The organism is Lactobacillus sp. ESL0228, from assembly GCF_003692825.1.
Classification (GTDB): Bacteria; Bacillota; Bacilli; order Lactobacillales; family Lactobacillaceae; genus Lactobacillus.
In genome coordinates, this window is record NZ_REHJ01000007.1 from 57,672 (window position 1) to 113,897 (window position 56,226).

Here is a 56,226-nt window from a genome sequence, read left to right on the forward strand (position 1 = left end):
ATTCTTATGTTTTTCAGGAAGGACAATATATTAGTTCTGCAATGGTTACTGATTGGCTGGCTCGTAAATCGAAGTCTAATCCGGCTGGGTTAAATCCACCAATTGGTACGAAGAAAAATTATAAACCGTATTATTTAGAAGAAATTATTGAGCAGGATTTTTTAACTGGCTCAGGCTCCAATTATCACATTGGTGGAATTAGTATCGGATTAGCGTTAAATTCAATTGACTATTATCAAAAAACAAAAGGTGGACCAGAGTATCAGGAAACGATTGCGCGTTCTGAGCAGAAAAAATATGGTAAAATGGTAGCCGATCAACTCGTTCAGCGATTGCGCAAACATAAGGCATTGAAGAAAATTCCAATTACAATTGGTCTCTTTTCTAAGGAAAGCAAAGACTCATTAGTATCAGGAACGTATTTTTTGAGTGGGACAGCGGCTGCCAATAGTAGTAAAATAACTAAATGGAAAACTATTTCTACTCAAACTGAAGTACTGCCAACTGTTGGCAATAAAAAGGCAATCAATAGTACTGATGCATCAAGCTTTAATAGCTTTAAAGAATCAATTCAAAATTATTTTCCGAATATTAGTGGTGTAACGGCAACGTTGCGTTATGAGAATGGCAAGTTAACTCAAGAAAATATTTCGATAACGACGCAGTTCTATGGTTATGAACAAATTCAAAGTTTTACCCGGTTAGTGTTGTCAACTTCAAAAAAATACTTGGAAAATGATGTTCCAATTGAAATAAAAATCGGATCTGTGAACGATATTCAAGCATTAGTTGCTAAAGAAACGGGAGATAGTGATTATCAAGTCCATATTTATGGCGGTGAATAGGAGGTATTTGTGTGGAAATCACAGAAGATACAATTAAGCATGTTGCGGTTTTATCGCGGCTTGAAATTGATGAAAAAGATATCAGTAAAGTTACCGAACAAATGAGTTCAATTATTAATATGGCTGATCAGCTTTCAGAAGTTGAAACTAAGGGTATTGAGGAAACAGTTCAAGTAGTTGATCGTGATACCGTGTTTAGAGAAGATAAGCCGGAGCACTGGCAAGATCGGACTGAATTAATGAAGAATGTTCCTGAACAAGCTAATGGCTTCATTAAGGTACCGGTAATTATTAACAAGGATGAGGACGAGTAATGAACTACTTAAATGAAGATATTGACTCATTAAACCAAAAATTAGCTCAGGGTACTTTGTCTGCTGATCAGTTAGCGCAAGATACTGTGACAAATATAAAAAATACGGATAACAAACTTAATGCATGGATTACTGTTCAAGACAATGTTAAAGCAGAAGAAGACTTGGATTTTACTAAAAATAAATTAGCGGGGATTCCGATTGCTATTAAGGATAATATTATTACTAAAGACGTTAAGACAACCGCTGCCAGTCATATTTTAGATAATTATATTCCTGTATATGATGCGACAGTAATTGAACGTCTTAAGGGGGCACAAGCAACTTTTGTAGGTAAGACAAATATGGATGAGTTTGCCATGGGTTCATCAACTGAACATTCCTATTTTGGTGCTACTCATAATCCATGGGATTTGGATAAAGTTCCGGGTGGGTCATCCGGTGGTTCGGCAGTTGCTGTGGCGTCTGGGCAAGTGGTAGCTGCACTTGGCTCCGATACTGGCGGCTCTATTCGTCAGCCAGCTGCATTTAATGGTATCTTTGGAATTAAGCCCACTTATGGACGAGTATCGCGTTGGGGGTTAATCGCGTTTGCTTCATCACTTGATGAAATTGGAGTAATGAGTAAACGTGCTAAGACTTCAGCCGAAGTTTTAAGTGTGATCGCTGGAAGTGACGAGCATGATTCAACTTTATCAACTCGCGAAGTTCCTGATTTTGCGAGCTTCATTGGAAAAGATGTCAAAGACTTGCGTGTAGCTGTTGTTAAAGAATACATGGATGCCGTTGATGGTGACATGCGTGAAGTTATTCAAAACCAAATTGATGTATTAAAAGATGCTGGCGCAATCATTAATGAAGTATCATTACCATTGACTAAGTATGTTGTACCAGATTACTACATTATTGCATCTAGTGAGGCTTCTTCAAATTTGCAGCGTTTTGATGGTATTCGCTATGGCTATCGTGCTCAAGATACGAAAAACTTGCTAGATGTGTACGTGAAGTCACGTTCTGAAGGCTTTGGTGAAGAAGTAAAACGGCGAATTATGCTTGGATCTTTTGCTTTATCTGCTGGTTCCTATGATCGTTTCTTTAGACAAGCTTCTAAGGTTAGAACTTTAATTTGTGACGATTTTGATCGAATTTTTCTTGAAAATGATGTAATTGTTGGACCAACGACTACTACACCTGCATTTAATATCGGTAGTGAAATTTCAGATCCAATTAAAATGTATAACAATGATATTTTGACGATTTCGGCTAACTTAGCAGGAATACCTGCTGCCAGTGTACCAGCCGGATTAGTTGAAGGAATGCCAGTTGGTTTACAAATCATGGCTAAGAGATTTGATGAGGGTAGTATTTTCCAAGTAGCAGATTTTATTGAACGTAATAATAAGTTTTATGAAAAAACACCAACTGGAATGGAGGATTAATTGATGAATTTTAAATCAACAATTGGGTTCGAGGTTCACTTCGAATTAAAAACTAATAGTAAAATTTTTTCACCTTCACCAGTAAGTTATGGTGCTAAGCCAAATACTGAAACAAATGTAATTGACTGGGCGATGCCGGGTGTGTTACCTTACGTAAATAAAGATGTATATCGCTTAGGTATCATGGTGGCTTTGGCAACTCATTCACACATTTTGCCAAATACGCATTTTGATCGCAAAAATTATTACTATCCAGATAGCCCTAAGGCTTATCAAATTACCCAATTTTTCCAACCACTTGCACGTGATGGCTATGTTGAAATTGAATCACATGGTAAGAAGAAACGGATCGGTATTCATGAAATGCATATCGAGGAGGATGCAGGTAAAAACACGCATGGAACTAATGGCTTTTCTTATGTTGACTTAAATCGACAAGGTGTGCCTTTACTTGAAGTTGTTTCTGAACCAGAGATTTCTGATCCTGATGAGGGTTATGCATATTTGGAAAAATTACGAAAGATCGTTCAATTTACTGGTGCTTCAGATGTTAAGATGGAAGAGGGTTCCATGCGGGTTGATACCAATATTTCCATCCGTCCCGCTGGTCAAAAAGAACTGGGTACTAAAGTCGAAATGAAGAATTTGAACTCTTTTGAACATGTACGTAAATCTCTTGCTTATGAAGAAAAAAGGCAGGCTCAAGTACTTCTTTCAGGTGGACGTGTTCAATTATCGACTCGTCGTTTTGATGAGGCAACAGGTAAAACCGTCTTGGAACGTGTTAAGGAGGGCGATGCTGATTATCGTTACTTCCCAGAACCAGATTTAGCTCCGGATCATATTAGCCAAGAATGGATTAACGAGATTAAGTCAACTTTACCTCGTTCTGCTGAAGAACGCTACCACCAATATGTTGGTGAATTTGGCTTGAAAGACTATGATGCACAAGTTTTATTGCAGACTAAGGAAAGTTCAGACTTTTACGATGAAACAGTGGCAGCCGGTGCAGATCCGCAATTAGCTGCTAACTGGATGAATACACAAGTTAACGGTTATTTAAACGATAATCGCGTTGCACTTGCCGACATAAAATTAACACCTAAAAATTTAGCTGCAATGATTAAATTGATTAAAGACGATACTATTTCTTCTAAAATTGCTAAGAAAGTTTTTGCAGAAACAGTTGCTAATGGAACTGATCCAAAGAAGTATGTTGAGGATCAAGGAATGGTACAGTTATCAGATACTAGCGTACTTGAGCCAATGGTTAAAGAAGTCGTTGATAACAATCCACAATCAGTTGAAGACTTTAAGAATGGTAAGGATCGTGCGATTGGTTTCTTAGTTGGCCAGATCATGAAGCAGACTCGTGGCAAGGCTAATCCTAAAGTAATTAACCAACTTCTGAATCAAGAACTACAAAAGCGTTAAAGTACAGTTTTAAGTAATAAGGTAGTAATTATGACTAAAAAAGCAAGATTGATTTATAATCCTGTATCTGGTCACGAACAGATGCCTAAGAATGTTGCCGACATTTTGGACGTTTTGGAACAAGATGGTTATGAGGCTAGTGCTTTTAGAACCACACCTCAAAAACAAAGTGCACAAAAAGAAGCCACAAGGGCTGCAAATGAGGGTTTTGATTTAATTGTGGCAGCTGGCGGTGATGGTACAATTAATGAAGTGGTTAATGGAATTGCTTTTCTCGAAAAACGACCACAAATGGCAATTATTCCAGCAGGGACTACAAATGACTATGCGCGAGCTTTACATATTTCGCGTAACAATGTTGGGGATGCAATTAAAGTAATTCTTAAGCATAAAACTCGTGAAATGGATATTGGACAAGCAACATTTGCTGGTCAAACCCAGTATTTTGTGAATATTGCAGCTTGTGGATCATTAACTGAATTAACATATGGGGTACCTTCCGAAGTTAAATCGGCGTTGGGATACACGGCCTATTTAATTAAGGGTGCTGAAATGTTACCTCACTTAACTGAAAATGAATTGCGACTTACCTATGATGATGGCGTTTATGAAGGGAAGTTATCAATGCTGTTATTGGGTATGACTAATTCGATTGGTGGCTTTGAACAAATCATGCCTGATGCCAAGCTAAGTGATGGTCTCTTTCAGTTAATTATTGTTAAGCCTGCTGATCCAGTTAAATTGTTACGACTGATGGCTTTAGCAATGAACGGTAAGCATGTTGATGATCCAGATATTATTTACACTAAAACTCGCAGTTTAAAAATTGAACTAATTGGTAAGAGTGTTGGAGAAAAACTTCCTGTTAATCTTGATGGTGAAATTAGTGATTACTGTCCAGTTACTTTTAAAAATTTACAGCAGCGGATTGAATTTTTTGTAGGTGAATAAAATATAATAATCATTCTGCATTGAGCTTAAAATTCTAACATTATTTTATAAGGCCTGACCCTAACATTTTGGGGTCAAGCCTTTTAGTTATCTCTTAATTAAAACTATATACACTAATAGCATTAACTAGATATTTTTAAATTTATATTTTTAAAAAACTTACGAACTTTTTTTATTTTTGATAAGATAAACGAGTTGCTCTTTGGGGCACAAAAAGTGAGAGGAGTTTTTTATGAATAATAATCAAGCAAGGATTCAAGTTAAACGTCCGTGGTTGGCGATGATGAGTATGATGATCGGAGCTTTTGTTGGCATGCTATCAGAAACTTCATTAAATATTGCACTACCGCAATTAATGAAGGCATTTCACATAAATTCAGGTGCCATTCAATGGCTTGTCACTGGCTACATGCTGGTAATAGGGGTCATTTTACCATTTTCGAGTTTGTTGACTAAATGGTTTTCTACACGGCAACTAGTTATTATTGGACTGCTTAACTTCATCGTTGGAGCAATTGTTGCAGCGATTGCGCCTAATTTTACCATTCTTTTAATTGGTAGAATGATCCAGGGACTTGGAACAGGGCTTATCTTGCCATTAATGTTCACGGTAGCTATGCTGATTTTTCCACCATATAAAATGGGAACAGCTATGGGGATTTGTGCATTAGTTATTATGCTGGCACCAGCAATTGGACCGACTGTTACTGGTATCATTCTAGGGAAACTGACATGGAATTGGATTTTCTGGTTCTTTATCCCTTTCTTAGTAATTGCTTTAATTTGTGCAATTGTAGGGCTTCCTAATACTGGTAAAATTACTAGACCCAAAGTCGATATCCTATCACTTTTAGAGTCAGTTGTTGGTTTTGCAAGTTTGGTAATGGGAGTTAGCTTTGCTTCGGATTTGGGTTGGTCTTCACCAACTGTTTTGTTAATCTTGGCTGTTGCTATTGTGGTTTTGATTTTATATGCATATCGCCAACTACGTTTAGAGCAGCCAATTATTAATCTTCATGTTTTCAAAAAATTAGCCTTTATGCAGGGTGCAATCTGTGTCATGTTAGACTTTGCAATTATTTTATCAGCGATGTATTTGTTGCCGCAATATTTGCAAAAAGGACTATTACTTCCAGTTGCTTTAACAGGAATTATTATGTTACCAGGTGGTATTATTAACGCAGCAGTTTCTGCTTTTGCTGGCCGTTTATACGACTCTATGGGTGCGAAAAAACCTGCTATAGCAGGTTTTGCAATTGCTATTATTGGTATTTTAATGCTGATCTTTTCTAATAATACTTCATCGATTATTTATGTTGTATTTGCTCATATTATTTTGATGATTGGTTGTCCTTTAGCGATGTCACCGTCACAAACGCATGCTTTAAATGTTTTACAAGGAGCTGAATCGGCGGATGGCAGTACTATCTTAAATACTTTGCAACAAATTATTGGTGCTGTGGCTACTGCACTTACGACTAGTTTTCTAAGTCTTGGACAAAGTGCTTATCAAGGTTTTAATAAAGCAGCACAATTCACAAATGGTGTGCATTATGGATTATATTTCACTTTGGCTTTAGCAGTTATCGGTTTAATTACTGCATTTACGTTAAAAAGTGAGCAGCGTTCGACTGATATAAATTAAGTATAGAACAGTTAACTTTTTAAATAAGGATTAACCCCGACTTGATATCGTGGTTAATCCTTTTTTGCCTTGTTTAAGATCGTAATTTATTTTTAGATATTTTTTAGAACTATAAAATATCTTTAGATTCAAAGAGATATCTAAAATTGGTCTAGCTTATTTAACGTTTTATTTGACCACAGATAATTTTGCTTTCTAGCTTCAAAAAATGACCAGTACCAGATCGTGGCTTAATTACGGGACAACTGGTAAGATACATATTTTTATGGAAATTAAGTCAAACAGACACAAATCATAATTTTTAACAAATTGCTTTTAGAAATTCTAAATTTCGTATTAAAAAATGCTCTAAAAATAGCTAATACAGCTTATACCAAAGATAATTACACATCTGAATAATGCTTATTACTATATGAAAATAATAATGGTAGTGCAGTAACTATTAGCACTGGTAATAAAAACCCCGAAGTTGTCCTAACTTCGGGGTTCATATCATTGATAAGTATTTTTTTATTTAGTTCATGTATTCAATATCTTCTGTTGGGTTAACCTTAAATTCATGATATTCAGTTTCTTGTTCCAGTTCTGGCGTTAATTTCACACATCTGATCCGTTGATTACCATATGTTGAGTAATAATAACTTCTGGTTTCGGCGCACATATAAGCTGAATAGCAAGTATAGTCGAACGTGTCTTCTGGTGTTACCACGATTCCACGCGGGATGCTGACTGATTCCAAAATATGGTGTGCTAGACTAACTCCGGCAAGCTCATCTTTAGGTTGTTCAGCATTGTTTTTCATAAACGCAGTTCTAATAAAACGTGATGTTGGAGTGAAGTCACCCGGTAAGCCAAAAGTACCAGAACCTTGACTAAAAGGCTTCAGTGTTTTGCCTAAAAACTTAATATCTTTATGTTGATTGGTCGTAACGGAAAGGTAATTGCGCAAATTGGTTTCATGCCAATGATAGTCAGGACTATTTGTCATAACGCCAATAGAATCCTTTATTACATGAATACCATCGGTTTGAGTTTCAATAATTATACTAGCGCCCGTTTCGTCTGAAAAGATATAGTGTAAAGGTGGAATAACTTTTAGTGCGGGACTTGCTTCATTGACTATGACCATTTTTTTAGTAAATAGGTCTTCAATATCATTTAGTGAATCGGCTTGTGACAAGACTGCAGAAATCACTTTGTCAGGTGAGACAGCCCAAGCATTGTTTGTAGCTTTATCAGCATAACTAGCATATCCAGGAAAGTATAAAACGGCTCCCATTAAGCCAGCATCATTAATCCCATCGCAGGTAACGGGCGCATCGTCAATATCACGTTGAATACTGCCCATACCGATAAATGAGTGCTTGCTGGTGATTTCTTGTTTGGAATCATAGGAAATAGCGAACGTTTTGTTTTTTGGTACAAAAACGACTTGCTCTGCCATTTCCATCATAAAATCCATTGTCCGAGACAAAAAGTGTTTTTTGTCTTTAGTTTCCATTGTGAAACTGCTGCAACCGATCATGTCATAACCTCCATTTATTTTATTGATAAATTATATTATAAAAAGTATAGGAGCATTTAAGCAGTAATTCAAGTCTTTTAGGCTTAAATATTAAATTAAAGTGAGATTTGTTCATTAAAAACAATAGCCGTTATTTGCTATATAAGTAAACGGTAGTGATAAATAACGGAAGAACATTTATTAAAGAAGCATTATTTTTAGTCATATCATAATTATCAGTTATTTTTGATTTAGAATTACTCAAAATAAAAAAGTTTCAACATACCAGATTTTAAACCCGATTATGTTGAAACTTAGCAAAAAATTTGATTAGTTACGACTGTTGCCGCTGCCACCAAAAATTTCAAGTAAGAACATAAAGATATTAACGAAATCAAGATAGAGTTGTAAGGCACCAAGAACGGCTAAACCATTAGGAGATAATTGGTCACCGTAATTATTGTAAATAATCTTCATCTTATTGGCATCACTTGCAATCAAGCCGGTGAAGATGATAACCCCAATAAATGAAAAAATATAAGTAACGGCTGGGTTATGCAAAAACATGTTAACAATCCAAGCCACTAAAAAGCCAATTAAGGCAGCACTTAAATAGGAATCCCAATTGGCTAAATCTCTTTTCGTAAAGGTGCCAAACATCGCCATGGTAATAAAAACAGCGGCTGCTGAGATAAAGGCGGTTGTAATTTGGGTTCCGGTATAAAAACCAGCAATTAAAGCAAATTCGAAGCCATAAATGGCTGCCAGCACGATCAGCATTGCTAAGCTGGTAGATGGACGACGATTGGCGTTAAAGCTAATTCCCATGGAGAGACCAAGAGGTACTAATAAAATAAACCAGATCATAGCAGCAGGAATATTAGCTACTGCTGTTCGAAAAACGGTCATAGTCAGATAGGCAGCAAGAGCCGAGATTAATACAGCACCACCCATCAAGGCGTACATTTTGGTCAGAAAACTATTGGTTTCGGAGATAGTATGAATTTGGTGGCGATTTGAATTACTTTCAAAATTATTCATAAAAAACGACCTTTCTATTGGAATATTTAGTAATAAAAATAGCACATATGAGTAGATTAGTGAAGATAAATTGCTGAAGTTAAATCAATATTAAGAAGAGCGCTACTAATTACTTTTGACGTATTTTTTAGTAGAATAAAATAGTTAACTAATGTTTGTAAAAAAGGACAAAAAATGGAAAAAAATCAAATTATCAACTTAGAAATTACTGACTTATCTTATGAAGCAATGGGCGTAGCTCATTATGAGGGCATGACTGTCTTTGTGACTAATGCACTACCTGGTGAAGTGATTAGTGCCAAAATTTTAAAGGTTAAGAAGACCTTTGCTTTTGCTAAAATTGAAAGAATTATCAAAGAAAGTCCCGATCGGGTCAAAATTAAACTCAATGAGTGGGTGCAAACTGGGCTAGCATCTTTAGCACATATTAAATATAATAAGCAACTTGAATTTAAACGTAATCAAGTGGTTAATTTATTGAAAAAAGCTCATCTTGATGACATTGAAGTAGGAGCAACTTTGCCAAGTCCAGAAGAAACTGGTTACCGCAACAAAGCTCAAGTCCCAGTGCGTGAAATTAATGGACAGTTAGAAATTGGCTTTTTTAGAAGACATTCACACGAATTAATTCCGCTAACTAATTTCTTTACGACTGATCCCGAAATTGACCGGGTTTTAGTAGCTGTGCGTGATATTTTACGGCAATCCCGCGTTCCGGCTTATGATGAAATCCATAATCAAGGTGAAATCCGTTATTTAGATGTTCGTCGCAGTAAAGCGACAGGTGAAATAATGGTCATTTTGGTATGTTTACATAAAGATTTCCAACAATTGCCTAAAATAGCTGCAGAAATTAAACAGATTAAAGGTGTTACTAGTTTAGTTCTGAATTATAACCCGAAAAAAACTAATGTGATTTTGGGTAAAGTAGATTACCTGATTTTTGGTAAGCCGCAAATTACTGACCAGATTGGTGACGTCAAATTTAGAATTTCGCCAGAAAGTTTCTTCCAAATTAATTCACTCCAAACGCCGCGTCTTTATGATTTAGCAATTGAAAAAGCTAAGCTTCAGCCAGAAGATGCTGTTGTTGATGCCTATTCTGGGATTGGTACGATCGGATTAACTGTTGCTAAGCATGTGGAATCTGTTCGCGGTATTGAAAGTGTCAAAGATGCAGTTAAAGATGCAAATAATAACGCTGAATTGAATCATATTAGCAATGCGAAATATGTGACTGGTAAAGCTGAAGAAATAATGCCGAAATGGGCTAATAAGGGGATGAAGACTGATGTTATTTTCGTTGACCCCCCAAGAAAAGGCTTAACCCCAGAATTTATTAAAGCCGCCGTTAAGACTAATCCCAAGAAGATTGTTTATATTTCGTGCAATCCAGCAACCCTAGTGCGTGATCTGCAAGAATTTCAGAAGTTAGGCTATACTTTTGACCAGATTGATCCTGTCGATATGTTCCCGCAAACACCTCATGTTGAAGCAGTGACGGTGTTAGAACGCATAGAAAAAGCGCGCTAGTATTTATAAATGATTAAAGTGTACTAATTTTGATAATTGGAATTAGTACATTTTTTTGTTTTAGATTGACAGTGGGTTCAGCCACTGACCATTAATTATTGGATAAGATATTTTGGGACTTGGGATGAAATTTTATTAGCACAGAAAAAGCAAGGATAAGGCCAGATTGTTTTCTCTTTCTTGGTATTTAATACAAATTCTGATAAATTTTTGTAAGAAGTAAAACGTAAACCAGGAGCGATATGATGGATAATACAATTACGGGCAAAATGTCACAAAAGGGTCAAGTTGTAATCCCTGCTACAATCAGAAAAGCCTTAGGCTTAACTAAGGGCACAGAATTATCTTTCGAGGTCAAGGGTGACGAAATCACAATTAAAAAATTACCGACCGCTTTAGATTGGGCTAATTTGGTAAAACCAATTCCGGTTGAAGATGTCGAAATTGATGAGGACGGTAGCTACGATTCCAAGAAGTCCCCAGAATTTCACGATTGGATGGTTAACGGTTAATGGAACCCATGGACATTTATATTGCCAATGTTTCCTTTGATAAAGGTACGCAAAGTCCGACCAGCTCTTGTGATTGAGGTTGGTCGAGAACAGGTAATGGTTTTTAAAGTAACCAGGCAGTATCAAAATAATTCACCTCAATTGTACTATCCGATTAAAGACTGGCAACAGGCCGGCTTAAAGAAGCAATCATACGTTGACATTCACCGGTTGTAGCGCTTTTTTAAAAAGTGGGTCTTTAGTCAGCAACCACTTGGCAAATTAACAGCTGTTGATCGATTGGCTCTCTTTAATTTCATCAAAAATGCCAAATAAAAGCAATCATCGTCTGATGAATATGGGGACCATCCACTAAAACGCCGATTATCCGGATATCGAGAGTTCCATGTTCGTGATACTCCTCGCAGAAAGCAACCCAATGACATCAATGATGTACTAGTAATTTGGTATGTTGAACGTAATGAATTAATTGCCGTTGGAGTTCGAGTTGGGTCGCATGATCAATTGTTTTCTAATCAAAATAGTTTAAAGAAGTATCATAAATAATAAATCCTTTATAATGGAGGATTTTTTAATTCGTACCTTTTGGCAAACTGGTTGTTTAGCAGCACTGAGTATTTCATCTTCATTGCTTGACAGCAATTAACGAATAAATTGTCATCTAGCGGCTGATTATTTATCAGCTAAAAAATATGTGGATGCAAAATAAATATTCAAAAAGTGATATTTATTTTGGTATAATTATTATTGTTAAGTACCAATCTCTAGCTGATGAAAAGGAAAAAGTGTGGAAATTGTTAATTGATCATGGTTGGAAGAAGAAAGATCTATGTGCGAAAAGTGGTATTAGTTCTGCATCAATTGCCCAATTGGGCAAAGATGGGAATGTGACGACGGAAGTATTACTTAAGATATGTGCAGCATTAGACTGTGATATTAGTTACATTATGTAAATAGTAAAAAAATAAAGGCGGTAATAAAGTAAATGATTACATCAGAAGAAATTAAACGTCGTTTGTGGGATGGTGCCAATAACTTAAGGGGCACAATGGATGCTAGTCGCTATAAGGACTACATGCTTGGATTAATGTTTTACAAGTTTTTAAGTGATAAAACTTTGCAGGCATTTAAAGAAACAGCTGCCCTGCCAAATGAGGCAAATGTCTTAGAAGAATATCGAAAAGCACATCAAGATTACGGTAAAGACTTAGACAATACTGTTCAACAGGTACTTGGCGGATACATCATAACGCCAGAGCATTTATATCAAACGTGGGTTGAGGATATTGAAAATGGTGACTTTGAACTATCCGAGGTAATGGATAGCTTGAACGCTTTTGAACGATCAATTACGGTAACGGATGATTCAGCTGATTTTAAAGGACTATTTTCAAGCTCGGTAATTGACTTAACTAATACTGCTTTAGGTAGTGATTTAAACAAACGTAGCAAAAATATCCGAGATTTAATTGGGTTATTTGCGGATTTAAATTTAGCTGATTTGCAAAATGGAGATGTTCTTGGGGATGCATACGAATATTTAATTGCTCAGTTTGCTTCGGACTCTGGTAAAAAAGCAGGGGAATTCTATACTCCTTCACAGGTTAGCGAAGTAATTGCACAAATTATCGCTAGAACAACAAATATTAGTTCAATTTATGATCCGACTGTTGGGTCTGGTTCTTTACTATTAACAGTTGGTAAGCATTTGTCTTATGATCAGCAAAAGAATCTTCATTATTATGGGCAAGAATACATTACTGCGACCTATAATTTGACTCGTATGAATCTGTTATTGCATGGCGTCAGACCTGAAAATATGGATATTCGTAATGGAAATACAATGTCCACCGATTGGCCAGAAGATCCATCACGCCCAGGTGAAGGTGTTCAATTCGATGCTGTTGTTATGAATCCACCATATTCGGATAAAAATTGGAACAAACATGAGGAAAAGCCATTAAAGGTTAGCGATCCACGATTTTCTGAATTTGGCGTCTTACCTCCTGATTCTAAAGGGGATTTTGCATATTTAATGCACGGTCTTTATCACTTAGGGCAAAAGGGAACAATGGGAATTGTTTTACCACATGGGGTTCTCTTTCGTGGCGATACAGAAGGAGAAATTCGTAAGAAATTAATTGATAAGAACAATATTGATGCCATCATCGGATTGCCAAGCAATTTATTTACTAATACAGGGATCCCCGTTGTTGTACTGATTTTAAAGAAAGACCGTCCTTTAGATGCTCCAGTGTTAATTGTTGATGCTTCTAGTGACTTCATCAAAGTTGGTAAAAATAATGTATTGCGAGAGCGTGATATTGCCAAAATTGTGGATACCTATGTGAATAAACAAGAGATAGAAAATTATAGCCACTTAGCTAGCCTAAAAGAGATTAAAGCAAACAATTATAACCTAAATATTCCCCGATATGTAAATACAGATAAAGAAGGAATTGTACAAGACGTTGAAGGACATCTGTTAGGTGGAATACCACAAACAGATGTCAACAAATTAAAAGTACTTCAATCTACGGCACCCGATATTATGGAAGCATGCCTTGAGAAAATACGTCCGGGGTACGTTACTATTCGCGAACCACTAAATGAGCTGAAAACACAAGTTTTAAATAGTGATGCGGTTCAAACAAAGATCAGTGGAATGCTATCAGATATACATAAATATTTTGCTAAATACTTCGATCAGCTAAAATCAGTTACTAGCGCAGATGCGATTATGCAATTGAAGAAAGATATGCTGGAAGAAATTAAATCAATCTTAGCCAATTATCAAAATGTGGATCAATATGCTGGGTATCAGATTATAGCCACGCTTTGGGCAGATTTTCTTGAAAATGATTTAGAATTAATCAGCAACAAGGATTTCTACGATGCTGGTAGATCACGTAAACCAAATATGGTTACAAAAGGTCAAGGAAATAAAAAACATGAAGTACAAGAAGGCTGGGTTGGAAAAATTGTCCAAAATAGTTTAGTTAAAGACTTATTGTTTAAAAATGAAATAGCTGACATAGAAAATCAAAAGTCTCAGGTTGATGAATATCAAGTTCAACTGGACGAAATTAGAGATTCATTATCAGAAGAGAATGGAGAGTTTGACGTTTTAAATGCGGATAACACAGAATTTAACGCAAAGTTAGTCAATGATGAGTTAAATGAAACCATCAAAAACGTGGATCTTCCGGAAGTAGATGCTTTGCAAGAATATATTGATTTCTTAGAAAGTGATCCAAAACCCAAAAAAGAAGAAAAAATTGCCTTTATGCAAGAACATGCAACAATTAATTGGAATAAGATTGATAAAAATAAAGACGGTACAGTGGGTAAGGGCAAAGCAAATAGTCGGATTAAGCAACTGAAGAGTAATATTGAGTTTGAAGAGGGAAGCTATGAAAGTAAATTAGTCAAGGTTTCTGAAATTCTTGATGGTAAAAAGCAAGACGAGAATCGCATTAAAGAGGAAGAACAGAAACTCGAAGAAGCAGTGTATGCCAAAATACCAAGACTTACTGATGAAGAAATAGATCAGTTAATGTATGCAAAGTGGTTTGCCAACTTACCAGAAAAATTTGCTGAATTAGTTAGAGAACCAATCAATAAAGAACTGGCTACTTTGAATGAATTAAATAATTTATACTCGGTGACTCTTTCCGATTTGGATAATGATATAGAGAAACTTGAAGGCAAGCTAGCTGATATGTTTAACGATTTGGTGGTGAAATAATGAGCAATCTCGAAAAAAGAAAAGTACCGAAAAGGCGGTTTAAAGAGTTTGAAAATGCTCCCGCTTGGGAACAACGAAAGCTGGGGGAAGTAGCTGAAATAACTATGGGCCAGTCTCCAAGATCATCAAATTATACAGATAACCCAAGTGATTATATCCTAGTCCAAGGAAATGCTGATATGAAGGATGGAAAAGTATTTCCGAAGGTTTGGACTACTGAAATTACGAAAACTGCCAATTGTGGAGACATTATTTTATCCGTTCGAGCGCCAGTCGGTGAAGTAGGTAAAACTGAATATAACGTGGTTTTGGGCCGTGGTGTTTCTGGTGTTAAAGGTAACGAATTTATATTTCAATCACTAAAAAAGATGAATTATGTTGGATACTGGAACAGATTTAGTACGGGGTCAACTTTTGAAAGCATAAATTCGAATGATATTAAAGACGCTAAAATCACAATTCCTTCAGAACAAGAACAAAAACAAATTGGTTCATTCTTCAACCAACTCGATACCCTCATCACCCTTCAACAGCGTAAGCTCAATAAATTGAATAACTTGAAAAAATCATATTTGGCAGAAATGTTTCCCGCTGAAGGAGAGCGTAAGCCAAAACGCAGATTTGCTGGATTTACCGACGATTGGGAACAGCGTGAGCTCGGAGATAATCTAAAATCGATTCATACAGGTACTAGCTTATTAGGATCTGATTCTAATCTAGGAATGCCATTGCTTAAAATGGGAAATATAAATAGAGGTTATTTTTCACTTAACAAAATAGAATTCTTAAGAAAAGATGCTAATATTGATAACCTAGATCTTGTTAAAAAAGGTGATTTTTTATTTAACACTAGAAACACACTAGAACTTGTAGGAAAAGGTGCCACTTGGACTGGAACATCTGACAATTATGCGTTTAACAGTAATATTGCTCGTTTCACTTTTAAAGGTATAGATACAGTATTTTTTAACTACCTCTATAACACAGAGTCCATGATAAAACAGATCCATTCCAGAGCAACCGGGACAACTAGTGTAGCCGCCGTTTATCCTCGAGACATTGTTTCTATCTCATATTTGATTCCCAAGCTAACTGAACAAAAAAAGATTGGATGTTTTTTCAATCAACTAGATAACCTCATCACTCTTCATCAGCGTAAGATCGATAAGCTCAAAAAACTAAAGGATGCTTATTTAAACGAGATGTTCGTTTAGTTTCAGCGTAAGTAAATTCTGAAAATGTAAAAAATAATACAAAAGAAGGGAATGAACACCTTGAGTAATGCACCTAAGGATGCGACAGAAAGAGAGTTTCAAGAAAAATTCACTCGAGAACTTGAAAAGTATCGGTGGATTGCCCCAGATAGTCTCAACGGAACAAAACATAAGGTTACCGTTCAAAGCCTAATTAATAATTGGCGTCAGGAACTCAATCGCTTAAATGCTGAACAACTAGAGGGCCAGGAATTAACTGATAACGAATTTGACCAGGTACTTAAAAAGGTAGGTCAGATTCAAAATAGCTATGAAGCAGCTAAACTCCTTTCAATTGAAGAAGGAAAAGGTAAAATTGATGGAATTTACCGGGATGACAATCCAAGTGTTACCCGTGATCAAGTAACCTTGACCATCTTTAAAAAGGCCCAAGTTGGTGGCGGTGATTCTAGTTATCAAATTGCTCGTGAAGTTCAGACAGAGCATGGTAATCGGTTTGATATTGTATTGTTAATTAATGGATTGCCACTAATTAATATTGAACAAAAGCGGACTGATAAAAGTCTTGATGAAGCCTTTGGTCAGTTTAAACGTTACTATCATGACGGTGAATATCAAAACAATCTGATGGCATTCTCACAAATGATGGTAGTGACATCGGAAATTGAAACCCGGTACTTTGCTACACCAAAGTCAATTAATGACTTCAATCCAAGTTTTGTCTTTCACTGGGCAGATAGAAAAAATAACATTATTAATGACTGGAAAAGTGTAATTGATAACTTTCTTATGATACCAATGGCCCATCAAATGGTGGGGGATTATCTTGTAATTGATGAATCTAGCGATAAAGAAAATCGTCGACATATGCTAATGCGTCCTTATCAAGTTTATGCATTGCAGGCCATTGAAGGAGCAGCGTTAGGAAAAGATAATTTTGGTAATCCACATGGTGGCTATATTTGGCATACCACGGGTTCTGGGAAAACCATTACTAGTTTTAAAACCGCTTTAGTATTATCGACTAGGCTAAGTTTTGATAAAGTAGTTTTCATGGTTGACAGAAAAGAGCTTGATCAAAGGACCGCTGATAATTTTAAGGCATATGCTGCTTATGAGCCAGTTGAGGTTGATAGTACACCATACACATATAATCTGGCTAATACGATGAAACGAAAAAAGTCTGGTATTGTGGTAACCACAACTTATAAGATGCATTCTTTAGTTAAAAAGCTAGTGGAAAATCATGATAAATCACTGGCTGAAAAGCATATCGTATTTATCATTGATGAAGCTCAACGGACAACAATGGGAGATATGCTGGGTGCGATTAAAGAGTACTTCAAAAAGAATGGTTTATTTTATGGTTTTACTGGTACTCCTTTATTTGAAGAAAATCATGTAAAGGGAAAAATAAAAACGGTAAGAGGAAGAAGCCAGGCAATTGATACTACTGAGAAACTATTTGGCCCTGAATTACATCGATATACAATTGACGAAGCTATTCGAGATGGTAATGTTCTTGGATTTAACGTAAATTATATCAATACTGGGGAATATAATAATATTGAAGATTTACGAGATCAATTAATTGAAAAGACACTTCGTGATCATCCAGAAAAAGTAGCACGAAAAGTTGAGACCGAGGTTCGCTCATATCCTGCAGACAAAGTCGAAGAGAAAGCTATGAAAGAAGATCTTCTTAAATACCAAGATGAGACACATATCCCACGGGTAGTAACTGATGTATTAGATCACTGGGAGGAACAGTCTCAAGAACGTGAATTTAATGCTATTTTGACTACAGCTTATAAAGAGAGAGCCGTAGCGTATTTTGATGAATTTCAGAGACAGTTGGCAGATCGCCAGCAAAAGTTGAATGTTGCGGTTACTTTTAGCTTTGGTAATCAAAATGCCCCTGATAATATTGCAGATCCTGAATTAGTTGAGCGAATGTTTGAAAGCTATGCTAAGTTTACGGGCATTAAGTTTGCATTTGGTGATAAAAAGAAAGGTAGCGATGCTTATTTTGAAGATTTGGTTGATCGAGCTACGCATGGTGGAAGTGGATTAAACTCTAAAAATATTGATTTAATTATTGTTGCTGATCAACTTTTAACTGGTTATGATTCTAAACGGTTAAATACACTGTATGTTGACCGCTCATTTGAACTTCAAAATTTAATTCAGGCTTATTCAAGAACTAATCGGGTGCTTGATAAAAACAAAAAAGAGTTTGGTGTAATTATTAATTATCAATTACCAGCCATTACTAAAAAGAAAGTTAACCAGGCACTTGAGTTATATGGTAGTGGAGGAAAGTCGAGTCGAGTAATTGTACCACTATATGATGAAGCAGTAGATATTTTTGTAAAGTTTATTGAAGAAATGAAGCCAACATTGCCCAATCCAGCAAATTGGGCAAATTTAAAGGAAAATGAAAGTGATAAAGAGAGATTCAAACAAGCTTTTAAATCATGCAGCAAACAACTCTCATTGGTACAACAGTATTATGAGTATAAATGGGATAATTCCAAATTCACTATTACTGAACATGAGTGGCTTAAATACGTAGGTGCTTATCGAAATTTATTTCCACCAGAAGGTCTGGGTTCGAGTGAAGAAGAAGAAATTCGTGAAATAAAAGGACGTACTAAGTTGGCTGATAATCAACAAATTACAGCTAGTTATATTTTGAATCTAATGAGGGCTATTGGACCAAGAAAAGATGGTTCAAATATCGATCAACATGGTAATGATATTAAAAAAATTAAGAATGCTATTCAAGAGCTTAGTGAACGTGGTGAAGATCAAAAGGCACAGTTGTTGAATAATTTTTTAGATGAAAAAGTTATGACTGAATCGTTGGATTCAAGTAAGGATATTAATGATGTATACAATGATTGGAAGCATGGTAAATTACACCAAAAAGTTACTGATTTTGCACATCAGTGGGGAATTGATGTCAATGTCTTACAAAAATCTGTGGATAATTACGATCCAATAGACCCAGAAAATATTCCGTACGTTGATGATATTAATAAGAACATTTCGTTTGATGAGGCAGAAGATAAAAGTTATGGGAACTTATTGACTCATAAAATTAAGGTAATTAAAAAATTGCCAAAATGGATGCGCAGTATATCAAAAAAATATAATTAATTATGAAGCCGAGGATTGTATCAATCCCCGGCTTTTTGTCTCCGCTTGGGAACAACGAAAGCTGGGGGAAGTGTTTTCGAATATTCAAAGTGGGAATAGGCTTCCTAAATCAAAGCTGATCGATGGTGATATTCCATATGTAATTGCAAAGACAACAAATAATGGGATTTATAAAAAAATTTCAAAGAGCACACAAGACTATTCAGGAAATCCAATGAAATTATTTGATGCACCTGCAATTACTATTTCAATTGATAATCCTAGAGCTATTTATTTACAAAATTCTAAGTTCTTTACGTCTAACATTATGCGTGTGCTACAGGTAAATGACATGACAATAGAACAATATGTATTTTATTTAAATGTTGTACGTGGTTTAGCGACAGGATTTGATTGGTCGACAAAATTTAGTGGTCCCGTTTTAAAATCACAGATTGTAAATGTTCCAAATATAAAAGAACAAAAACAAATTGGTTCATTCTTCAACCAACTCGATACCCTCATCACCCTTCAACAGCGATTAACGAGCTTGACACTGTTATTAAAGGCACTAGCTGATGTTGATGAGCAAGATCGGGATGAAATTGAAGAAGAATACTTAACCAATAAGTATCTGGATGATAATAACCACTTAAAGTTAAAACCGGTTGAACACGATTATGAAGCTTTTTGTTCAGTAATGAACAATATGGTTGGCTTTGATCAGGCATCTAAGGTTATTGATAATTACAACTATTTTCGTAAATTAATCAAAGACAGCGAAATTAATAGTGCTGAATTATATGAAGCAATGAATCATTTTAATATGGTTTACATTGAATTAAGTAGTGATGCAAATGAAGAAAATCCTCAGGTTATTTTTGAAAGTCTAAATTCTACAGGTGTTTCATTATCATCTTCTGATCTTGTGCGTAACTTTCTGTTAATGAAACTTGATTCTCAAAAACAAGCTGAACTCTATAAAAAATATTTGGTAAAGATTGAGCGGATGTTTGCAACCAAAACATTTGCTGAATTTATTCGACATTATTTAATAGTTAAGACCCATGTATCAGTTAAAAGAAATGGTGTTTATAATAGTTACAAGGATTATTTCCTATCGCAGGGATTAAGTTCTGAAGATGCTTTAGCTGACCTTTTTAAATCTGCTAATTACTATGATCAAATTTTGAATCATAAAGCTAATGATAACAAATTCAATAAGATTCTAGAGCATATCAATGTTATGGATAGCAAAGTTGTATTTCCTTATCTAATGCTGTTAATGAATTTACTTGATGATGGTGAAACCGATCAAGTGGAAGTTAATAATTTGGCACACATTTTAGAAAGCTATTTATTTCGATTGAAAGTATGTCAAATGCCAACTAATGGATTAAACAAAATTGTTGTAGGACTTTGTGATCTTTCTAAAGAAAATGGCAACTTAAAATTTAGATTGCTTCGGCTACTTAAGGCGAATTTCCCAGATGATCGTAAATTATTAGATAGCTTAATGGAAGTAGATTTATACCGCCAGAGAAATGACCTAGCTAAATTATCCTTAATAGTCTTAGAAGAACATCGAACTAGAGAAACCATTAACTTTGATGATGCTCAGGTCGAACATATTATGCCACAGTGCCTTAATGCCGAATGGCGACTTCAAGTCACTAATGCTGACAAGATGAAAGAACAATACGGTGGAACACTAGGTAACTTAACACTCACCAAATATAATCAATAAATAAGTAATAAGTCTTATAATGAAAAGAAAGAGTTTTATAAGGATTCCAATGTTTCTCTCACACGAGAAGTTGCTGAAGTTTATGATAAGTGGGGCAAAGATGCCATTATTAATCGAACGGAAAAATTGACTAAAGAATTAATTGAAATTTTTCCGATGCCTGTTATTAAAAAGGTTAGCAAAGAAGAGGTTACTGGGGAATATACAATTGATCAGTCCCCTGATGTTACTGGTAAAAAGCCAGTTCAAATTACAATTAGTGAAAATGAATATCCTGTAAGGACTTGGCGTCAGATGCTCATTACTTTCCTTAATGATATTTGGAATAAAGATAGTCTTAACTTTGATCGTATCAAAGAGAATCGTCAATTGAGCCGTATGCTTTTTAGGCCAAGGAATACGCCAGAAAAATTGGAAAATGGTACGATTGTGGAAACCAATTTCTCCGCAACAGTAATATTGGCTATTATTACTAAGATTTCTGAAATCTGTGATATTGCTGATCAAGTTTCTTATGCAGTAAAGTAGTTAAAGATGATTGGGCAAGGATGCGCACAACATATTAGTTCGAGGGTATTTTGATAGTGATTAAAGTGTACTAATTCTTATTTTACTGATTAGAATTAGTACACTTTTTGTTTTAATGATAATCTAATATTTTATATGTTCTATGTTTTTATAATTAACCAGTTTGCTAGGTTGTGTAATCAAAGTAGTGCAATTGAATAATAAAGTTGATATAATAAGTGCTAAAATTGACTAATTTAGTATTAAACTGTAATCATATAAGCCAAAATTTAGCAGAATAGTTGTTTATTTGACATATTAACTAAGGAAGTGATAGTGATAAAGCGTCAAAAACTAATTAATTATATTAACGATACTTACGGAGTGGAGCCAGAAGGAATGTGGGCGAAGTTCCCCAATTATCGGGTCTTTCGTCATAGTCACGGACGCAAATGGTTTGCAATATTACTGGATGCACCCAATAAGACACTGGGTATAAGTAATGAGGGAACTACCGATGTGCTGGATGTTAAGTTAGACAAGATGCAAATTGATGAACTGCTATCGAGCAGAGCAAAGGGATTCTTGCCAGCTTATCACATGAATAAAAGCACTTGGATTTCAGCAGTAATTGCAGAATTAGCTGATGAACAACTTGAGAAATTAATTGCAACTAGTTATCAAAATACACAAAAATAAGTGTCAAGCCGAAATAGTTGAGTGCTAAAAACGACCGCACTATTTTTAAATGTAGTACTAAAAGTTGCTGTATTTGGCTACTAGTCGCTTAATTAGAAATATAGTGTATCAACTGAAGAGGAACAATTATGACGGTTACAACTATTAGATTTCCAGATGATGTATATCAAAAAGTTAAAGAAATGGCTGATTTCGAGGGCGAAAATGTTTCTGAATACATAATAAAAGCTGTTACTGAAAAAGTAGAAGATCAGCAAGATTATCAAGAAGCAATTAAAATTTTTAAAAGAACAACAGAAACAGTGTCTGCTGAGGAGGTTAGAAAAATTGTTTTCAAGACTGATAAAGGTTTTAGATGAATTAAACCAACTTTTAGATGGACATGATCCAGGCTTTGAAACCCAAGTTGAAACGATCGACCTATCTCCTAGATATGATGCTACGGCTATTAAACAGTTACGTAAGAAGCTAAATTTAACACAGGTTGAATTTGCTAGAGTAATAGCTGTTTTATCAAAAACAGTAACATCATGGGAAACAGGGAACAACATTCCGAGGATGCCGCGTCTAAGCTGATGATATATTTAACGATAATCAAAAAAGTCAAATAATCTAAATTAGTTAAAATATTTAAAAAATAAGTTAATTTAGTAATATTTCTTTATAGTTTGTACTTTTCAATGTATAACAAACTAAAGGAGTTGAGAATATGGAAGCTGTACCTCTTTCCATTTTTAGAAAGAATTTAAAACACTATATAGAGGATGTTAATGATAATGCTGCTCCTATTTTAGTTACAAATCGCAAGAAAGGGTCAGAATCAGCTGTCGTTATCTCTCAAAGAGACTATGACAATTTAATTGAAAATCTTATTATACTTGGCAATCCTGATTTGGTAAAAAAAATCAATGAGGGTAATATGCAAATTGATGAGGGTAAGACCCAGCAACATGAGTTAATCGATGATTAAAGCATGGGCAGATAAGGGGTGGGATGATTATCTTTATTGGCACAAATTAAACGATAAGGTAATGATTAGAAAAATTAATAGATTAAGTACTGATATTGACCGCCATCATTATACAGGAATAGGTAAACCTGAACGATTGAAGTATATAACTAGTAAGAATGTATGGTCACGCAGAATTACGCAAGAGTATAGATTAGTCTATCGTATAGAGGACAATACAATTTATATTCTGTCAGTAGCTAATCGTTATTCTTGATTTTTGTTTAGGACAAACAGCAATGAAAGATTCTACATTAACTAAAAGCCTTAATGAACTAAATGATTATTTAGATGGTAAAGATGTTCCAATGGAACTTCATGTTAGATCAATAGATTTAACACCTAAATATACACCTGCAGACATTAAGGTTTTGCGAAAAAAATTAAACGTAACTCAAGTAGAATTAGCTAAGATTATGGAAGTTTCGCAACGAACAGTAGAGTCATGGGAAATTGGTAAAAGTAATCCTAAGGGTGCTGTTTGTAGATTGATGGAAATTTTTACAAATATCCTAAATTAGCAAATGAATATAAGTTTTAGCGTGTTTTAATATAATAGCTATTAAAATTTGGGTTAAAGCGAGGAAATAGTAATGAAGAAGAGAGTATTAATTAGTTTAGCTTCGGCAGCATTGTTAAGTGTAGGAGCAGTTGGAATTGGTCATGTTCAAGGTGCAGATGCACCGCAGACAGTGCAGGCAGCTAAAAAAGCTAAGGCTTTTAAGGTAAAGCTTACAAAGAATGCAGTAGTTTACTCAAGCCGTGGCAAGCGTAAGACAAAGAAAACCTTGAAAAAGGGTCATGTTTATCCTGCTTATGGCAAGAAGACTATTCGTGGTAAGAAATACTATAAACTAAGTCACGGGCGCTATATTAAAGTAAATACAGCAAGTTTTATTGTAGAAGAAAGTAATCCAACGCCTATTAAACCAGATAATACAAATACTTCGGCTACTTCTTCAACAACTGATGACTTTAAAGTAACGATAATTAAACCTGCTAGAATCTATGACAGCAACGGCAAGAAAACGGTGTTTACAGCGAATAAAGGCACTTTTAGGACAGTGACTGGAAGTAAGGTAATTAACGGGGCTAAGTATTATAAAATCGGCGACAACAGCTATATTTTAGCTAGTGATACTGAAAAGGGAATTGATAATAATGTTCCTAAGGAGAATATCAATGATCCAGAGCCACCAGAAAAACCTACGCAAGCTGAAATAAAGACTATTTTGGATGGATATACTAAATATCCTGACCAAGATCATACTATTTATTTTAGTGATGAAGAATTAGCCCAGATAAAGAATTATTTGTGGCAAGATATTCAAAATTATAGAGTAGAAAAGGGCTTACCTGCATACAAAACCAATGCTGAATTAGATAATTTAATAAGTAAAATTTGTGCCTCCTCAGATAAAATGTGGGCGTACGAACAAGATTTAGCAGGGGCAACTAAGATTACTTTAGCGCCATATCTCCCAACCATGAATGCTAATGGCATGGATATGACAGATACTTGGATTGAAGATAATTATTATGGGCGTCGCATTGTAGGAGAAATTACCCCTAAGGAATTTAACTTCAAAGATCGAAACCCAGAGCATGTTGCGACTCAAATCTTTAATAGTTGTAAAAATGATAAAAGTTATTATAATAAAATGATTTTAGGACATAATGACAAAGCGGCTTTTGCTAGTTTGGGTTTGACTTATAAATGGGACGGAACATATTCCTATGTTGGAATTGCCTTTATAGAAGTTTCTGGAACTAGTGCCAAATGGCTCAATTTTTATAATGCAAATTAATAATTAATATAATTAAGTGAATAGAAAAAACGTTACTAATGTTAGTAACGTTTTTTGTTTGGAAAGGAAAAGTAAATGAATTTAAGTGATTTAACTATAGTGCGACGCAGCATAATAAATTTATTGAACTAAGAGCACCAGTTAGTGGAAAATTTAAAGATATCAGTGAAGTTGTTGATGAAGTATTTTCAAAAACAAATGATGTGTCAAGGGTTTGCAATTGAATCTGTTAATAATGATATTAATAGCCCAATAAAGGGTAAAATTATTTCGATTTTTAATACAAAGCATGCTATAGGTTTAGAAACTAAATCAGCAGAGATGGATTTAAATGAGGTCAAGCATGCTGGTAAAAGCGCCACTGTAATAACAGTAATTACTAATTCAGATGATAAAGTTGCAAATATGGAATTTAAGATTTTCTCAGGAACAACGTTAAAATCACATGAAGAAGTTGGCAAAGTATATCTTAAATAACGTTAGTTTTAATATGAAATAATTGTTCTTGACAGGATTTTTTTATAGTGATAAATTAAAAAGTAATTAAATATTATGTATCTAAAAAGTAGAGTAATTATTTTAACTTCCATTAAAGAGAACTGACATTGTGGTGAAAGTTAGTTGGTAGTGGATAATGAAGATGGACTTTTAATTGATAACTGCTGGTGACAGTTTTAGCCAGTGGCGGAACTGCATCCGTTATCCTTGCAAGCTGTTACTTGACAGCTAGTAAGACCTATTATGTGAATAATGGGTAAATTAAAGGTGGTAACGCGAAGCACTCGTCCTTGAATTAAGGATGGGTGCTTTTTTGTATTAGGAGGGTTGTAAAATGACACAAACGGTTTTTAGTAATTTAAATTTATTTAACGGTGAAGATAATAAAATATTTACTGATAGTTACATTGTGGTCGATGATCAAACTGGAAAAATTGCTGAAATTGGAACAGGCTTGACGCCGCAAGCAGATAAAACGGTTGACCTAAATGGTCAATATGTAATTCCAGGTTTGATTAACTGCCATACTCATATCATTATGGATCCCCAGACACCAGATGGTGATAGTTCAGCAAACGTTGTTGAGGCAACAGTGCGAGCAATCAAACATTTGCATGAATTGTTGCAGTCAGGGGTGACATACATTCGTGAATGTGGAAGTACATATGATATCGATATTGCCCTTAATAACTTAATAAAGAGGGGAGAATTAGCTAACGTACCAGAAATTTTACCTTCGGGTCGTCCATATTCGATGACTGGTGGTCACGGTGATATGCCTAATTTTGGTCATTTAGTAGATTCTCCTGATGAAATGCGCAAGGCTGTTCGTCAGGGAATTAAAAAAGGTGCCAGAACAATTAAAGTAATGGCAACCGGTGGTGTAATGACTGAAAATGACTTTATGGATGATCCTCAGCTTAGTGAAAGTGAAATTCATGCCGCTGTTGAAGAGGCACATCACAAAGGATTTACCGTTGCAGCCCACGCTGAGGGTAACCCCGGAATTATGAATGCCATAAAGGCTGGCGTCGACAGTATTGAGCACGGATTCTACGTTAACGATGAAGAAATAGAATTGATGCTTAAAAAAGGAACATACTTAACCCCAACAATTGTTGGAGCTTGGGCTTTTATTGAATATGCGCCTGGAAAAGTTCCAGATTGGGAAATGGCTAAAATTTCTGCAGCATGGGGTGATTTACGTCCTAATATTACACGTGCCAAAAATGCTGGCGTACCAATAACATTGGGAACGGATGCTGGAACGCCATTTAATGATTTTAAGATGACTCCAAAAGAATTGCCTTTGTTAGTTGAACAAGGCTTTACTAATTTTGAGGCACTACAGACCAGTTTAAATTCTGCTAAACTAATGAAGATCACTGATCAATATGGTACTTTGACTGCAGGTAAATATGCAGATTTTTTGGTTTTAAAAGAAAATCCGTTGGAAAAAATTACCGCGGTTGTTCAAAAAGACAAGGCAGTGTATAAGAAAGGTCAGCGAGCATACTAATTTTTACTATTAGTTCTAAGAAAATTATGTGAATTGTTGGTCCTGGTGCTTGGTTCCATATTTATGGAATAGGTCAATTTTGGGGGCAAGGTATAATTCTTGATGAAGCAAAGGCACGATTTCCTTGGATACGTAAAGTTTAAAAGTGACAATGGCTAAAAATGAACAAAATTTATTTATCTTAAAAAATTAAATGTTTATAAAATAAATATTTAATTTTTCGCCAATTTAGTTAAAATGAAGTAAAGACGTTTTTAACTAAAAGGAGTGTTTATTAATGAAAGTTTTATTATATAATATGACGCCTGAGCAACAGGTTTACGTTGACAAGTGGAACCACGATCATCCAGAAGATGAATTAACGACTACAAAAGACAAATTAGATGCTGAGACTGTTGAATTAGCAAAAGGATTTGATGGGATTAGCGTTTTGCAAGTCTTTGATATTGATGAGGAAGAAGTTTACAGTAAATTAGCTTCTTATGGTATTAAGCAAATAGCTTTACGCTCAGTTGGCTATAATATTATTAATTGGAAATACGTCCATCAATATCATTTACTAGTGACAAATACGCCTGCTTATTCACCACGAGCAGTAGCTGAAAACACGTTAACTTCAGCAATGTATTTGCTTAGAAAATGGGGACAGATTTTACAAAATGAGCAGGTGGATTTTAATTTTATTCGTTCAGAAGATTTAATGAGTGATGAAATTTACAATCAAACTGTTGGTATTATTGGTGTAGGACGCATTGGTGGCGCAGTTGGCGAAATTTTTCATGCTTTAGGTGCTAAAGTGCTTGGTTATGATATTGTCGAGAATCCAGCTAATGAGGCATTTCTTGATTACACTGATTTTGATACCGTTATCCGAGAAGCTGATATTTTAACGTTACATACGCCCTTTGAACCAGGGATGGTAGATATGATTAGTGCCAAGCAATTTAAGCAAATGAAAGATACCGCTGTTCTTATCAATGCAGCTAGGGGACCGTTAGTTAATACTCAAGATTTGATTTCTGCTTTGAAGCAAAAAGAAATTGCCGGCGCTTCTCTTGATGTGATGACTGGTGAGGAAGCAATTGTGATGAAGAAGTTTAATCAATTGGATGAACTACCTAAGGATTATCGGGAATTAGCTCAAATGCCAAATGTAGTATTTACTCCGCATTCAGCTTATTACACGAAAACGGCGGTAAAAAATATGATTGAGCAAAGCATGATTGATATGAAGCGGGTATTAAACGGACAACAGCCAGTTTACCCTGTAGAAGAATAACAGTCAGACTTATAAAAGACTAACTGATGTGAGATGTAAGTAAAAGCACGTTCATCTTAATTCACCAGTTAGTCTTTTTTGGTATTAATTAACAAAATTAGCATTTATCCAGTATAATTAGACTATTGGTATAATGAATTATAATAGTCAAGAGGCGCAAGGTTGAAAAGATTTCATCATAAATATACGCTACCTGCGATTTTAACACTGTTAGTGGTTGCGCTAGGTCTTCTCTGGCTTGGAATAAGTAATTTACGTAGTCAAACAACCCTGCCATCAGATGCTAATTCGAGTGTAATTGGCTTAGAACTCGACCAAACATTTGGTTATATTGATCTGCATGAAGTTCAAGATCATGGGGTTTCCTTTGTTTATTTGAAGAGTACGCAGGGAAGAACATACTTTGATGATGATTATTTATCCTACCGTGACCAGATTTTAGGTACAAAATTAGCTTTTGGAACAATTATTGCTTATAGCAATGAATCTACGCCGATACAACATTTGCGTTATTTTAATAAAAAGGTCGGTTCAAATACTGGTACTTTACCAATTTTAATAGTACCGGCGGTCAAGTCGCGTAATTCGCATTATTTAATGCAAATGGCCCAATTTACTCAGTTGCTAAAGCAGAGTGGCAAAAAAGTTATGGTTAAATTGAGCGTAAGATATCACAAATATTTTGCAAGTGATGTATTATTTATGGCTGATGTACCTAATGAACCTAGCAAATTGCAATATGCTTTTTGGTGTTACAACCATGATGGGCATGTGCAGTCAGTTAATGGATTGGAAGATGGCGTTACGATGTTTGCTTATAACGGTACCGTAGCGCAATATAAACAGAAATATGGACAATTAATACAATAATGAAAGCAGAAATAACAGAGTCTTTAGATAAATTAGGATTAAAAAAACCAACTTTAATTCAAAAAGAAACCCGAACGGCCATTTTAAATGGAGCGAGCTGCATTGCACTTGCTAAAACTGGTACTGGTAAAACTTTAGCGTACGCAATTCCATCATTAGAACGAGTTCAAATTGGAAAAGCAAATAGTTTAATAATTATTGCTCCTACTACCGAATTGGCGGTACAAATTCGTCATGCAATTAATCCATTTATTCATGTTCTCGGCCTTAAAGGCGTTAGTCTGGTTGGAGCAGGTAACCGTAAGCGTCAGGAAGACAATTTAAAGAAAAAGCATCCCGAAGTGGTAGTAGCAACGCCAGGTCGATTTTTTGATTTCTTTTCTAGTGGGAGGATTAAATTAGCTCAAATTCAAACTTTAGTAATTGATGAAGCAGACGATATTCTGGAATTCAGTAAAATGGAATTACTTAGTTCACTTGGACAAAATATGATGCCAGAATCGCAAATTTTACTTTTTGGAGCAACTGAGTCAGAAATTACCAAGCAAGCAGAAGAGATATTTGCTCGAAAATTTTTGGTTATTGATGTTCGATCACAACAAAAAACTACGGTAAAAAATTATTTTTTACAGGTAGATAATACTCATAAAATTGATTTTTTACAACGATTGCTGCGCTTAGATAATTTTAAAGGAATTTTGTTTTTTGATTCAAATCAAACGATGATGCGATTTGCAGGAATATTAGGACATACTAAAACTCGTTTTGGATTATTAGCAAATGAATTCAATAAGCAAAGACGTGAGGAAACCCTGCGGGATTTTAAAAGTGGAAAATTCAAATTATTACTAGCGACTGATTTGGCGGCACGTGGCCTTGACATTAGTGGTGTTAGTTATGTTATTAATTTTGAAATTTCAAGAGAAGCCAATACTTATTTACACCGAGCGGGTCGAACGGGTCGAATGGGTACATCTGGCTACGTAGTTAGTTTGGGCGATGATCATGATTTTCGTGATTTGAAAAGATTATTAAGTAATTCTGTAAACCTGGAACGTGCATATTTTGTACATAATAGCTTGTCAATAAAAAAGCCACGGCAATTGGTAAAAACGACAACTAAAATTGATAATAAGCAAACAACTAAGATAAAAAAGAAAAACAAGAAAAAACACACTAAAAACAAAGGGTATCACCCACATTACTTGAAGAAAAGAGAGCAAGAATGAGTCGTATTTTAACATGGTTAGAAGACTATCTTTTACCAATAGCAAATAAGTTGGGACAGGCTCACTGGATTGTTGCATTAAGGGATGCTTTTATTTCGGTTATGCCTATCACAATTGCCGGTTCGATTGCGGTTTTAATAAAAAGTTTGATTGCCGTTGCTAAAAACAATTTAAATTGGCCGACCTTTGTTTGGATAATGCAACCACTTTCGCTGATTTGTAATGTTGTGTGGCGAGGAACCTTTGCATTATTTGCTTTATTTTTAGCCATGTCGTTAGGATATCATTTAGCTAAAAGTTTAGAAGTAGATCCGATTGCAGGGGCGATTGTTTCTTTATCATCATTTGCAATGAGTATTGCTAATTTAACGAAACTTAGCGTAAATGGTAAAGTTATTCCAGTTCATCAAGCTTTTAATATTTCGCAATTCTCAACAACTGGTATTTTTACGGCTATCTTATTTGGAAGCCTGGGTGTTGCAATTTTTGCAGGGTGTTTTAAAGCACGTTTAACTTTACATATTTCAGCTACGTTACCGCAAGCCGAGCAGCAAGCATTTGACTCACTGATTCCAGTAATTATTGCTATTTTTTTAGTTGGTGTAATTAATTTCGTTTTTCAGACAATTACAGGAACTTATTTTGGAAATTGGCTTCTCCATTCAATTCAAACTCCATTAGTAAAATTTGGTCAAGGATTTGTAATGGTAATGCTCGTTACTTTTTTGGTGCAAGTTTTTGGCTTTTTTGGAATCAATGGGTTAAGCGTTTGGGCACCAATACTTGATTCAATTTGGCTGACCGCACAGAATATTAACGTCACAGCAGTGCGTAATGGTAAAGAAGCACCATTTTTATGGGTACGTGGGTCATTTGACGTATTTGCTTGGTTTGGAGGTACGGGTGGTACGCTAATGCTAGTTGTAGCAATTCTGCTTTTTTCTAAACGGAGTGACTATCGTACAATCGCCAAAGTTGCTTTAGCACCAGGGATTTTTAATATTAATGAACCGATTGTTTTAGGTCTACCAGTTGTACTTAATCCTGTATATTTTGTACCGTTTATAGTTGCGCCACTTGTTAATGTTGCATTTGCGTATTGGATTAGTATATTGGGACTTGTTAATCCAGTACAGGTTGCTGTTCCTGCAATTGTCCCACCAATTATTGGACCATTCTTAGCATGTAACTATGACTGGCGTGCAATTGTTTTATCGATTATTAATATGTTAATTGCTCTAGCAATCTGGACACCATTTGTTTTTGCAGCAGATAAAATTGCTGACGCTTCTAATCCTACCCCTTATTTTACACGTCAGTATTAATGAAAAAGGGTTGGCTTTTGCATAAAAATTTGGTAAAGTAGTTTTGTATGCGACCCTGTAGTTCATCTGGATAGAACAATGGTCTCCTAAACCGTAGAGGTGAGTTCGAATCTCACCGGGGTCATGAATTAAAACTTGTAAAGCTTAATATATCAGCGCTTTATATTAATAATGTTAGCTAAATGTTAGCCAAGCTATGCTAAATGCAATTTTTTGGCTTATCCATTGAATCTAATGCTTGAGCTAATATTTTTTGCTGAGTGGCTTTCATTTCATCAATCATGTAAGAGTATGTATCCATCGTAATGCCTATATTTGAGTGTCCTAGTCGTTTGCTAATTTCATACCAATCGACATGGTGTGCTACCAAATATGCCACATGGCAATGCCTGAGACTATGAAAATGGAATCCTTCTTTATTAATTCCTGCTTTTTTCATACGATTTTTGAGAGCATGATTAACTGCATTGTTACTTGGCAGTTTATTGTTACTTTCAGCAAAGATAAACTTGTGACCATTTTGTTTTAGCTCATTGAGAATTTTAATCAGTGATTCGGAAATATAGATTGTTCTTTTTGAACTTGAGTTTTTAGGAGCTTTATCTTTCTGCGAGATATAGTCATATGATTTATTGATATTAATCGTTTGTTTATTTTCGTCAATATCATCCCATTGTAAAGCCATAATTTCTCCCAAGCGCATACCAGTATAAATTGCAGTTAAAATCATGTAAGGCGTTGTGTAAATATGATATAGCGAACTTTTGGTAACTTCAATTAATTTTTGTATTTCTGCAATCGATAAGTATTCGATATGACGTGTTTTCTTATCATCCCAAACTAAGTTGATTCTATTAGTAAAATTTTGTGGCACAATACCTTCATCATATGCATCGGAAATACATGCTTTAATTACACCATGTAGCTTTTTAACTGTTATTTTGGAATGATCTTCGCCATAGCGATTAATAAATTTTTGATAATCATTGCGATTGATATTATTTATTTTAGTTGGCCCAAAGTACTTTCTTAAAATATTCGTTTGACTGGTATATCGTCTTTTAGTCGCATCTGATGCTCCTGGAAGTCGAAAGGTTGTGGCCCAATTCCAAAAGTAATCGACAAATATCGGATTATCATTAGTTGGTTTATTAGAATTTTTTGCAGTAAGTTGTTCTATTTCCCATTTTTTAGCTTCAGCTTTTGTATGAAATCCACCTTTAGTTTTATACTTTTTCTTTTTTTCATTAGGAAAATCGAGGTCAGTAACATACCAAGAAATCTGTACTGTCCAAGTTTTACCACGCTTATATATCGCCATTTTAAAAGCACCTCCATTATGCTAAAATAAAATTTGAGCGCACTAATAGCGCAGATTATGAGAATCGATTAAGAACAATGTTTGGTAGCGGAGTTCTTAATCGATTTTTTTGTTATCCTAGTCCATTTGCCCAGAAGGGTATATATTGTCTTGATTTTGGCCCAGCTTTTGGATCGTATATTCTTATAAGTTCTTCTGCAATGGCTTGGTTTATTAATTTAGAAATTTCATTGCCTTTATTTTTATTTAAGCAGAATCGCTCTCGTATTGAAGAATTGGTGATTTTTTTACCCTCAACTTCATTTAAACACGCATGCCAATATATAACATTTATTTTCTCTGTGCTAGTTAATTCATTATACGGAGTTTTAGTTTTAAGTTTAATAACTGTTGATAGTTTATCCTGCTCAGAAATATCTGGTGCAGGCAATCCAGCTTCCTCAAGTGAATCGATAACTTTATCTATTCCTGTTCCTCTAGATTCAACAATATGAAATTTACCGAGCAAGTTTGCTAGTTCTTCATTTCTCGATTGAGGCTTAAAATCTAAAAATCGCGGTATAGGAATAATTGGTATACCAGGATTTGATATTTCAATTCTTTTATTGAATATTTCAATAAGGGGTCTTGAACCATGAAGTGTGAAATCTTGATGGACTAAAGCGTTTGCAACTAATTCTCGTATAGATATTTCTGGGAATACAGGAATATCTTGCCTTATACCATCCTTATAATCCTCATTATAAGGAATAAGACGCAATATATTTTTAATAATGTTTTCAAAAGATATTGCGATACCTCTCGTACCACTTTGATCAAAGATTGCATTATCTATTGCTCTATTGCCATCATAGCGAGTTATTTGAATTGTTCTAGATAAAACAGTAGGGAACTTATTTAAATCAAATGCCAAAGTATATGCACCTAAATTAGTTATATTGAAGTTTTCACCAGAGGGAACAATTATTTTGTCAGTGATTAACGATCTAATAGTTTCGTCAGAACTCGCATCAATTGATAAGCACTTTTCTTTATAAAAGTTTATGTCAATTAATTGACCAATTTCTTCTATTCGTAAATCCTGCTTGGCAAATTGAAGCTCAAATTTATTTGAATCAAAAGATCTCCATAATTCTCGTTCTTTTTCTGGAAAAGCAGCTAGTGAGCAGAGAGAAGAACCACTGCGAACATAACGGTCATCTAAAAACTTAACAGGTCTACTTACAAATCTAGTATCAATAATCAAAGATATAATGACTAAATCTGATTCTGTTTTAAAGTACTCCCATCTAAGCTGCAATCTTGGGTCAATCATTTTTTCTAGAAAAGTTATTAAAGGCATTCCTTTTGTTTTCTTTCCCTTAATACTCTTTACTCTTTCTTTTTCAGGATCAAAAGATGTACCGACCGGCTTTTTAGTTTTATCTTCTATTCCCCATATAAGATATGAAAAGTGCTCATGTGCAATAAGAGATGCGTTTGCTAAAGCGGATATATACTTTCCGATTAAGTGCCCATCATTTAAATTTGTTTTGTATTCAATTAATTCTGATTCTTCATTTTCAGATATAAATAGTTCTAGTTCTTTATAAGGTTTATATTTTACTATTTTTTAGCCTCTAATAAAATATTTTTTTATCTTCTTTGTAATTCACTAAAATCTCCTATTACCTAATATACGGTAATAATTTATCTTCTTTGTAATTCACACTTTGTGATTTTTTTAGATCATAACCGCTCATAATTAACTTATTATATTAATATATAATATTTAATCATTTATAAACACTTAGTTTTAAAGACATGCTATTAATCGATTTTTTTAATGTAAAGTATCTTCAGTAAATGGTTTTCCAGTAACGGCTTTTATATGGTTGTAATAATCGTCTTTTATTTTTTGTATTATTTTAAATCTGTCTGTGCTTTTGATGTTAACTTATTGTTATCAAAAACAAAAGTAGCATTTGCGCCTTCCTTGCCTTTAATGCCAGTCATGTAAACAGCAGTGACATTAGTTTGTCCCATGATAACATTTTCGTTTAAGCCATCTGGTTCACCGAAAGACTTTACTAAGCTTTCATAAGAACTATCATCTTTAACTTTATTGAATGCTTTAAGGTCTAACTTTTTGCTTGTTCTATCCCATTTAAATCCTGAAATAGTTTTTGTAATAGCTTTTTTATGGAAAAATTGAACTAAGATACTTGTATCTGATTTAGTCCAATTATATGATTTAACCTTAAAGCCACTTACTTTTGCTGTGCTAGTTGAGGTAGGTTGACCCAATAGGGTAGTAACTTCATCAATTGATGTACCACCGGCCCCTTGTTGAGCAATATCTCCAACTTTGATTTTGTCATAGTTTTTTCTGAACTTATTTTTTTGCTCAGTCTTTTTCTTTTTTGGTTGAGTAGTTTTAGTTTCATTGCTGCTTGACTTACTACTTGAAGAGTTGGAAGAGCAGCCAATGCAGCAAATAGACCAACTCCAACAACTGATAACACTTTTTTAAACTTCATAATTGTATTTCCCTTCAAAAATATGCCTTAGGTTTAATGTCACTGGTGTGGTGGACAATTTAAAAGCAGAGATTGCTTTTCTTCTTATATAACTTAGTTGCATCATCAAGCATCCTAATAGGGATGCCGTACTCATAAATAAACTGAATTGGTTCTTCAAAAACATCAAACTGATTTGAAGCATAATCAAATATGAGATTTAAAGAATATAAATCCGCTAAGCGCTCTTCAGAGTTAATAGGCTTTCCACAGTAGAATGCTGCGTTAGCATCTCCGTTCATAATATGACCTATTTCGTGTCCAATTATGAAGGGTAATTCTTGCTTATTTCTACAATTTTGGTTAATAACAATTAATTTCTCTTTAGGCAACGCAACAGATTGGTAATCCTTATTTTTCCAGATTAATGCACAACTAACTCCCTTATCAAAAGCAAAGTGGAGGAGGTAGGTGATTAATTCATCCATTATCTATCTTTACCCTTTCTTATATCACTATCCATTAAATTACGTATAACATCAAGATACTCCTTAGGAACTGGTTTACCACGATATGAATAAATGGTTTCATCGTCAGTAATGTCTACATAGGGGTGTTCATTGTCTTGGTGTACAGGAGATGAATCGTTAGTATTGCCCAATAGATAATCCGCTGAAGTATGCAGTACTTTAGCAACTTTTTGAAGATTTTCCATACCTGGTTTACTAGTTTTCCAACTATATATAGAGTTTTTTCCCATTCCTGCTCTGTCATTAACTTGAGCAAGTGTTAAATGCCGTTGAGCACATAGTTGCTTAACTCTCTCAAAAGTATTCATTTCAAGGGCTCTCCCGTCCTAAATAAAAAATATTAGGATATTTCCTAAATTAATACTTGGCATTATTAGGAAATATTCGTAATATTAAATTGTCAACAAAATTACTTACACTTTTAAGTAAACAAAAAAGAGTATTGAATACGTATGGGGGTACCGTTCAATTGCTTTATTTACTATGCTCTTATATTAGGATATTTCCTAATATCTGTCAACAAAATTAAGTAATTATTGACAAAATTATTGACACATTTATTTACAGAAAGGAAGTGAGCTAATGCCAACCGAAGAAGTTTTAGCTAATGCTAAACGGAAGATTTTTGCTGAAATTAAATTTGAAATGGATAAAAGGGGGTACACAACAACAAGTTTAGCTGAATTATTGAACTTAAATCGTCCAACAGTTAGTTCTGCAATCCACGGTGGTACTACACCTAAAGATGTAGAAATAAGGAAAAAGATTTACAAAATTTTTGGAATGGATATTTGAGTATTAATTAAAGGGCAAAAGGAACTTTTTTAAGAAAGGTAAATAATGGATGTAAAACTTGAAAATGAAGAGTTGGAGAAAATCTCTGATGTAATTACTGAGCGGGTTTTAGAAAAAGTTAAAACCAGGCTTAAAGAAGAAACAATTGGTAAAGTGATTGGAATTAAAGAATTCAATCAAAAATATGTTAAGAAAACACCCAATTGGATTAAGCAATATATATTTTACGAATTTAAGCCTGATTGGGTTGAAAATATCTATCCTGGAAAAGGTACGGCGTTCAGAATCCATGAACATGATGCAGCCAAGTGGATGGAAGAGCATCGTCATCAAATTGACTGGGAGGCTAAAGAACTATGATTGAAAGGATATTAACTAAATGGCAGTACATTTTAGACGAATACACAGATATCGAACTAACCAGCAAAAGCTCGCTGATGCTCTCATTAATAGTAGCAATTGCTGGACTGGTATTAACGATTATCGTTTTAAGCCTGCCAGAGAGATTGCCAGGAACATAAAAAAGCCCGACGGCAATCGGACTAAATTATAAATGAAATCTAAGGAGATTATAGCACAAATGAAGTGTATAGGTACAGAAGCAGATGGTGGACTAGCCACCTATGGTGAAAATGGTAATGACTATAGCAGCGCAAGGGACTTTGTTGTTATTCAAGCATGGAACATGAATAACTTAAAAAAATATACAGAGCGTTTGGGATATTACCTAGGACAGCCACTTGGACATCAAACATTTGAAGATATGTTAAATGATTTTGCAGACTGGTGGAATGATCCTGATGCTGAAGAATGGTATGACTTGGCTGCAAATTACTTTGACGGTAACGAAAGAGGTGTGAAAAATGAATGACTTTATCGAGTGGCAAAGTGAAGTTTTGAAAGGCATCGATTTATGGACAACGAATCTTAAGAATGAAGCCTTAAAACAGAAAACTTACAAAGGTGCGATCAATTACCTAAATAAGAGTCGTCCTGATTTACCACGCTCATATCAAGGTACAGCTTCTGAACAATTTCAATCAGTTATTAGATCAATGTTTGATGAAGCTAAAAAGATGGTTTATGACGAAGCACAAAGTCAGGAGATTAATCATGAAGAATCGAATTAAAGAGTTGCGTCAAATAAAGAAAGTAAGCCAAGGTGATCTAGCTAAAGCAATAGGACTTACTCATCAAGCTATTAGCCAATATGAGAGCGAAAAAAGAAATCCTAATGATAAAGTTTGGCAGAAATTAGCAGACTACTTTGAAGTATCTGTTTCATACATCAAAGGTGAGATTGATACGGAGCTGTTAGAAAAACTAATTGAATTAACAATATTTTTCTGTTTTCCAAAAATCACCTTAACTTATGGAGATGAAGAGATTGACGATGAATTCAAACCATTTATAGTCATTGACATTTTAAGCCAAATTTTGAGTTTGCTCGGTTATGATTCAAAAGATAAATTTCAAATGGTTTATCGCAAATCAATACACATGGCTGATGACCAAATAACTTCTGGATTTTTGAATAATTTTAAATGTGTTGTGGATGAAACCATTCCTGATGCTGAAGGAATCACTAATAACTTATTGCAAGCCTACGAAAAACTATAAATATGTACGAATTAAGATCATATCAAAGCGATTTAATTCAGCGCATAACTAAATCTATGCAGAATGGTCATCATCACATTATTGTCCAGTCACCGCCTAGAACTGGTAAGACAATAGTAATGGCAGAAATTGCTAGAAGAACAACTGATAAAAACAATCAAGTTATGTTCGTGATACATCGTAAAGAGGTACTGGATCAAGCTAAGGCTACTTTTAAAGCTCAAGGTGTTAATCCTAACTTAGCAACAATGGGTTTGGTACAGACACTTTGCCGAAGAGTTGATAAATTGCCTGAACCACAGCTGATATTGATTGACGAAGGTCACCACGCTCTAGCAAAAAGCTATCAGAAAATACTAGAGAAGTTTAAAAATGCCTATGTATTGATTTTTACAGCTACTCCAAGGCGAACTGGTCAGAAACAATTAGACCAAATAGCAGACGATATTATTGTCGGAAAATCAATTAAAGAGTTAACCAATGAAGGCTTTTTAGCTCCGTTTAGATACTTTCAACCACCAAATGATTTTAATAGTAAATTGCTGAAACGCAGTTCGACTGGCGATTACACCAATAAATCAATGGATGAAGCTATGAGTAATAAGATCTTTGGACATGTCGTTAAGCAATATCAACGCATTGCTGATGGGATGCAAGTAGTTGTTTACACCTATTCCATCGAATCAGCAAAAAGGGTAGCTCAAGAATTTAGTGATGCAGGAATTGAAGCAAAAGAAGTTGACGGTAAAACACCGGCAGTCGAAAGGGACAAAATTGTTAGTGATTTTAAAAATCAAAAACTAAAAATACTGGTTGACGTCAATTTATTTACTGAAGGGGTCGATTTACCCAATGTTGACTGTGTAATCATGGCGAGACCTACCATGTCACTAGCATTGTATTTACAGTTTTCAATGCGCTGCCTAAATCCTAGACCAGGCAAAACTGCAATAATTATTGACCATGCTAATAACGTTCAGAAATTTGGCTATCCAGACGATGACCGTGATTGGAAACATGCGGTAGTCAGCGGTACGAAGTCAGTTGCGAAAATAAATACTGAACCAGGCATGGCAATTATTACCTGTGATTACTGCTTTGCAGTTGTCAAAGCTAGTGAAGTTAAAGAAGGCAAGTGTCCATTATGTGGTAAGCCAATTAAAGTTCATGAAGCAAAACAGGTTAAAGATGTTGATTTAGTTGAAGCGAAAAATCGCAAGAAATTAATAGCAGAAATAGTACAGAACGACTTAATGAAAAAAGTCGCAAACATGAAAGTTAATGAGTTAACCTCGCCTGCCGAACTTAATGCTTATGCAAAATTGCATGGCTACAAGCAAGGGTGGGTTTATTACCAACTTAAAATGAGAGGAATGATTAAGAAATGAGTTTCTTAGATAGGCAAGCAATTGAAATTTCAATTGCAGTTGCAGAAGGTGACTATAACAAAGTCTTAAAAAGAAAAAATTTAATAGATACCTTTATCGAAATGTTGATTTTTGAATCAGAAAAAATGAAAGGATTAATCAAATGATAGATTTACCAAAACCTACAAAATTAGAACCAAAGGCGCAGCCGCATAACTTTTTCATCTGGGGCGCTCCCATGAGTGGTAAGAGCTACTTTGCTAGCTTTTTTCCAAATCCAATAGTGCTCAATACTGATGGCAATAGCGAACAGGGAACTGCACCTGGATTCCAAATCAGAAATTTAAGAGATAAGAACGACAATCCTACGCAACTAGTAACCAAACAAATGGATGATATTATCTTAGCTTTGCAAAATCAGGCTCAAGGTGAAGATTCTTTTAAAACCGTAGTGGTAGATGTAATTGATGACATTATCGTCATGCTAGAGCAGGCAATCTGTTGGGACAATGGCGTTAAGTCATTAGGGGATATCCCTTACGGAAAAGGATACGCATTATTCAACACCGCACTGCAACAGTTAGTGATGGACTTAAAAGCATTGCCAATGAACATCATTTATATCAGCCGAGAGATCTCAATCACAGATGAAAATACAGGTGCGACTACTTACCACCCTTCGCTTAAGACTAAATACTTCAATATTGTAAACGGAAATTGTGACGTTGAAATTAGAACTAAAAAAGTCGGTGACGGTGTTAATGCTTCGTATTTCAGAGAGCTTAAGAACACAATACGAAAAGAAGAATATTACTGATAAACGAATTTTACAATTGCTAGAAACATGCAACGGAATTTTTAAGGAGGAGACTAAATAAATGTCTGTAAAGGTATATAACGCATCAAAAAAAGGTTGGTTAAGTGAGATCAGAAGACACATTATTTCAGATACTTTAGAAGCCGTATTCCTAAAACGAAAAAGTAATGGTTACTCATTTGAGGATTATGACATAGCTAAGGACTGGGTGAATAAACTTAAAAAATTAGATAAATATAAAAGTGACGAATGGCAATTTTACGAAAACGATAATTTATTAAATAGTGAGGAGACTAAATAATGAGCTTATTAGATGCAATGAACGATTTGAAGAAAAATGGATTCGACCCAAAAGAAGGCAAGGAATACAATCCCTACGAGCGAATCCCTGATGGTACATATCTAATGTCGTTTGACAATGTTAACCACAATGCTAAAGGTGACCGGGATTTCTTAATGCTTGCTTTCACAGTAGTGCAGGGTGAGCAGGAAGGTAAGCAAGAATCAATTTTTCCATCATTAGCACAAACTAAGTCTAATGGAGAGCCAATGCCATCATTTGTACTTGCAAAGAACATTTCAATGATTCAAGTCATTGGCGAAATGTTAAACAATCCAATCCCTGATTCATGTTTTAACTTTGAAAACGAATCTGAAGCTTATGAAGCATTGGTTGATGCTTTCAAACCAGCTGAAGGTCGAGTTTTAGAAATGACAATTGAAACTACGCCAAATAAAAAGAATCCGCAATTCCCATTCAGAAATTACGAATTCAAGAAGCATGAACAACCTAAGATTGCAAAAGCTGAAGATCCATTTGCAGCTTCAGGAGATACAGTAGAAGTTAACGACAGTGACTTACCATTTTAATTATTAGGAGAAAAGGAAATGAAAATAACTAAGTTAAAAGAAACCGAAAAGCCATGGCTTTAGAAAATCTAGTCAATTATGCAGTTAACTACGCATCACATGGATTTTCTGTAATCCCAATTGGACAAAACAAGCGACCTTTAATTAAATTTGCCGGTAAACCACCGCTTTCTGTTGATGAAATTAAACAGGTGTGGCAACGATATCCGTTAGCTAACATTGCACTTAAAACTGATAAATTTTTCGTAATTGACGTAGACCGTCACGGCAATGTTGATGGGATGGACTCAATTAAAGAACTCAATCATCCTGAATGGTTTAAGGGTACCTTAACCGAAAAAACTGCACATAACGGTTATCACTTTTTCTTCCAAAAACCTAGCAATGAAAAAATCACTCAAAATATTGGTTTCTTGCCTGGTGTTGATTTAAAAGCCCACGATAACAATTATGTAGTAGTAGCACCTAGCCAGATAAACGGTAAGCACTATAAATGGCTTAATCACGAAATTATTCGTCCAGCCCCGCAAGGGCTGCTTGATCTAATTAAAGAAAAGGCTAAACCTGAAAAACGGACAATCCTCAGTTATAAAACATCTGCTAAGACACAAACTACTGAATTGTTTGAGAAAATTGCCAATGGTTTAGGTGACGATGGGCAACGCAATAAATCGTTAGCTAGTTTTGTCGGTGGTCTGTTATATCGTAGCGTTGATCCAGATGCAGTAGCTAAATTAGCAATTATTGCAAATACCAATACAGCGGATAGTTTGCCACTGAATGAAGTGGAGCGAACCGTTAATTCAATGATTGAAAAAGAGATGCAGAGAAGGGGGATTGAATGAGTGACGTTATTAATATTGACGAGAAGAACGCTGAGAAACTGCGTAAATCAAATATTACGCTTGACCGTCAAAATAATGGCTCGGTTAAGACGACCAGCGTTAAAAACGTAGTAATGATTTTATTACATGACCCCAATCTCAAGAATCTGTTTCGGCTAAATGAATTTACGCAAGAAATTGATGTTGTAAAAGAAATCAACTTGGAAATTAAGAATATCGGCACTGTCTTAATTAGTAAAGGTCAATATACCGACCGGGTTACTAACTCAATTGAATTATATATTGAGTCTCAGGCGAGCTATGACCACGCTAATTTTAAAAATGTAATTATTGAGCAAGCAGTTGATAATGTTGCGTATATGAATTCCTACAATCCAGTGATTGATTATATGGATAATGCATATAAACATTGGGACAAAAAGAGAAGATTGGATAATTTCTTTCCTGAATATCTTGGTGCACCGAAGAATGCTACTACAACTTTAATTACACGAACGTGGTTCATGGGTGCAGTTGCAAAAGTGTATAATCCCGAAACTAAATTCGACTATGTTTTGGATTTAGTCGGTGGTCAAGGCGTTGGTAAGACATCATGTTTAAAAAATATTGCTCCACTGGGACTTTATACTGACCAATTCAATACTTTCACCAAGAAAGATGATTTTGATGTTATGCGCAATGCTCTGATTGTAAACGATGATGAAATGATGGCTAGTAATGATGCTAGTTTTGAAGAAACAAAAAAATTCATTACAATGCAAGATTTTGAATATCGTAAGCCTTATGGACACAAGCCTATTCATTTTAAGAAAAAATTTGTAATTGCTCGAACGACAAATGAAGTGCGACATTTAAAAGACCGTTCAGGTGACAGAAGATTCTTGTCGATTTATGCGCATCCGGAAAATCAAACAAAAAATCCTGTGACCGACTTAACCGAGGATGTGGTGCAGCAGCTGTGGGGCGAAGTAGTGTGGTTATTCAAAAATGCGAAAGATCCATTTAAATTTACACCTAAGCAAGAAGAATTATTAAAGCAAAATAGAGAAGAATTCCGTTATACATCAGGATTAGAAGATAACTTGATGGACGTTTTGGAAAATAAATTTAAAGATCAAGATTTCATTTCTAATCGCGATTTATCTTTTGCGCTATTCCAAGACTACAATGCACTGTCCAAAAACAGTAAGCAGACACGTGATATTAGGTATTATATGGAGCATTTAGGTTTTAATAATAGTGCTGTAGTAAAAGTAGAAGGCAAGGCAGTTAGAGGTTTTAAAAAGTTACAGTAGGTTACGGTAAGGTTACGGTTACTGTAACCGTGAAAAACGTTGGGAGAGTAAAGGCTAGGAGTGATGGTTACAGTAAAACAGTAAATATTAATAAAACTTTTTATTTATATTTTATAGGTTCCCTATAGAGCCATTTAAAGTTTTTTCTCGATTTTACTGTAACCGAGAGTTTTTAATGAGTAAACCCATTGTGAGAGTAAGGATAAGACAGGTTACAGTTACTGTAACCGACTGTAACCTGAAAGGTAAATAAAAATGGAAGTTTTAGAAGGAATTTTAGGTAAAAATCCTAATGTGATGGGGTCAAAGCACGATAAATATCAACATATTAGATTTAAAATCGATAAAACAGTTTGCTATTACATTGGCAAGCCAAAATATGTTGAAGAAATTGTAGAAGCTTCAAAAAATTCAGCTCATATAAAAGCCTATGGAAATTGGATTAATAAGAAAATAAATTTCAAAGTTCTAGAAGCAGACATTAATTTTATTAAAACAACTTTGGAAATGAAAATTGATTTAGGTAAAGATTATTGGACATCTTATGATGAAATTTTTGAACATTAAATATAGATATTGATGGCAAGGAGAAAAGAAATGGAAGTTAAAAACATTGATAATAAAAAAGAGCAATCAATAGATGATTACTCTTTAGATAAAATGGCTAGAAATTACTTAAAAGAACTATTAGCAATTGCAAATAATAGTCCTGAGTATATTTCTGCAGTCACAGAATTATACAAAGCAATATATAGAATATGAGCTATTTAGTAAAAACTAAGCTTTCTATATTTTCCTTTGGAATAGTAACAATTGAGTCACCAACAAATGTAATAGACCTGTGGTCGCTAACTTGGTCTAGAAGAAATTGATCAATATTATCTACAGACACCTCGGTAAGGCTTCTATCTTTCCAATAGCAAAGCTTTTTAAGGTTCGAAACGCGAGTTAGTTCCTTATTTGTATGATATATATAAACTTTCATTATGTTCACCTCCTTGATTAAGATGATTTAATTATAGCAATCAAAAAGAAACAAAACTTCAATATGTCAAACCAATATTTTCTAAAATTACCAAATGAAAGGAGTCAAATAATGACAACTATAAAAATGAATGACAGTAGAACTCAATATGATGTTAAGGAAGATTACTACAAAGTAAGAGATGATTTACAGATGCTAACTCAATCTTTTATCGAATTAACAGATACTCAACTAGGTAGAGTTCTACTAAATGTAAACAACATTTTATCTGTTAGGATTGCAGATTAAAACGGTGGTAAATATGGATAATAATTTAAAGTTTAGAAAATGGGATAAACAAGCTAAAACTATGAGCGATGTTGAAGTTTTAGATTTACGTCCAGGACAAACATATACAGACAATCCAGTTATTATGCAATCTACTGGTCTTAGAGATGTCAATAGTAAAGAAATTTATGAAGGCGATATTCTAAAATTAACTTCAGCAGCTAATTATGATGAAGAAAAATATGTTGAAGTTAAATATTTAGCTACATGGGGAGGATTTATGATTTTACCCGCAAGAATACCATTAAGCATATATGTGTTTAGTAAGGATGCTTATTATAAGAATCCTGAAATTGTAGGTAACATTTATCAAAATACAGAGCTAACGAATTATGTCTGAGCATGAAATTCAAAAACAGATTATGCGTGAATTATCAATGCATCATTGTACTGTGTTTAGGGCTAATGTAGGTAAAGTGCAGATGCAGAATGGAAGGTGGTTTGATACTGGACTACCTAAAGGACATCCAGATCTATATGGTTTTAGATGGGTTGACAATCAAGTATTTTATATAGAAGTAAAGTCTGAAACTGGTAAACCTAGAGACGATCAGATTAGATTTCATGAATTTCTATTATCACACAATGTGATACATGGAATTGCTCGCAGTACAGATGCTCGAATGATTGTGGAAGGAGGATTAGTAGGATATGGATATCCCTTATGATTTAATTCATCAGTTGGAAAATAAGTATGGAACAATGATAAATGTTCCTGACAGTGATCCTTTGTTGATTGAATTACACAAAAAAATCGGCATTAAAAATATAAAACATACAAATCACCGCAAAATTTACAGACGACATTATGTTCCTCATTACTATGATGATGAAATTATTGAATTAAATAGAAAAGGTTACTCTATTAATGAAATTAATTATATGACCAAGCGCTCAAATCAAACTATTAGCAATATTTTGCATAACTTTGGATTAAAAACTAAAGATCCTTATATTGGCATTTACAAAGGCATCTATATTTCTAGTTTACAAAATCTATTGTATTGGGGAATTAAAGCAAGAAACGCAATCGAAGTTAATCGTAAAACTAATCAGCAATTTGCTACAAAAAGATATCACTGGTGTGATTTGAGTGAAGGTGACAAATTCATGATTAGGGGAAATAATACTGAAATTTTTACTAAGTAAGAAAGGAAAGAGCTGTGGAAGAAAACGTTGATTTACCAATTGATATTGATCAAAAATTAACTGCTCAAAAGGTGCGCGACTTTTTTAAATATAATTTCGAACACTATCTAAGCAGAGCAGGCTATCATCGTACTGATCTAAGCAGTCCACAGCTTGATCCTACTGGAATTATGAGTCATAGTGGTAATTCTGCCGAAGCAAAAATGGCAACAATATTTGAAGCACAGGATAAATGCCAAGCAGTGTATCATGCCATTGATCAATGTGCTGATAGTTCAAAGCAACCATTTAGAACAATTCTAAAATCATTATACATAGATGAGCTTAGTGACTGGCAAGTGGCTGCAAAAGTTCAGTATAGTGACTCAAGGTATGGCGACCTAAAGAGATATGCTTTGTGTCAATTCGCAGACACAATCGATACTTGGAAACTAATTTATAATGTGAAAATTCCAGAACTCAAGGTATTTAAAAATCGGGTCGATTTCGGGTCAAAATCGGGGAAAGGTCGGACTTAGCAAGTGTTATATTTATACCATCGAGAATAAAAGATATTCTTGATTGTGTGTATGCTAAAGTAACGATAGGTTCGATTCCTATCGTTGCTATAACGTGTAATTCAATACGGAAGTCAAAGTATATTATTTAGTGGACTAATCCTTTTATTTGAAAGTTCTTATATTTGCATATAAAATAAGCTTTACAAAAAAATTATTTCTACTCGGAGGTATTACTTTATGAACGGGTCAAAAGAATGGATTGTCCATATGTTTTCTTTGATTATATTTTTTGCTATATTTATGATGATACCAATCTTAATTTTAGACAAAGGAATACCCTTTGATGGAGGACAATTAAGTATACATTTTTATAGTCCTAGGATAACTTTATTAAGGTACAATATACAAAAAAAAGAAATTGTTCTTACTATAAAAAATGGTAATCTTGAAAAAGTAGCTACAAATGAGCGCCAATATAGCTTGAATCAGTTTGAAAAAAGTCAACCTAAGAAGTATAAAAAAATAAAAAATACTGTTAATGAATTTAATTCTGCCTACCGTCTTCTTGTAGCATATGTGGTAATTATTTTTGCGATTGGGATTGTATTTCTTATTCCTTTAGAATTTGATAAAAATATGATAATTACAAATTTTATTTGTAGTTTTGCATCTATTTGTGTTACAGTGTTATATTTTAAAAATCCGAGTTTAAAAAGTGACTATCTTCTTTCTATTGTAGTTATTTTTTATTCAACAGTGCAAACAGTGATAAAACTGAGGACGGCATTACGTTGGTGAATAAGTAAGTTGGATTTTTTGAGCATAAAAAAGTAGCCGCACAACATAATTATGGAAGCATAAGGAAATTGTTGCTAAAAACTAATTATGAATATCCAGGTATGATTGAAGATTAAACAAAGACACATAAATGTCGATAAAACAGACATAGATGTGTCTTTTTGTTTGTTCTAATTTAATTGGGTGCTGATTGCTTTTTGTCTAAGATTTATATTTGTATTCGAAAGGAAGTTAGAAACAATGTTTAACAATATTTGGAATGCTTTATCGAATAGCGTGTGGCCGTTCACGGTTGCAGTATTTAATCTCTGGGCAATTTGCAAGGTCGGTGGTTTCTTTTTCTCTATAATTATCCGAGTTATTGCTGATAGTTATCACGAAATACATCCCTTGGATTAAAGGCTTTTTGTGCTGATTAAAAATAGGCGAATGTAGAGTTCGCTTTTTTATTTACCCAAACTTAGGAGGTGGTGAAATGATGTGAGTGAATTAAGAGGCAAGCAACGCAAGTTTGCTGATAATTATATAAAAAGCGGTAATGCTACAGCAGCATATGTTAATGCTGGTTATAAAGTTAGAAGTAATGAAACTGCTAGAGCTAATGCTAGTCGGCTGCTAACAAATGCTAACGTGAAAGCTTATATTGAAAAGCGGTTAAAACAGCTTGAATCGGCTAAATTAGCAACTGCTCAAGAGACTTTGGAGTATCTCACGTCAGTTATGCGAGGTGAGCAAACAGAGACTGTAGTAACTGCTAAAGGACTTTATAGAAATGTTGAAGTGTCGGCTAAAGATAGGATAACAGCTGCAAAAAAACTGCTTAAAAGATATCCAGTTGATCCATTGGCTAAAGCACAATTACGTAAAATTAAAGCTGATGCAACAATTGCTGAATATCAGGCTGAGCAGTTAACATCAGATGACAGCGATACTTCAGTAAACATCAATTTTGATATTCCAAAGGAGGACAAAGATGCAAGTAAGTCTTAAACAGAATATATCGCCTGCATTTTATAAACTGTTTTGGGATATCCATAACAAACAACATGCTAACTATTGGCTCAAAGGAGGACGTGGAAGCACCAAGTCCTCTTTTATTTCAATTATGATTGTCTTAGGAGTTATGCAAGATAAGAATGCTAATGCGATTGTTTTGCGTAAAGTTGCAAACACGTTGCGTGACTCAGTATTTGAGCAGTATCTGTGGGCAATAGACTTATTACACGCTGATGAATACTGGCAGTCGTCCGTTAGCCCGATGCAGTTAACATTTAAGCCAACGGGACAACAAATTAGATTCAAGGGCGCAGACGATCCACGCAAGATTAAGTCACAAACCTTTAGACAGGGTTACACCAAGTTTAAGCACTTTGAAGAGGTAACAGAATTTAAGGGTATGGAAGAGATACGTTCAATTAATCAATCTCTTGGCCGTGGTGGCTCAGGTATCATAACGTTTTACTCTTACAATCCACCAGCTAGGCAATCTAACTGGGTAAATCAGGCAGTAGATAGTGAGCAGATGCGTGATGACACGTTGGTTAACTTATCAGATTATCGTTCAGTTCCAAAGTCATGGCTTGGTATTGAGTTCCTGGCAGACGCGGAGCAACTTAAAAAGGATAACGAGAAAGCCTATCGTCACGAATATCTAGGCGAAGTAACCGGTACTGGTGCGGAAGTGTTCAACAATATCACAACACGAGCTATTACTGATGATGAGATTGCTACTTTTGACAAGGTTTATCACGGATTGGACTTCGGTTTCGCTCATGATCCGACTGCGTATGTAAAAATCTATTGGGATGCGGCTAGACGTCGCATTTTTATTTTTGATGAGTTTGAACTTGTCGGCTTAAAGAACCGTGATGCTGTTGAAATGATTAAGCAACGCAATCCACTTAACGAACCAGTGACAGCTGATTCAGCTTCACCTGGAACAATTGCGTAATATCGTGATTTAGGCTTGAACATCTATGGTGCTCGTAAAGGGCCAGGTTCTCGTGACCATGGCTATAAGTGGCTTGAAGATTTACGAGAAATTGTCATTGATCCAGTCAGGTGTCCTGATGCGTGGAGAGAGTTCACAGGCTACGAGTTTGAATTAGACCTGAACGGTAACTATAAATCAGGTTATCCAGACGGTAATGATCACACAATGGATGCAACCAGATACGCATTAGAGAGATTAATTCAGAGAGGAGGTTTCGAATCATGGAAGTAGCAAAAATGAAGAAGTTACTTGAAAGTACGCAGGGAACTCGTAACAAATTTAATGAGAAGTACAGAAAATCCAAGAATTACTATCGTAATGAGAATGATATTACTATTAAAAATCATGGTGAATCTAAAACAAAAGAAGATGATGAGGGAAAAAAGGCAAAAAGCCTACTAAGGTCTGCAGATAACAGAGTTAGTTCTAACTTCCATCAGTTATTAGTTGACCAGGAAGCAGGCTATCTTGCGACCAAGCCACCAACAATAGATGTTGACGATGATAAACTAAATCAGCAAATCAAAAACACATTAGGAGATAACTTTGGTTTAAGACTTAATGAATTAGTTGTGGATGCAGCAAATTCGGGTGTAGCATGGTTGCACTATTGGATTGATATAGACGGTCAATTCAGATATGCAATTGTGCCACCTGACCAAGTGACACCGATTTACTCAAGTGATTTAAACAGAAAACTTATTGCGCTTAGACGCTCATACAAAGAGCTTAATGAGGATACAGCCAAGTATCATTGGGTGCATGAGTATTGGGACAAGGATACAGTTACAGCTTTTAAATCGAAAGATGAACAATTTACTGACCTTCAACCGTTGGACGATAGATTTGCAATCTATGATGCAACGACAGGCGTAGAAACTGGTACATCGAGTGTCAACCATCATAATCTAGGTCGTATTCCGTTTATTGCCTTTCCTAAAAACAAAGAAAAGCAGCCTGATTTATACCACTATAAAGGTCTGATAGATGTCTATGACAAAATCTATAATGGCTATGTTAACGATTTAGATGATATTCAGCAGGTATTTTTAATCCTGAAAAATTATGGTGGTCAGGACATTGATGAATTTAGAAAAGACCTGCTTAAATATAAGGCAATTAAAATCGCAAATTTGGGCAGTGGTGATTCCTCTGGAGTAGACCAGATGGCAATTGATATTCCTACTGAAGCCCGTAATTCAATGCTTGAGACCACCAAAACAAACATCTTTGTCCATGCACAGGGAATTGACCCAACTGATTTTAAAACTAACAATGCAACGGGTACGGCAATTAAGATGTTGTATTCCCATTTAGAGTTAAAAGCAGCTAAAACAGAAGCTTATTTCAGGGATGCCTTAACAGAATTGGTTAGAGCAATTATGAACTGGCTCAATGTGTCCGATGCTGATAGCAGACCAATCGAACAAACTTGGACTAGAACAGCCATTCAGAATGACGTTGAAAAAGCTCAAGTGGTTGCTCAGTTGGCAAATTGGACAAGTAAAGAAGCAATTGCTAAGGCAAATCCAATTGTTGAAGATTGGCAACAAGAGCTCAAGGACGAACAGGAAGACCTTAAGAATCGTAATGATGAGTATGGTAACCCTGATAATCTAAACGGCGGTGATGATAATGACGAAGAAAAGGAATCGTGATTATTGGAAACGTCGTTTTCTTTTTGAAAAAGAACAGCAACTGCAAAATACTGCTGAATATGAAGCAGCAATGCGGGCTAGGCTAAAAGAAGTCGAGCAGGTATTGGAGCAAGAAGTTGATTATTGGCTTAAACGATATGCAGCTAATCAAGAAATCACTATAAAAGATGCTCGCAAGATACTGTCAACCATTGGTACACGCGACTGGCATATGACGTTGAAAGAATTCAAATCCAAGGCTAAAGCTGGCGGATTTGATAAAGAACTAGATGCTGAGTATTTTCGCAGTTAGTTATCAAGGCTAGAGAACATAGACGAACAATTAACTAGTCTATTAGCTCAATACGCTACATCTGAAACAAATAAATTGGAGAATAGTTTATCTAATCAATATCAACAAACGTACATGCACAGCATCTATTTAACGCAATTAGAGCAAGCTAAATTATCCAGTAACTTTGCAAATGTTAACGAGTACCAGGTAAAAGCAATTGTGCACAAGCCATGGCGTGGCAGCGACTTTTCAAAGCGTATTTGGAAAAACTACACTGAAGTTTTACCGAATGAACTGGGTGATGCATTATTGCGTGGTTCCGTGTTGGGACATTCCCATGAGCAGATATTCAAGATGATGCGCCAACGCTTGAAAGACGTTGAAGATTACCAATTACACCGACTGATTATTACCGAGATGGGACACGTTGCTGAAACTGCAACAGCTGATGCCTACAAAGAAGAAGGGGTTGAACAGTATCAATATCTAGCAACACTTGAGTCTCACACGTGTGAAGAATGTGCACATTTAGATGAAAAAGTCTTTGAATTGAAAGACAAAGTAGAGGGACTTAACTATCCCTTAATACATCCTTATTGCAGATGTACCACAATGCCATATATCGAAGGTCTGCCCGATGTGAAAGACCGTTGGGCAAGGGACCCGGAGACTGGCAAGGGCTATTATGTTGATAACATGGATTTCGAAACTTGGAAAAATGCTATTGATTATCAAAGAAAAGCTCAAAATATACCAAATTCTGCCGCTAGATGTATTTCAAAAAAAGGCAATTATAACTGGAACGAACTCAATGCAGAGCAGTATAATAAACATGTAAAGGGAATGCCCGAATTTGATAACTATGCTAAAGGTCGTAAACGGCCAGTAAGCGAATTAATTATCTCACCCGCTGAAACTCAAGCATTGATTGGGAAATATGGCAAAAAACGTCAGAATACGGATAAACAAAAGGTTTTGTTCAACCATAATTCTTATATAGGCTTATGGGCGGACATAAATGGCAATTATTATCCAACTAAGCAAGGACGTATCGGCTACAGTAAGAGAGGCTGTCATGTCACGCCTCAGAAGCCAGATTATTTAAAATAAGGAGGGCAAATCATGAACCCACGAAAAATGACGATTAAAGAAATTGATCAGCATTTCTATGGCAGGAATGTGAAGTTCACTTTAAAGAATGGTAAGCATAAAACGATATTTGTTGAGGACATTTTGAATGAAGATGATGATGAACCTGAGCTTACTTTCATTGGCGGGACTTTAGAAGACGAGATAGGCATTTCTGATATTGTTAGTGCAGTACCGGTATAGGCAGAGCAATGAGTAATAATGATTATTTCGCAATTGCATACAAAATATTGAGTTATCTAAAATATTGCTATGAAAACGGCCAAGATGCAGATCCTGGCATACTAAAAGCAGATACCTTTAATATATTCCAACAGCAATTTGTGCGTACACTACAGATGCTGTTTAAAGATGGTTATATTGAAGGTATTACGTTTTCTCCATTGTTAAGTGGCGGTATACTCTTGGGTAATAGGAGCAGTACGGTTATAACAAGCGATGGATTGCAATATCTTGCAGAAAACTCAATGATGCAGAAAGCATATAGAATTTTTAAGGAAGTCAGGGATTGGCTTCCACTAATCAAATAAATTAAAGCATCACAACAGCTGCTTTTTATTTTGCCCTGAGCATGGCGTAAAAAGGCTTATTTTTTATACCTTAATTTGTGGTCGCTCCACGTAAAAATATTGCGAGAGAGGAAATAAAATGGCAAATAGAATTTCAAGAGAAAAGTTAATAAAAATTGGTTTAAGTAATGAACAAATGGAAAAGATTGTTGCACTTCATGGTGCAGATATTGAAGAGTTGAAAGCCAAGTCCGATGAATTAATTAATTCAAAAACTGAGGAATTGAAAAAAGCTAATGAGTCCTTGCAGTCTCAGATTGCAGAAAGAGACAAAGATTTGAAGTCACTCAAAAAACAGGCAGGTGATAACGAAGAACTCGGTAATCAGTTAAAGGAACTTCAGGGCAAATACAAGCATGACACAGAAAACTTAACCAAGGAATTGCAACAAACCAAGCTCAATAGCGCAGTTGACAGTGCATTGGGGAAAGCAAAAGTGCGCAATACCAAGGCAGCTAAAGCTCTTTTGAATATGGACGATATACAGCTCAACGACAAGGGCGAGCTTGAAGGCTTAGACAATCAAATTAATTCATTACAAAAATCAGATGGCTATCTGTTTGACCAGGGAAGTAAAGAACCGTATCAACCGCAAGGTGGTGACGGCAATACAGACCCTGATCCAGTAGCCATCATGACTAATATTTTTAAAGGAGATAGATAAAATATGGCAACAGTTAATTACGCAGAACAATACCAGAAAGCAGTACAACAAGCATTTTATGATGGATACTTATATACTTCACCGTTATGGAATTCACCAAGTAATAGTTTGATTGATTTTGACGGTGCTAAACACATTAAGCTTCCAAGATTGACCATTGAAGAAGGTCGACGTGATAGAAAACGTAGAACGATTGAAGATATCCGAGCAAACTATACCAATGATTGGGATTCCTATGAAATTACAAATGAACGTTACTGGAGTACCTTAGTTGATCCATCAGATGTTGATGAAACTAATTACGTTACTACAATGGCGAACATTACTCGTCAATTCAATATCGATGAAAAAATGCCTGAAATGGACAAGTTTATGTTTAGTAAATTGTTCAAAGAAAAAGAGCAATTGGATAGTGGCAAGGGAATCACAACAGATACTCTTGATGAGAAAAACATTTTAACTGCTTTTGATAATATGATGCTTGATTTTGATGAAGCACGTATCCCTGCACAAAATAGATTTTTATATGTCACACCAGAAGTTAACGCTATTTTAAAGCGTGCCGAAGTAATGAATAGAGAATTGGTTCTTAAAGACCCTAATTCTGTTGAACGTAGAGTTTACAGCGTAGACTCAGTTACAATCGTAGTTATCCCATCAGATTTAATGCATACAGCATATGATTTTACTGTAGGTGCAAAAACAATTGATGATTCTAAGCAAATTGAAATGATATTGATTTATAACGGCGTTCAAATTGCACCAGAAAAATACTCTTTTGCTGGTTTTGATGACCCAAGTGCAGCTACCAACGGTAATTACCTTTACTATGAACAATCATATAACGATGTGCTTCTGTTAAAGACTAAGACAGCTGGTATTCAATTCGTTATTAAGGACAGACCAGCTCCACAAACACCAGCAACTAAAGCTGCAGTAGATGAATCTGCTGATGATGCAGACAGCGCTAAGGAAATTAAAACAACTAAGACAGCAGCTAAAAGCGGGAAGTAGCAATGAATGACGAACGTAAAAAAGAGATTAAAGATAAGGTCACCCAATTACTGGGTGATAAAGCAAACAATGATCTGATAGATTTCAGTTTAGATAGAGTTATCCAATCTGTAGCAAACTTTACCAACATTCCCGTTGATGAATTGCCACCAGAAATAGATAGCACCATTATAGCGATGTGCTTACAGCTAATTCAAACGCACGAGTGGACTAGGAAAGATGTGGTCAATTCAATCAGCGAAGGAGATGTATCGGTTAATTTTGGTTCACCAGCAGAGCTTTATGCTCAAGTGCAGAAAATTAATCCAGTTACAGACGATTTCATTAGTGATTTAATCCATTTTAGGAGACTACCACAATGATTAACGCATTTAACAAGCTAAAAGAAGTGGCACCTATGTTATGGACTGACAAAGTGACTATTAAAGCCACTAAGAAAGTGGTTAATGAGCACCATATAACCACCAGTGAACCAGTGATGGTTGTTACAGATGAACCGGCTAAGGTGATACTGAAAGGACTAAAAAACAGTGAGCAGTCTTTTTTTGGCACAGACGAGTATGATGCAACGCTATTGCTCAGAACAGGAATAGATGTACCGGCAGGTGCCACAATAACAGTGACAGATGTTAATGGCCAAACTACCAAGTATAAACGGAGTAGTAAGGGTTATTCTGGCTATGTAAGCCATCAGGAAATTGCTATGACAAGGGATGAAAAAGCATGAGCGCATTTGGAGACTTTGATAATGCTGAGTTTGAAGCGTTTGCTCAGCGTGTTAATTCGCAAGTTTCAGGTGGTCAGTTAAAAAGTGAAGTCAAAAATAGTGTGAGAAATGTCGGTGAAACGTATAAGCGTAATGCTGAAAGCAGGACACCAGTTCAATCTGGTGAGTTAAGGCGTAGCTGGCAACTCAAGGGGCCATTTTTTGCAGGTTCTGATATTACTGTTGAATTGAGAAACAGCAAAAACTATGCATCGTTCGTTGAAAATGGACATATACAGACACCAGGCAGATATGTGCCCGCAATTGGTAAGAAGCTAAAAGCAAGCTGGGTTCCTGGTCAGCATTTCTTGCAAAAGGCAACAGATGAAACCAGGGGACAGGTTCCGCAACTGCTCACCCCTGTGATGGATGACATTTTACGGAGGTTAATGGATTGACGATAATTGAAAGGATTGCTGACGAGATAGCACAGCTATTCCCCGATGCAACAATTTACACTGAAAATCAATCAGACGGATTTCAAGAACCGTCTTTTTTTATTGAGAAAATCAATACATCTTCGGCATCAGAACTGTTTGACAGGCAGTCACGTAAGTATGCCTACCAGGTAGTCTATTTCCCCAATCCAGACAATCCTAAAACGGATATTG

General features: G+C 35.1%; 71 protein-coding genes, 1 tRNA gene and 2 pseudogenes (2 of these 74 running past the window's edge). 65 read left to right on the forward strand and 9 right to left on the reverse strand.

Going from position 1 to position 56,226, the window contains the following annotated elements; translation table 11 throughout:
* From F5ESL0228_RS02120 to F5ESL0228_RS02145, 6 genes are all read left to right on the forward strand, one after another.
* Window positions 1-845, forward strand: partial view of a CamS family sex pheromone protein gene (locus tag F5ESL0228_RS02120; protein WP_122018164.1) — the 3' portion only. It extends 295 nt beyond the left edge of the window; the window shows 845 of its 1,140 coding nt (coding positions 296-1,140); the start codon falls outside the window, past its left edge; the stop codon is at window positions 843-845.
* 11 nt (window positions 846-856) lie between these two features.
* A complete protein-coding gene (gene gatC / locus F5ESL0228_RS02125; RefSeq protein ID WP_122017877.1) occupies window positions 857-1,159 on the forward strand; it encodes an Asp-tRNA(Asn)/Glu-tRNA(Gln) amidotransferase subunit GatC in 303 nt (100 codons plus the stop codon).
* Window positions 1,159-2,598, forward strand: coding sequence for an Asp-tRNA(Asn)/Glu-tRNA(Gln) amidotransferase subunit GatA (gene gatA / locus F5ESL0228_RS02130; protein WP_122017878.1), 1,440 nt, complete (start codon window positions 1,159-1,161; stop codon window positions 2,596-2,598). The genes gatC and gatA overlap by 1 nt, the downstream gene beginning before the upstream one ends.
* Window positions 2,599-2,601: 3 nt before the next feature.
* The gene (gatB, locus tag F5ESL0228_RS02135; protein ID WP_122017879.1) at window positions 2,602-4,032 is read left to right on the forward strand and encodes an Asp-tRNA(Asn)/Glu-tRNA(Gln) amidotransferase subunit GatB; all 1,431 of its coding nucleotides are present in this window, start codon (window positions 2,602-2,604) and stop codon (window positions 4,030-4,032) included.
* A 30-nt stretch (window positions 4,033-4,062) separates the two neighbouring features.
* A complete protein-coding gene (locus F5ESL0228_RS02140; protein ID WP_122017880.1) occupies window positions 4,063-4,983 on the forward strand; it encodes a diacylglycerol kinase family lipid kinase in 921 nt (306 codons plus the stop codon).
* A gap of 232 nt (window positions 4,984-5,215) precedes the next feature.
* On the forward strand, window positions 5,216-6,628 hold the full coding sequence (locus F5ESL0228_RS02145; RefSeq protein WP_122017881.1) for a DHA2 family efflux MFS transporter permease subunit: 1,413 nt from the start codon (window positions 5,216-5,218) through the stop codon (window positions 6,626-6,628).
* A gap of 514 nt (window positions 6,629-7,142) precedes the next feature.
* Here F5ESL0228_RS02145 and F5ESL0228_RS02150 read toward each other — a convergent pair.
* Both F5ESL0228_RS02150 and F5ESL0228_RS02155 read right to left on the reverse strand, forming a co-directional pair.
* Window positions 7,143-8,153 (reverse strand): choloylglycine hydrolase family protein, encoded by a 1,011-nt coding sequence (locus F5ESL0228_RS02150; protein WP_122017882.1) that lies wholly within the window; start codon window positions 8,151-8,153, stop codon window positions 7,143-7,145.
* Window positions 8,154-8,462: 309 nt separating this feature from the next.
* Complete coding sequence (locus F5ESL0228_RS02155; RefSeq protein WP_122017883.1) at window positions 8,463-9,173, reverse strand: Bax inhibitor-1/YccA family protein; 711 nt, start codon at window positions 9,171-9,173, stop codon at window positions 8,463-8,465.
* A gap of 174 nt (window positions 9,174-9,347) precedes the next feature.
* On the opposite strand from F5ESL0228_RS02155, the gene rlmD reads away from it, so the two are divergent.
* The 24 genes and pseudogenes from rlmD (at window position 9,348) to F5ESL0228_RS02270 (ending at window position 31,935) form a co-directional block, all read left to right on the forward strand.
* On the forward strand, window positions 9,348-10,706 hold the full coding sequence (gene rlmD, locus F5ESL0228_RS02160; protein ID WP_122022698.1) for a 23S rRNA (uracil(1939)-C(5))-methyltransferase RlmD: 1,359 nt from the start codon (window positions 9,348-9,350) through the stop codon (window positions 10,704-10,706).
* A 245-nt stretch (window positions 10,707-10,951) separates the two neighbouring features.
* Entirely contained in the window at window positions 10,952-11,218 is a 267-nt protein-coding gene (locus F5ESL0228_RS02165; protein ID WP_122017885.1) for an AbrB/MazE/SpoVT family DNA-binding domain-containing protein, read from the forward strand.
* A 27-nt stretch (window positions 11,219-11,245) separates the two neighbouring features.
* Complete coding sequence (locus tag F5ESL0228_RS08350) at window positions 11,246-11,434, forward strand: hypothetical protein (RefSeq protein WP_199713301.1); 189 nt, start codon at window positions 11,246-11,248, stop codon at window positions 11,432-11,434.
* A 123-nt stretch (window positions 11,435-11,557) separates the two neighbouring features.
* Window positions 11,558-11,764 (forward strand): annotated as a pseudogene (locus tag F5ESL0228_RS08400) (type II toxin-antitoxin system YafQ family toxin); the annotation flags it as partial.
* Window positions 11,765-11,964: 200 nt separating this feature from the next.
* Complete coding sequence (locus F5ESL0228_RS02180; RefSeq protein ID WP_369916839.1) at window positions 11,965-12,171, forward strand: helix-turn-helix domain-containing protein; 207 nt, start codon at window positions 11,965-11,967, stop codon at window positions 12,169-12,171.
* Window positions 12,172-12,203: 32 nt separating this feature from the next.
* Window positions 12,204-14,966, forward strand: coding sequence for a type I restriction-modification system subunit M (locus F5ESL0228_RS02185; RefSeq protein ID WP_122022700.1), 2,763 nt, complete (start codon window positions 12,204-12,206; stop codon window positions 14,964-14,966).
* Window positions 14,966-16,180, forward strand: coding sequence for a restriction endonuclease subunit S (locus F5ESL0228_RS02190; RefSeq protein ID WP_122022701.1), 1,215 nt, complete (start codon window positions 14,966-14,968; stop codon window positions 16,178-16,180). Before F5ESL0228_RS02185 ends, F5ESL0228_RS02190 begins: the two co-directional genes overlap by 1 nt.
* 51 nt (window positions 16,181-16,231) lie before the next feature.
* Entirely contained in the window at window positions 16,232-19,342 is a 3,111-nt protein-coding gene (locus tag F5ESL0228_RS02195; RefSeq protein WP_233551573.1) for an HsdR family type I site-specific deoxyribonuclease, read from the forward strand.
* A gap of 19 nt (window positions 19,343-19,361) precedes the next feature.
* Window positions 19,362-21,191, forward strand: a pseudogene (locus tag F5ESL0228_RS02200) (DUF1524 domain-containing protein); the annotation flags it as partial.
* 3 nt (window positions 21,192-21,194) lie between these two features.
* A complete protein-coding gene (locus F5ESL0228_RS08405) occupies window positions 21,195-21,596 on the forward strand; it encodes a hypothetical protein (RefSeq protein WP_233553528.1) in 402 nt (133 codons plus the stop codon).
* Window positions 21,597-21,911: 315 nt separating this feature from the next.
* The gene (locus tag F5ESL0228_RS02205) at window positions 21,912-22,274 is read left to right on the forward strand and encodes an MmcQ/YjbR family DNA-binding protein (protein ID WP_122017888.1); all 363 of its coding nucleotides are present in this window, start codon (window positions 21,912-21,914) and stop codon (window positions 22,272-22,274) included.
* Window positions 22,275-22,402: 128 nt separating this feature from the next.
* On the forward strand, window positions 22,403-22,633 hold the full coding sequence (gene relB, locus F5ESL0228_RS02210) for a type II toxin-antitoxin system RelB family antitoxin (RefSeq protein ID WP_122017889.1): 231 nt from the start codon (window positions 22,403-22,405) through the stop codon (window positions 22,631-22,633).
* Window positions 22,602-22,850, forward strand: coding sequence for a DNA-binding transcriptional regulator (locus F5ESL0228_RS02215; RefSeq protein WP_158592469.1), 249 nt, complete (start codon window positions 22,602-22,604; stop codon window positions 22,848-22,850). Before relB ends, F5ESL0228_RS02215 begins: the two co-directional genes overlap by 32 nt.
* Before the next feature lie 133 nt (window positions 22,851-22,983).
* Entirely contained in the window at window positions 22,984-23,244 is a 261-nt protein-coding gene (locus F5ESL0228_RS02220; protein WP_122017891.1) for a type II toxin-antitoxin system Phd/YefM family antitoxin, read from the forward strand.
* On the forward strand, window positions 23,237-23,500 hold the full coding sequence (locus F5ESL0228_RS02225; RefSeq protein ID WP_122017892.1) for a Txe/YoeB family addiction module toxin: 264 nt from the start codon (window positions 23,237-23,239) through the stop codon (window positions 23,498-23,500). The genes F5ESL0228_RS02220 and F5ESL0228_RS02225 overlap by 8 nt, the downstream gene beginning before the upstream one ends.
* A gap of 22 nt (window positions 23,501-23,522) precedes the next feature.
* Window positions 23,523-23,804 carry a DNA-binding transcriptional regulator gene (locus F5ESL0228_RS02230; protein ID WP_122017893.1) on the forward strand — a complete coding sequence of 94 codons (282 nt, stop codon included), beginning with the start codon at window positions 23,523-23,525 and terminating at the stop codon, window positions 23,802-23,804.
* A 72-nt stretch (window positions 23,805-23,876) separates the two neighbouring features.
* Entirely contained in the window at window positions 23,877-25,091 is a 1,215-nt protein-coding gene (locus tag F5ESL0228_RS02235) for an SLAP domain-containing protein (protein WP_122017894.1), read from the forward strand.
* A 177-nt stretch (window positions 25,092-25,268) separates the two neighbouring features.
* Entirely contained in the window at window positions 25,269-25,568 is a 300-nt protein-coding gene (locus F5ESL0228_RS02240) for a PTS glucose transporter subunit IIA (protein WP_147441033.1), read from the forward strand.
* 355 nt (window positions 25,569-25,923) lie between these two features.
* Window positions 25,924-27,108, forward strand: a complete 1,185-nt coding sequence (locus tag F5ESL0228_RS02245) for an amidohydrolase family protein (protein ID WP_122017896.1) — start codon at window positions 25,924-25,926, stop codon at window positions 27,106-27,108.
* Window positions 27,109-27,385: 277 nt separating this feature from the next.
* A complete protein-coding gene (locus F5ESL0228_RS02250; protein ID WP_122022702.1) occupies window positions 27,386-28,387 on the forward strand; it encodes an NAD(P)-dependent oxidoreductase in 1,002 nt (333 codons plus the stop codon).
* A gap of 162 nt (window positions 28,388-28,549) precedes the next feature.
* On the forward strand, window positions 28,550-29,257 hold the full coding sequence (locus F5ESL0228_RS02255; RefSeq protein ID WP_122022703.1) for a GH25 family lysozyme: 708 nt from the start codon (window positions 28,550-28,552) through the stop codon (window positions 29,255-29,257).
* Entirely contained in the window at window positions 29,257-30,486 is a 1,230-nt protein-coding gene (locus F5ESL0228_RS02260; RefSeq protein ID WP_122022704.1) for a DEAD/DEAH box helicase, read from the forward strand. Before F5ESL0228_RS02255 ends, F5ESL0228_RS02260 begins: the two co-directional genes overlap by 1 nt.
* Window positions 30,483-31,811, forward strand: a complete 1,329-nt coding sequence (locus F5ESL0228_RS02265; protein ID WP_122017900.1) for a PTS sugar transporter subunit IIC — start codon at window positions 30,483-30,485, stop codon at window positions 31,809-31,811. Before F5ESL0228_RS02260 ends, F5ESL0228_RS02265 begins: the two co-directional genes overlap by 4 nt.
* A gap of 51 nt (window positions 31,812-31,862) precedes the next feature.
* A tRNA-Arg gene (locus F5ESL0228_RS02270) sits at window positions 31,863-31,935 on the forward strand.
* Between the two features lie 75 nt (window positions 31,936-32,010).
* On the opposite strand, the gene F5ESL0228_RS02275 is transcribed toward F5ESL0228_RS02270, so the two are convergent.
* From F5ESL0228_RS02275 to F5ESL0228_RS02295, 6 genes are all read right to left on the reverse strand, one after another.
* Complete coding sequence (locus F5ESL0228_RS02275; protein ID WP_122022705.1) at window positions 32,011-33,132, reverse strand: site-specific integrase; 1,122 nt, start codon at window positions 33,130-33,132, stop codon at window positions 32,011-32,013.
* A gap of 112 nt (window positions 33,133-33,244) precedes the next feature.
* Window positions 33,245-34,741 (reverse strand): ATP-binding protein, encoded by a 1,497-nt coding sequence (locus tag F5ESL0228_RS02280; RefSeq protein WP_369916840.1) that lies wholly within the window; start codon window positions 34,739-34,741, stop codon window positions 33,245-33,247.
* Between the two features lie 293 nt (window positions 34,742-35,034).
* Window positions 35,035-35,484, reverse strand: coding sequence for a DUF3862 domain-containing protein (locus F5ESL0228_RS02285; RefSeq protein ID WP_369916841.1), 450 nt, complete (start codon window positions 35,482-35,484; stop codon window positions 35,035-35,037).
* Window positions 35,382-35,651, reverse strand: coding sequence for a hypothetical protein (locus tag F5ESL0228_RS08410; RefSeq protein ID WP_233553502.1), 270 nt, complete (start codon window positions 35,649-35,651; stop codon window positions 35,382-35,384). Before F5ESL0228_RS08410 ends, F5ESL0228_RS02285 begins: the two co-directional genes overlap by 103 nt.
* A gap of 59 nt (window positions 35,652-35,710) precedes the next feature.
* The gene (locus F5ESL0228_RS02290) at window positions 35,711-36,118 is read right to left on the reverse strand and encodes a M48 family metalloprotease (RefSeq protein WP_122022708.1); all 408 of its coding nucleotides are present in this window, start codon (window positions 36,116-36,118) and stop codon (window positions 35,711-35,713) included.
* Complete coding sequence (locus F5ESL0228_RS02295; protein ID WP_122022709.1) at window positions 36,118-36,468, reverse strand: helix-turn-helix domain-containing protein; 351 nt, start codon at window positions 36,466-36,468, stop codon at window positions 36,118-36,120. Before F5ESL0228_RS02295 ends, F5ESL0228_RS02290 begins: the two co-directional genes overlap by 1 nt.
* Window positions 36,469-36,742: 274 nt before the next feature.
* Between F5ESL0228_RS02295 and F5ESL0228_RS02300 the strand changes: the two genes are divergently transcribed.
* From F5ESL0228_RS02300 to F5ESL0228_RS08355, 15 genes are all read left to right on the forward strand, one after another.
* Window positions 36,743-36,955 carry a transcriptional regulator gene (locus tag F5ESL0228_RS02300; protein ID WP_122022710.1) on the forward strand — a complete coding sequence of 71 codons (213 nt, stop codon included), beginning with the start codon at window positions 36,743-36,745 and terminating at the stop codon, window positions 36,953-36,955.
* Window positions 36,956-37,000: 45 nt separating this feature from the next.
* The gene (locus tag F5ESL0228_RS02305) at window positions 37,001-37,315 is read left to right on the forward strand and encodes a hypothetical protein (protein WP_122022711.1); all 315 of its coding nucleotides are present in this window, start codon (window positions 37,001-37,003) and stop codon (window positions 37,313-37,315) included.
* A gap of 19 nt (window positions 37,316-37,334) precedes the next feature.
* A complete protein-coding gene (locus F5ESL0228_RS08275) occupies window positions 37,335-37,508 on the forward strand; it encodes a hypothetical protein (RefSeq protein WP_158592470.1) in 174 nt (57 codons plus the stop codon).
* 27 nt (window positions 37,509-37,535) lie between these two features.
* The gene (locus tag F5ESL0228_RS02310; protein WP_122022712.1) at window positions 37,536-37,826 is read left to right on the forward strand and encodes a hypothetical protein; all 291 of its coding nucleotides are present in this window, start codon (window positions 37,536-37,538) and stop codon (window positions 37,824-37,826) included.
* Window positions 37,819-38,085 carry a hypothetical protein gene (locus tag F5ESL0228_RS02315; protein WP_122022713.1) on the forward strand — a complete coding sequence of 89 codons (267 nt, stop codon included), beginning with the start codon at window positions 37,819-37,821 and terminating at the stop codon, window positions 38,083-38,085. Before F5ESL0228_RS02310 ends, F5ESL0228_RS02315 begins: the two co-directional genes overlap by 8 nt.
* Window positions 38,069-38,575, forward strand: a complete 507-nt coding sequence (locus F5ESL0228_RS02320) for a helix-turn-helix domain-containing protein (RefSeq protein WP_158592471.1) — start codon at window positions 38,069-38,071, stop codon at window positions 38,573-38,575. Before F5ESL0228_RS02315 ends, F5ESL0228_RS02320 begins: the two co-directional genes overlap by 17 nt.
* 2 nt (window positions 38,576-38,577) lie before the next feature.
* On the forward strand, window positions 38,578-39,963 hold the full coding sequence (locus F5ESL0228_RS02325) for a DEAD/DEAH box helicase (protein WP_122022715.1): 1,386 nt from the start codon (window positions 38,578-38,580) through the stop codon (window positions 39,961-39,963).
* Window positions 39,960-40,109: a hypothetical protein gene (locus tag F5ESL0228_RS08280; RefSeq protein ID WP_158592472.1), complete on the forward strand. Its 150-nt coding sequence runs from the start codon at window positions 39,960-39,962 to the stop codon at window positions 40,107-40,109. Before F5ESL0228_RS02325 ends, F5ESL0228_RS08280 begins: the two co-directional genes overlap by 4 nt.
* Window positions 40,106-40,759 carry an AAA family ATPase gene (locus F5ESL0228_RS02330; RefSeq protein WP_233553504.1) on the forward strand — a complete coding sequence of 218 codons (654 nt, stop codon included), beginning with the start codon at window positions 40,106-40,108 and terminating at the stop codon, window positions 40,757-40,759. Before F5ESL0228_RS08280 ends, F5ESL0228_RS02330 begins: the two co-directional genes overlap by 4 nt.
* A 61-nt stretch (window positions 40,760-40,820) precedes the next feature.
* Window positions 40,821-41,060, forward strand: coding sequence for a hypothetical protein (locus F5ESL0228_RS02335; protein WP_122022716.1), 240 nt, complete (start codon window positions 40,821-40,823; stop codon window positions 41,058-41,060).
* Window positions 41,060-41,629 carry a single-stranded DNA-binding protein gene (locus F5ESL0228_RS02340; protein WP_122022717.1) on the forward strand — a complete coding sequence of 190 codons (570 nt, stop codon included), beginning with the start codon at window positions 41,060-41,062 and terminating at the stop codon, window positions 41,627-41,629. Before F5ESL0228_RS02335 ends, F5ESL0228_RS02340 begins: the two co-directional genes overlap by 1 nt.
* Before the next feature lie 53 nt (window positions 41,630-41,682).
* A complete protein-coding gene (locus F5ESL0228_RS02345; RefSeq protein ID WP_122022718.1) occupies window positions 41,683-42,474 on the forward strand; it encodes a bifunctional DNA primase/polymerase in 792 nt (263 codons plus the stop codon).
* A complete protein-coding gene (locus F5ESL0228_RS02350) occupies window positions 42,471-43,769 on the forward strand; it encodes a VapE domain-containing protein (RefSeq protein ID WP_122022719.1) in 1,299 nt (432 codons plus the stop codon). The genes F5ESL0228_RS02345 and F5ESL0228_RS02350 overlap by 4 nt, the downstream gene beginning before the upstream one ends.
* Window positions 43,770-44,024: 255 nt before the next feature.
* Window positions 44,025-44,336 carry a hypothetical protein gene (locus F5ESL0228_RS02355; RefSeq protein WP_122022720.1) on the forward strand — a complete coding sequence of 104 codons (312 nt, stop codon included), beginning with the start codon at window positions 44,025-44,027 and terminating at the stop codon, window positions 44,334-44,336.
* A 30-nt stretch (window positions 44,337-44,366) separates the two neighbouring features.
* Window positions 44,367-44,531, forward strand: a complete 165-nt coding sequence (locus F5ESL0228_RS08355; protein WP_199713303.1) for a hypothetical protein — start codon at window positions 44,367-44,369, stop codon at window positions 44,529-44,531.
* 1 nt (window position 44,532) lies between these two features.
* On the opposite strand, the gene F5ESL0228_RS08415 is transcribed toward F5ESL0228_RS08355, so the two are convergent.
* Window positions 44,533-44,754, reverse strand: a complete 222-nt coding sequence (locus F5ESL0228_RS08415; RefSeq protein ID WP_122022721.1) for a hypothetical protein — start codon at window positions 44,752-44,754, stop codon at window positions 44,533-44,535.
* 111 nt (window positions 44,755-44,865) lie between these two features.
* Here F5ESL0228_RS08415 and F5ESL0228_RS08285 point away from each other — a divergent pair, with 111 nt between their 5' ends.
* The 20 genes from F5ESL0228_RS08285 to F5ESL0228_RS02450 form a co-directional block, all read left to right on the forward strand.
* Window positions 44,866-45,042, forward strand: a complete 177-nt coding sequence (locus tag F5ESL0228_RS08285) for a hypothetical protein (protein WP_158592473.1) — start codon at window positions 44,866-44,868, stop codon at window positions 45,040-45,042.
* A 13-nt stretch (window positions 45,043-45,055) separates the two neighbouring features.
* Entirely contained in the window at window positions 45,056-45,421 is a 366-nt protein-coding gene (locus F5ESL0228_RS02365; RefSeq protein WP_122022722.1) for a YopX family protein, read from the forward strand.
* Entirely contained in the window at window positions 45,414-45,749 is a 336-nt protein-coding gene (locus tag F5ESL0228_RS02370; RefSeq protein ID WP_122022723.1) for a VRR-NUC domain-containing protein, read from the forward strand. Before F5ESL0228_RS02365 ends, F5ESL0228_RS02370 begins: the two co-directional genes overlap by 8 nt.
* The gene (locus tag F5ESL0228_RS02375; protein ID WP_122022724.1) at window positions 45,733-46,230 is read left to right on the forward strand and encodes a hypothetical protein; all 498 of its coding nucleotides are present in this window, start codon (window positions 45,733-45,735) and stop codon (window positions 46,228-46,230) included. The genes F5ESL0228_RS02370 and F5ESL0228_RS02375 overlap by 17 nt, the downstream gene beginning before the upstream one ends.
* Window positions 46,231-46,244: 14 nt before the next feature.
* Window positions 46,245-46,748 carry an ArpU family phage packaging/lysis transcriptional regulator gene (locus tag F5ESL0228_RS02380; protein ID WP_122022725.1) on the forward strand — a complete coding sequence of 168 codons (504 nt, stop codon included), beginning with the start codon at window positions 46,245-46,247 and terminating at the stop codon, window positions 46,746-46,748.
* Window positions 46,749-46,967: 219 nt separating this feature from the next.
* Window positions 46,968-47,528, forward strand: coding sequence for a hypothetical protein (locus tag F5ESL0228_RS02385; protein WP_122022726.1), 561 nt, complete (start codon window positions 46,968-46,970; stop codon window positions 47,526-47,528).
* A gap of 480 nt (window positions 47,529-48,008) precedes the next feature.
* Window positions 48,009-48,518, forward strand: coding sequence for a terminase small subunit (locus F5ESL0228_RS02390; RefSeq protein WP_122022727.1), 510 nt, complete (start codon window positions 48,009-48,011; stop codon window positions 48,516-48,518).
* On the forward strand, window positions 48,502-49,479 hold the full coding sequence (locus tag F5ESL0228_RS02395) for a PBSX family phage terminase large subunit (protein ID WP_233553506.1): 978 nt from the start codon (window positions 48,502-48,504) through the stop codon (window positions 49,477-49,479). Before F5ESL0228_RS02390 ends, F5ESL0228_RS02395 begins: the two co-directional genes overlap by 17 nt.
* A 15-nt stretch (window positions 49,480-49,494) precedes the next feature.
* Window positions 49,495-49,752 (forward strand): terminase large subunit, encoded by a 258-nt coding sequence (locus F5ESL0228_RS08585; protein ID WP_369916834.1) that lies wholly within the window; start codon window positions 49,495-49,497, stop codon window positions 49,750-49,752.
* The gene (locus F5ESL0228_RS02400) at window positions 49,743-51,179 is read left to right on the forward strand and encodes a phage portal protein (RefSeq protein WP_122022728.1); all 1,437 of its coding nucleotides are present in this window, start codon (window positions 49,743-49,745) and stop codon (window positions 51,177-51,179) included. The genes F5ESL0228_RS08585 and F5ESL0228_RS02400 overlap by 10 nt, the downstream gene beginning before the upstream one ends.
* Window positions 51,157-51,471 carry a hypothetical protein gene (locus F5ESL0228_RS02405; RefSeq protein ID WP_122022729.1) on the forward strand — a complete coding sequence of 105 codons (315 nt, stop codon included), beginning with the start codon at window positions 51,157-51,159 and terminating at the stop codon, window positions 51,469-51,471. Before F5ESL0228_RS02400 ends, F5ESL0228_RS02405 begins: the two co-directional genes overlap by 23 nt.
* A 75-nt stretch (window positions 51,472-51,546) precedes the next feature.
* Window positions 51,547-52,563, forward strand: coding sequence for a minor capsid protein (locus F5ESL0228_RS02410; protein ID WP_147441419.1), 1,017 nt, complete (start codon window positions 51,547-51,549; stop codon window positions 52,561-52,563).
* 12 nt (window positions 52,564-52,575) lie between these two features.
* On the forward strand, window positions 52,576-52,785 hold the full coding sequence (locus tag F5ESL0228_RS02415) for a hypothetical protein (protein ID WP_122022731.1): 210 nt from the start codon (window positions 52,576-52,578) through the stop codon (window positions 52,783-52,785).
* A gap of 8 nt (window positions 52,786-52,793) precedes the next feature.
* Window positions 52,794-53,132 carry a YjcQ family protein gene (locus F5ESL0228_RS02420; RefSeq protein WP_122022732.1) on the forward strand — a complete coding sequence of 113 codons (339 nt, stop codon included), beginning with the start codon at window positions 52,794-52,796 and terminating at the stop codon, window positions 53,130-53,132.
* Window positions 53,133-53,250: 118 nt separating this feature from the next.
* Window positions 53,251-53,835, forward strand: coding sequence for a phage scaffolding protein (locus tag F5ESL0228_RS02425; protein ID WP_233553508.1), 585 nt, complete (start codon window positions 53,251-53,253; stop codon window positions 53,833-53,835).
* Between the two features lie 3 nt (window positions 53,836-53,838).
* Window positions 53,839-54,849 carry a capsid protein gene (locus F5ESL0228_RS02430; RefSeq protein WP_122022733.1) on the forward strand — a complete coding sequence of 337 codons (1,011 nt, stop codon included), beginning with the start codon at window positions 53,839-53,841 and terminating at the stop codon, window positions 54,847-54,849.
* A gap of 2 nt (window positions 54,850-54,851) precedes the next feature.
* Complete coding sequence (locus F5ESL0228_RS02435) at window positions 54,852-55,211, forward strand: hypothetical protein (protein ID WP_122022734.1); 360 nt, start codon at window positions 54,852-54,854, stop codon at window positions 55,209-55,211.
* On the forward strand, window positions 55,211-55,576 hold the full coding sequence (locus F5ESL0228_RS02440; protein WP_122022854.1) for a hypothetical protein: 366 nt from the start codon (window positions 55,211-55,213) through the stop codon (window positions 55,574-55,576). Before F5ESL0228_RS02435 ends, F5ESL0228_RS02440 begins: the two co-directional genes overlap by 1 nt.
* Window positions 55,573-56,013, forward strand: a complete 441-nt coding sequence (locus tag F5ESL0228_RS02445; RefSeq protein ID WP_122022735.1) for an HK97 gp10 family phage protein — start codon at window positions 55,573-55,575, stop codon at window positions 56,011-56,013. The genes F5ESL0228_RS02440 and F5ESL0228_RS02445 overlap by 4 nt, the downstream gene beginning before the upstream one ends.
* Window positions 56,010-56,226, forward strand: the 5' portion of a protein-coding gene (locus F5ESL0228_RS02450) for a DUF6838 family protein (protein ID WP_122022736.1). It continues 191 nt past the right edge of the window; 217 of the gene's 408 nt are visible here — the first part of the coding sequence; its start codon is at window positions 56,010-56,012; its stop codon lies beyond the right edge, outside the window. The genes F5ESL0228_RS02445 and F5ESL0228_RS02450 overlap by 4 nt, the downstream gene beginning before the upstream one ends.

Bases quoted from the DNA above. Each gene is read 5' to 3' on its own strand.
- gatA (WP_122017878.1), top strand. From the start codon at position 1,159: ATGAACTACTTAAATGAAGATATTGACTCATTAAACCAAAAATTAGCT.
- gatB (WP_122017879.1), top strand. From the start codon at position 2,602: ATGAATTTTAAATCAACAATTGGGTTCGAGGTTCACTTCGAATTAAAA.
- F5ESL0228_RS02140 (WP_122017880.1), top strand. From the start codon at position 4,063: ATGACTAAAAAAGCAAGATTGATTTATAATCCTGTATCTGGTCACGAA.
- F5ESL0228_RS02145 (WP_122017881.1), top strand. From the start codon at position 5,216: ATGAATAATAATCAAGCAAGGATTCAAGTTAAACGTCCGTGGTTGGCG.
- F5ESL0228_RS02150 (WP_122017882.1), bottom strand. From the start codon at position 8,153: ATGATCGGTTGCAGCAGTTTCACAATGGAAACTAAAGACAAAAAACAC.
- F5ESL0228_RS02155 (WP_122017883.1), bottom strand. From the start codon at position 9,173: ATGAATAATTTTGAAAGTAATTCAAATCGCCACCAAATTCATACTATC.
- rlmD (WP_122022698.1), top strand. From the start codon at position 9,348: ATGGAAAAAAATCAAATTATCAACTTAGAAATTACTGACTTATCTTAT.
- F5ESL0228_RS02165 (WP_122017885.1), top strand. From the start codon at position 10,952: ATGGATAATACAATTACGGGCAAAATGTCACAAAAGGGTCAAGTTGTA.
- F5ESL0228_RS08350 (WP_199713301.1), top strand. From the start codon at position 11,246: ATGTTTCCTTTGATAAAGGTACGCAAAGTCCGACCAGCTCTTGTGATT.
- F5ESL0228_RS02185 (WP_122022700.1), top strand. From the start codon at position 12,204: ATGATTACATCAGAAGAAATTAAACGTCGTTTGTGGGATGGTGCCAAT.
- F5ESL0228_RS02190 (WP_122022701.1), top strand. From the start codon at position 14,966: ATGAGCAATCTCGAAAAAAGAAAAGTACCGAAAAGGCGGTTTAAAGAG.
- F5ESL0228_RS02195 (WP_233551573.1), top strand. From the start codon at position 16,232: ATGAACACCTTGAGTAATGCACCTAAGGATGCGACAGAAAGAGAGTTT.
- relB (WP_122017889.1), top strand. From the start codon at position 22,403: ATGACGGTTACAACTATTAGATTTCCAGATGATGTATATCAAAAAGTT.
- F5ESL0228_RS02220 (WP_122017891.1), top strand. From the start codon at position 22,984: ATGGAAGCTGTACCTCTTTCCATTTTTAGAAAGAATTTAAAACACTAT.
- F5ESL0228_RS02225 (WP_122017892.1), top strand. From the start codon at position 23,237: ATGATTAAAGCATGGGCAGATAAGGGGTGGGATGATTATCTTTATTGG.
- F5ESL0228_RS02230 (WP_122017893.1), top strand. From the start codon at position 23,523: ATGAAAGATTCTACATTAACTAAAAGCCTTAATGAACTAAATGATTAT.
- F5ESL0228_RS02235 (WP_122017894.1), top strand. From the start codon at position 23,877: ATGAAGAAGAGAGTATTAATTAGTTTAGCTTCGGCAGCATTGTTAAGT.
- F5ESL0228_RS02240 (WP_147441033.1), top strand. From the start codon at position 25,269: ATGAAGTATTTTCAAAAACAAATGATGTGTCAAGGGTTTGCAATTGAA.
- F5ESL0228_RS02245 (WP_122017896.1), top strand. From the start codon at position 25,924: ATGACACAAACGGTTTTTAGTAATTTAAATTTATTTAACGGTGAAGAT.
- F5ESL0228_RS02250 (WP_122022702.1), top strand. From the start codon at position 27,386: ATGAAAGTTTTATTATATAATATGACGCCTGAGCAACAGGTTTACGTT.
- F5ESL0228_RS02260 (WP_122022704.1), top strand. From the start codon at position 29,257: ATGAAAGCAGAAATAACAGAGTCTTTAGATAAATTAGGATTAAAAAAA.
- F5ESL0228_RS02265 (WP_122017900.1), top strand. From the start codon at position 30,483: ATGAGTCGTATTTTAACATGGTTAGAAGACTATCTTTTACCAATAGCA.
- F5ESL0228_RS02275 (WP_122022705.1), bottom strand. From the start codon at position 33,132: ATGGCGATATATAAGCGTGGTAAAACTTGGACAGTACAGATTTCTTGG.
- F5ESL0228_RS08410 (WP_233553502.1), bottom strand. From the start codon at position 35,651: ATGAAGTTTAAAAAAGTGTTATCAGTTGTTGGAGTTGGTCTATTTGCT.
- F5ESL0228_RS02290 (WP_122022708.1), bottom strand. From the start codon at position 36,118: ATGGATGAATTAATCACCTACCTCCTCCACTTTGCTTTTGATAAGGGA.
- F5ESL0228_RS02295 (WP_122022709.1), bottom strand. From the start codon at position 36,468: ATGAATACTTTTGAGAGAGTTAAGCAACTATGTGCTCAACGGCATTTA.
- F5ESL0228_RS02300 (WP_122022710.1), top strand. From the start codon at position 36,743: ATGCCAACCGAAGAAGTTTTAGCTAATGCTAAACGGAAGATTTTTGCT.
- F5ESL0228_RS02305 (WP_122022711.1), top strand. From the start codon at position 37,001: ATGGATGTAAAACTTGAAAATGAAGAGTTGGAGAAAATCTCTGATGTA.
- F5ESL0228_RS08275 (WP_158592470.1), top strand. From the start codon at position 37,335: ATGGCAGTACATTTTAGACGAATACACAGATATCGAACTAACCAGCAA.
- F5ESL0228_RS02310 (WP_122022712.1), top strand. From the start codon at position 37,536: ATGAAGTGTATAGGTACAGAAGCAGATGGTGGACTAGCCACCTATGGT.
- F5ESL0228_RS02315 (WP_122022713.1), top strand. From the start codon at position 37,819: ATGAATGACTTTATCGAGTGGCAAAGTGAAGTTTTGAAAGGCATCGAT.
- F5ESL0228_RS02320 (WP_158592471.1), top strand. From the start codon at position 38,069: ATGAAGAATCGAATTAAAGAGTTGCGTCAAATAAAGAAAGTAAGCCAA.
- F5ESL0228_RS02325 (WP_122022715.1), top strand. From the start codon at position 38,578: ATGTACGAATTAAGATCATATCAAAGCGATTTAATTCAGCGCATAACT.
- F5ESL0228_RS08280 (WP_158592472.1), top strand. From the start codon at position 39,960: ATGAGTTTCTTAGATAGGCAAGCAATTGAAATTTCAATTGCAGTTGCA.
- F5ESL0228_RS02330 (WP_233553504.1), top strand. From the start codon at position 40,106: ATGATAGATTTACCAAAACCTACAAAATTAGAACCAAAGGCGCAGCCG.
- F5ESL0228_RS02335 (WP_122022716.1), top strand. From the start codon at position 40,821: ATGTCTGTAAAGGTATATAACGCATCAAAAAAAGGTTGGTTAAGTGAG.
- F5ESL0228_RS02340 (WP_122022717.1), top strand. From the start codon at position 41,060: ATGAGCTTATTAGATGCAATGAACGATTTGAAGAAAAATGGATTCGAC.
- F5ESL0228_RS02345 (WP_122022718.1), top strand. From the start codon at position 41,683: ATGGCTTTAGAAAATCTAGTCAATTATGCAGTTAACTACGCATCACAT.
- F5ESL0228_RS02350 (WP_122022719.1), top strand. From the start codon at position 42,471: ATGAGTGACGTTATTAATATTGACGAGAAGAACGCTGAGAAACTGCGT.
- F5ESL0228_RS02355 (WP_122022720.1), top strand. From the start codon at position 44,025: ATGGAAGTTTTAGAAGGAATTTTAGGTAAAAATCCTAATGTGATGGGG.
- F5ESL0228_RS08355 (WP_199713303.1), top strand. From the start codon at position 44,367: ATGGAAGTTAAAAACATTGATAATAAAAAAGAGCAATCAATAGATGAT.
- F5ESL0228_RS08415 (WP_122022721.1), bottom strand. From the start codon at position 44,754: ATGAAAGTTTATATATATCATACAAATAAGGAACTAACTCGCGTTTCG.
- F5ESL0228_RS08285 (WP_158592473.1), top strand. From the start codon at position 44,866: ATGACAACTATAAAAATGAATGACAGTAGAACTCAATATGATGTTAAG.
- F5ESL0228_RS02365 (WP_122022722.1), top strand. From the start codon at position 45,056: ATGGATAATAATTTAAAGTTTAGAAAATGGGATAAACAAGCTAAAACT.
- F5ESL0228_RS02370 (WP_122022723.1), top strand. From the start codon at position 45,414: ATGTCTGAGCATGAAATTCAAAAACAGATTATGCGTGAATTATCAATG.
- F5ESL0228_RS02375 (WP_122022724.1), top strand. From the start codon at position 45,733: ATGGATATCCCTTATGATTTAATTCATCAGTTGGAAAATAAGTATGGA.
- F5ESL0228_RS02385 (WP_122022726.1), top strand. From the start codon at position 46,968: ATGAACGGGTCAAAAGAATGGATTGTCCATATGTTTTCTTTGATTATA.
- F5ESL0228_RS02395 (WP_233553506.1), top strand. From the start codon at position 48,502: ATGCAAGTAAGTCTTAAACAGAATATATCGCCTGCATTTTATAAACTG.
- F5ESL0228_RS02400 (WP_122022728.1), top strand. From the start codon at position 49,743: ATGGAAGTAGCAAAAATGAAGAAGTTACTTGAAAGTACGCAGGGAACT.
- F5ESL0228_RS02405 (WP_122022729.1), top strand. From the start codon at position 51,157: ATGACGAAGAAAAGGAATCGTGATTATTGGAAACGTCGTTTTCTTTTT.
- F5ESL0228_RS02415 (WP_122022731.1), top strand. From the start codon at position 52,576: ATGAACCCACGAAAAATGACGATTAAAGAAATTGATCAGCATTTCTAT.
- F5ESL0228_RS02420 (WP_122022732.1), top strand. From the start codon at position 52,794: ATGAGTAATAATGATTATTTCGCAATTGCATACAAAATATTGAGTTAT.
- F5ESL0228_RS02425 (WP_233553508.1), top strand. From the start codon at position 53,251: ATGGCAAATAGAATTTCAAGAGAAAAGTTAATAAAAATTGGTTTAAGT.
- F5ESL0228_RS02430 (WP_122022733.1), top strand. From the start codon at position 53,839: ATGGCAACAGTTAATTACGCAGAACAATACCAGAAAGCAGTACAACAA.
- F5ESL0228_RS02435 (WP_122022734.1), top strand. From the start codon at position 54,852: ATGAATGACGAACGTAAAAAAGAGATTAAAGATAAGGTCACCCAATTA.
- F5ESL0228_RS02445 (WP_122022735.1), top strand. From the start codon at position 55,573: ATGAGCGCATTTGGAGACTTTGATAATGCTGAGTTTGAAGCGTTTGCT.